General features: G+C 30.1%; 47 protein-coding genes, 1 tRNA gene, 1 rRNA gene, 1 other RNA gene and 2 other annotated features (1 of these 52 running past the window's edge). Of the genes, 40 read left to right on the top strand and 10 right to left on the bottom strand.

Annotated features, from left to right (window positions below; translation table 11 throughout):
• A protein-coding gene (locus F594_RS0107260) for a hypothetical protein (RefSeq protein ID WP_019035079.1) crosses the window boundary here: on the top strand, positions 1 to 1,508 show its 3' portion. 922 nt of this gene lie to the left of the window's left edge; the window shows 1,508 of its 2,430 coding nt (coding positions 923–2,430); its start codon lies off the left edge, out of view; its stop codon occupies positions 1,506 to 1,508.
• 509 nt (positions 1,509 to 2,017) lie between these two features.
• Here the strand turns inward: F594_RS0107260 and F594_RS0107255 are convergent.
• Together F594_RS0107255 and F594_RS0107250 are read right to left on the bottom strand one after the other, a co-directional pair.
• Entirely contained in the window at positions 2,018 to 2,209 is a 192-nt protein-coding gene (locus F594_RS0107255) for a hypothetical protein (protein ID WP_019035078.1), read from the bottom strand.
• Positions 2,196 to 4,994 (bottom strand): transglycosylase domain-containing protein, encoded by a 2,799-nt coding sequence (locus F594_RS0107250; protein WP_019035077.1) that lies wholly within the window; start codon positions 4,992 to 4,994, stop codon positions 2,196 to 2,198. Before F594_RS0107250 ends, F594_RS0107255 begins: the two co-directional genes overlap by 14 nt.
• A gap of 89 nt (positions 4,995 to 5,083) precedes the next feature.
• Between F594_RS0107250 and hflX the strand changes: the two genes are divergently transcribed.
• The 12 genes from hflX to F594_RS0107190 all read left to right on the top strand — a co-directional run bounded on the left by hflX (position 5,084) and on the right by F594_RS0107190 (position 16,351).
• Positions 5,084 to 6,352, top strand: a complete 1,269-nt coding sequence (gene hflX, locus F594_RS0107245; protein ID WP_019035076.1) for a GTPase HflX — start codon at positions 5,084 to 5,086, stop codon at positions 6,350 to 6,352.
• On the top strand, positions 6,345 to 6,977 hold the full coding sequence (locus F594_RS0107240) for an IMPACT family protein (protein ID WP_009345106.1): 633 nt from the start codon (positions 6,345 to 6,347) through the stop codon (positions 6,975 to 6,977). Before hflX ends, F594_RS0107240 begins: the two co-directional genes overlap by 8 nt.
• A gap of 4 nt (positions 6,978 to 6,981) precedes the next feature.
• Positions 6,982 to 7,359, top strand: a complete 378-nt coding sequence (locus tag F594_RS0107235; protein WP_019035075.1) for a CoA-binding protein — start codon at positions 6,982 to 6,984, stop codon at positions 7,357 to 7,359.
• Positions 7,352 to 8,080: an NAD(+) synthase gene (nadE, locus tag F594_RS0107230; RefSeq protein WP_019035074.1), complete on the top strand. Its 729-nt coding sequence runs from the start codon at positions 7,352 to 7,354 to the stop codon at positions 8,078 to 8,080. Before F594_RS0107235 ends, nadE begins: the two co-directional genes overlap by 8 nt.
• Before the next feature lie 169 nt (positions 8,081 to 8,249).
• Positions 8,250 to 9,692, top strand: coding sequence for an ATP-binding protein (locus tag F594_RS09900; RefSeq protein WP_019035073.1), 1,443 nt, complete (start codon positions 8,250 to 8,252; stop codon positions 9,690 to 9,692).
• Between the two features lie 400 nt (positions 9,693 to 10,092).
• Positions 10,093 to 10,320 (top strand) — a binding site (T-box leader).
• A 39-nt stretch (positions 10,321 to 10,359) separates the two neighbouring features.
• The gene (locus tag F594_RS0107220) at positions 10,360 to 11,334 is read left to right on the top strand and encodes an ABC transporter substrate-binding protein (RefSeq protein WP_019035072.1); all 975 of its coding nucleotides are present in this window, start codon (positions 10,360 to 10,362) and stop codon (positions 11,332 to 11,334) included.
• 68 nt (positions 11,335 to 11,402) lie between these two features.
• Positions 11,403 to 11,633: a binding site (T-box leader), on the top strand.
• Positions 11,634 to 11,672: 39 nt separating this feature from the next.
• Entirely contained in the window at positions 11,673 to 12,656 is a 984-nt protein-coding gene (locus F594_RS0107215) for an ABC transporter substrate-binding protein (RefSeq protein WP_019035071.1), read from the top strand.
• A 19-nt stretch (positions 12,657 to 12,675) separates the two neighbouring features.
• Positions 12,676 to 13,545: an ABC transporter permease gene (locus F594_RS0107210; protein WP_009345097.1), complete on the top strand. Its 870-nt coding sequence runs from the start codon at positions 12,676 to 12,678 to the stop codon at positions 13,543 to 13,545.
• On the top strand, positions 13,542 to 14,330 hold the full coding sequence (locus tag F594_RS0107205) for an ABC transporter ATP-binding protein (protein ID WP_019035070.1): 789 nt from the start codon (positions 13,542 to 13,544) through the stop codon (positions 14,328 to 14,330). Before F594_RS0107210 ends, F594_RS0107205 begins: the two co-directional genes overlap by 4 nt.
• A gap of 152 nt (positions 14,331 to 14,482) precedes the next feature.
• Positions 14,483 to 14,749 carry a Veg family protein gene (locus F594_RS0107200; RefSeq protein ID WP_004825835.1) on the top strand — a complete coding sequence of 89 codons (267 nt, stop codon included), beginning with the start codon at positions 14,483 to 14,485 and terminating at the stop codon, positions 14,747 to 14,749.
• Positions 14,750 to 14,811: 62 nt separating this feature from the next.
• Complete coding sequence (gene ispE, locus F594_RS0107195) at positions 14,812 to 15,660, top strand: 4-(cytidine 5'-diphospho)-2-C-methyl-D-erythritol kinase (protein ID WP_019035069.1); 849 nt, start codon at positions 14,812 to 14,814, stop codon at positions 15,658 to 15,660.
• The gene (locus tag F594_RS0107190; protein WP_019035068.1) at positions 15,647 to 16,351 is read left to right on the top strand and encodes a hypothetical protein; all 705 of its coding nucleotides are present in this window, start codon (positions 15,647 to 15,649) and stop codon (positions 16,349 to 16,351) included. The genes ispE and F594_RS0107190 overlap by 14 nt, the downstream gene beginning before the upstream one ends.
• Here F594_RS0107190 and ffs read toward each other — a convergent pair.
• Positions 16,352 to 16,616, bottom strand: an RNA gene (ffs, locus tag F594_RS09545) — signal recognition particle sRNA large type.
• Positions 16,617 to 16,619: 3 nt separating this feature from the next.
• Positions 16,620 to 16,709 (bottom strand) — tRNA-Ser (locus F594_RS0107185).
• A 115-nt stretch (positions 16,710 to 16,824) separates the two neighbouring features.
• On the opposite strand from F594_RS0107185, the gene F594_RS0107180 reads away from it, so the two are divergent.
• Positions 16,825 to 17,808: a biotin--[acetyl-CoA-carboxylase] ligase gene (locus F594_RS0107180; RefSeq protein WP_019035067.1), complete on the top strand. Its 984-nt coding sequence runs from the start codon at positions 16,825 to 16,827 to the stop codon at positions 17,806 to 17,808.
• Positions 17,809 to 17,819: 11 nt separating this feature from the next.
• The gene (pepT, locus tag F594_RS0107175) at positions 17,820 to 19,031 is read left to right on the top strand and encodes a peptidase T (protein WP_019035066.1); all 1,212 of its coding nucleotides are present in this window, start codon (positions 17,820 to 17,822) and stop codon (positions 19,029 to 19,031) included.
• Positions 19,032 to 19,427: 396 nt separating this feature from the next.
• Here pepT and F594_RS0107170 read toward each other — a convergent pair whose 3' ends face one another.
• From F594_RS0107170 to F594_RS0107150, 5 genes are read right to left on the bottom strand one after another with little or no spacing between them, the layout of a single operon-like run.
• Entirely contained in the window at positions 19,428 to 21,101 is a 1,674-nt protein-coding gene (locus F594_RS0107170; RefSeq protein ID WP_019035065.1) for a peptide ABC transporter substrate-binding protein, read from the bottom strand.
• Positions 21,102 to 21,131: 30 nt separating this feature from the next.
• On the bottom strand, positions 21,132 to 22,115 hold the full coding sequence (locus F594_RS0107165) for an ABC transporter ATP-binding protein (RefSeq protein WP_009345134.1): 984 nt from the start codon (positions 22,113 to 22,115) through the stop codon (positions 21,132 to 21,134).
• Positions 22,115 to 23,107 (bottom strand): ABC transporter ATP-binding protein, encoded by a 993-nt coding sequence (locus F594_RS0107160; protein ID WP_009345109.1) that lies wholly within the window; start codon positions 23,105 to 23,107, stop codon positions 22,115 to 22,117. The genes F594_RS0107165 and F594_RS0107160 overlap by 1 nt, the downstream gene beginning before the upstream one ends.
• A gap of 8 nt (positions 23,108 to 23,115) precedes the next feature.
• Complete coding sequence (locus F594_RS0107155; protein ID WP_019035064.1) at positions 23,116 to 24,150, bottom strand: ABC transporter permease; 1,035 nt, start codon at positions 24,148 to 24,150, stop codon at positions 23,116 to 23,118.
• A complete protein-coding gene (locus F594_RS0107150; protein WP_009345117.1) occupies positions 24,150 to 25,082 on the bottom strand; it encodes an ABC transporter permease in 933 nt (310 codons plus the stop codon). The genes F594_RS0107155 and F594_RS0107150 overlap by 1 nt, the downstream gene beginning before the upstream one ends.
• 306 nt (positions 25,083 to 25,388) lie before the next feature.
• On the opposite strand from F594_RS0107150, the gene F594_RS0107145 reads away from it, so the two are divergent.
• The 7 genes from F594_RS0107145 (at position 25,389) to yihA (ending at position 33,588) form a co-directional block, all read left to right on the top strand.
• The gene (locus F594_RS0107145; RefSeq protein ID WP_019035063.1) at positions 25,389 to 27,101 is read left to right on the top strand and encodes a proline--tRNA ligase; all 1,713 of its coding nucleotides are present in this window, start codon (positions 25,389 to 25,391) and stop codon (positions 27,099 to 27,101) included.
• The gene (locus F594_RS0107140) at positions 27,088 to 27,309 is read left to right on the top strand and encodes a YdbC family protein (protein WP_004825817.1); all 222 of its coding nucleotides are present in this window, start codon (positions 27,088 to 27,090) and stop codon (positions 27,307 to 27,309) included. Before F594_RS0107145 ends, F594_RS0107140 begins: the two co-directional genes overlap by 14 nt.
• A gap of 59 nt (positions 27,310 to 27,368) precedes the next feature.
• Positions 27,369 to 28,751 (top strand): trigger factor, encoded by a 1,383-nt coding sequence (gene tig, locus F594_RS0107135; RefSeq protein ID WP_004825821.1) that lies wholly within the window; start codon positions 27,369 to 27,371, stop codon positions 28,749 to 28,751.
• A 35-nt stretch (positions 28,752 to 28,786) separates the two neighbouring features.
• Positions 28,787 to 29,371 (top strand): ATP-dependent Clp endopeptidase proteolytic subunit ClpP, encoded by a 585-nt coding sequence (clpP, locus tag F594_RS0107130; RefSeq protein ID WP_004825804.1) that lies wholly within the window; start codon positions 28,787 to 28,789, stop codon positions 29,369 to 29,371.
• A gap of 7 nt (positions 29,372 to 29,378) precedes the next feature.
• Entirely contained in the window at positions 29,379 to 30,608 is a 1,230-nt protein-coding gene (clpX, locus tag F594_RS0107125) for an ATP-dependent Clp protease ATP-binding subunit ClpX (RefSeq protein ID WP_019035062.1), read from the top strand.
• A 64-nt stretch (positions 30,609 to 30,672) separates the two neighbouring features.
• Complete coding sequence (gene lon, locus F594_RS0107120; protein WP_019035061.1) at positions 30,673 to 32,991, top strand: endopeptidase La; 2,319 nt, start codon at positions 30,673 to 30,675, stop codon at positions 32,989 to 32,991.
• A complete protein-coding gene (gene yihA, locus F594_RS0107115) occupies positions 32,992 to 33,588 on the top strand; it encodes a ribosome biogenesis GTP-binding protein YihA/YsxC (RefSeq protein WP_019035060.1) in 597 nt (198 codons plus the stop codon).
• Between the two features lie 280 nt (positions 33,589 to 33,868).
• On the opposite strand, the gene F594_RS0107110 is transcribed toward yihA, so the two are convergent.
• Positions 33,869 to 34,615, bottom strand: a complete 747-nt coding sequence (locus tag F594_RS0107110) for an IclR family transcriptional regulator (RefSeq protein WP_019035059.1) — start codon at positions 34,613 to 34,615, stop codon at positions 33,869 to 33,871.
• Between the two features lie 322 nt (positions 34,616 to 34,937).
• On the opposite strand from F594_RS0107110, the gene F594_RS0107105 reads away from it, so the two are divergent.
• The 18 genes from F594_RS0107105 to F594_RS0107020 form a co-directional block, all read left to right on the top strand.
• On the top strand, positions 34,938 to 35,882 hold the full coding sequence (locus F594_RS0107105) for a DUF2232 domain-containing protein (RefSeq protein ID WP_019035058.1): 945 nt from the start codon (positions 34,938 to 34,940) through the stop codon (positions 35,880 to 35,882).
• A gap of 1 nt (position 35,883) precedes the next feature.
• Positions 35,884 to 37,911 carry a DHH family phosphoesterase gene (locus F594_RS0107100; RefSeq protein ID WP_019035057.1) on the top strand — a complete coding sequence of 676 codons (2,028 nt, stop codon included), beginning with the start codon at positions 35,884 to 35,886 and terminating at the stop codon, positions 37,909 to 37,911.
• Positions 37,883 to 38,329: a 50S ribosomal protein L9 gene (gene rplI / locus F594_RS0107095; protein ID WP_019035056.1), complete on the top strand. Its 447-nt coding sequence runs from the start codon at positions 37,883 to 37,885 to the stop codon at positions 38,327 to 38,329. The genes F594_RS0107100 and rplI overlap by 29 nt, the downstream gene beginning before the upstream one ends.
• 2 nt (positions 38,330 to 38,331) lie before the next feature.
• On the top strand, positions 38,332 to 39,693 hold the full coding sequence (gene dnaB / locus F594_RS0107090) for a replicative DNA helicase (protein ID WP_019035055.1): 1,362 nt from the start codon (positions 38,332 to 38,334) through the stop codon (positions 39,691 to 39,693).
• 71 nt (positions 39,694 to 39,764) lie between these two features.
• Positions 39,765 to 40,628: an undecaprenyl-diphosphate phosphatase gene (locus tag F594_RS0107085; RefSeq protein ID WP_019035054.1), complete on the top strand. Its 864-nt coding sequence runs from the start codon at positions 39,765 to 39,767 to the stop codon at positions 40,626 to 40,628.
• A gap of 9 nt (positions 40,629 to 40,637) precedes the next feature.
• Complete coding sequence (locus tag F594_RS0107080) at positions 40,638 to 41,432, top strand: nitrilase-related carbon-nitrogen hydrolase (protein WP_004826475.1); 795 nt, start codon at positions 40,638 to 40,640, stop codon at positions 41,430 to 41,432.
• A 169-nt stretch (positions 41,433 to 41,601) separates the two neighbouring features.
• Entirely contained in the window at positions 41,602 to 42,084 is a 483-nt protein-coding gene (locus tag F594_RS0107075; RefSeq protein WP_004826468.1) for a CarD family transcriptional regulator, read from the top strand.
• 32 nt (positions 42,085 to 42,116) lie between these two features.
• The gene (locus F594_RS0107070) at positions 42,117 to 43,205 is read left to right on the top strand and encodes a PIN/TRAM domain-containing protein (RefSeq protein WP_019035053.1); all 1,089 of its coding nucleotides are present in this window, start codon (positions 42,117 to 42,119) and stop codon (positions 43,203 to 43,205) included.
• 94 nt (positions 43,206 to 43,299) lie between these two features.
• Positions 43,300 to 44,907 (top strand): gamma-glutamyltransferase family protein, encoded by a 1,608-nt coding sequence (locus F594_RS0107065; RefSeq protein ID WP_019035052.1) that lies wholly within the window; start codon positions 43,300 to 43,302, stop codon positions 44,905 to 44,907.
• Positions 44,908 to 44,988: 81 nt separating this feature from the next.
• Positions 44,989 to 46,011, top strand: a complete 1,023-nt coding sequence (gene pheS / locus F594_RS0107060) for a phenylalanine--tRNA ligase subunit alpha (protein ID WP_019035051.1) — start codon at positions 44,989 to 44,991, stop codon at positions 46,009 to 46,011.
• A gap of 8 nt (positions 46,012 to 46,019) precedes the next feature.
• On the top strand, positions 46,020 to 48,401 hold the full coding sequence (gene pheT / locus F594_RS0107055) for a phenylalanine--tRNA ligase subunit beta (protein WP_019035050.1): 2,382 nt from the start codon (positions 46,020 to 46,022) through the stop codon (positions 48,399 to 48,401).
• 8 nt (positions 48,402 to 48,409) lie between these two features.
• Positions 48,410 to 48,958: a cell division protein ZapA gene (gene zapA, locus F594_RS0107050; RefSeq protein WP_019035049.1), complete on the top strand. Its 549-nt coding sequence runs from the start codon at positions 48,410 to 48,412 to the stop codon at positions 48,956 to 48,958.
• Positions 48,945 to 51,275 (top strand): U32 family peptidase, encoded by a 2,331-nt coding sequence (locus tag F594_RS0107045; protein WP_019035048.1) that lies wholly within the window; start codon positions 48,945 to 48,947, stop codon positions 51,273 to 51,275. Before zapA ends, F594_RS0107045 begins: the two co-directional genes overlap by 14 nt.
• The gene (locus F594_RS0107040; protein ID WP_019035047.1) at positions 51,272 to 53,638 is read left to right on the top strand and encodes an endonuclease MutS2; all 2,367 of its coding nucleotides are present in this window, start codon (positions 51,272 to 51,274) and stop codon (positions 53,636 to 53,638) included. The genes F594_RS0107045 and F594_RS0107040 overlap by 4 nt, the downstream gene beginning before the upstream one ends.
• A gap of 9 nt (positions 53,639 to 53,647) precedes the next feature.
• On the top strand, positions 53,648 to 55,357 hold the full coding sequence (gene argS, locus F594_RS0107035; RefSeq protein WP_019035046.1) for an arginine--tRNA ligase: 1,710 nt from the start codon (positions 53,648 to 53,650) through the stop codon (positions 55,355 to 55,357).
• 10 nt (positions 55,358 to 55,367) lie between these two features.
• On the top strand, positions 55,368 to 56,135 hold the full coding sequence (locus tag F594_RS0107030; protein WP_019035045.1) for a hypothetical protein: 768 nt from the start codon (positions 55,368 to 55,370) through the stop codon (positions 56,133 to 56,135).
• Complete coding sequence (locus tag F594_RS0107025) at positions 56,125 to 57,267, top strand: tetratricopeptide repeat protein (protein WP_019035044.1); 1,143 nt, start codon at positions 56,125 to 56,127, stop codon at positions 57,265 to 57,267. The genes F594_RS0107030 and F594_RS0107025 overlap by 11 nt, the downstream gene beginning before the upstream one ends.
• A 245-nt stretch (positions 57,268 to 57,512) precedes the next feature.
• Positions 57,513 to 57,671 (top strand): 16S ribosomal RNA (locus tag F594_RS0107020); the annotation flags it as partial.

Raw genomic sequence — 57,671 nt, 5'->3', positions numbered from 1 at the left:
ATATAGGAACTTATGTGGGAAGCCACAAGTCAAATAGAAATTCTTTGGCTAAGGGTAATTTTACTGGAGCAAATAATTTATTTTCAAACACTAATGCAAATAATAATATTTTCTCAAACCCTATGGCTAATAATTTGGCAAATGCAAACAATGCTTTGAATGATCCAAATAGAGTTGTAAAAATATTAAAACATGAGGACCACTACCATGTTTATACAGCATCAGGTCAAGAATTTATTACCTATGAAGATCCAAGAGCAATGTATCCAAATGCAAGTTTTGGAATGTATCAAGGAAGTCACGCACCACTTAATGGGGGAACAAATAATGGGAATAGTGGATTTATGCCTAATTTAGCAAATAATAATATGATTAATCCAAATTATCCAAATTATCCGACTTATCCAAACTATCCAAGTATGCCTAACTATCCAACTTATCCAAATTATCCTAGCGAGAATCCACAAAATCCAAATAATTTCTTTATAAAAACCATTGGTTTGAGAGAATTGAGCTATTTAAAAATAAATAAAATAAAAAAACATGGAGACCACTATCATATTTATGATATTAGAGGAAATGAGTATATAAGTTATGTAAATTTAGGACCTATAGGTTCAACTTATAGAGATGTAGTTATTGAAAAATATGTCGGAAGTCATGGTCACAATGATAAGCCCCACAACAATGAAAGTGATGCTTGGCCAAAGGGAGTAACAAAAATAGTTGACCACGGTGATCACTGGCACCTTTACGTTGGAGAAAAGGAAGTTGGTATTGTAAGAGTAAATCCAAAAAATATATATCCAAATGCTGAATATATTAAAGAATATATTGACCACACTGATGTGGAAGTTAATGATAATGATATGTTTTCTTATGGTGAAGTACCAGCCCAACTTAAAAAATCAGTTCTTGCTTATCTAGATGAAAATTTACAAAAAATGACTAATTTTGGAAATATTAATTCAGATTTGCCAGTTTATGGTTCAAATGGTCAAAGAAATAATGTATTTTATTGGTTACACGGAAGCCATTACCATGCAATATCTATAAAACAAATCATTCAAAATGCAAAGGCTGGAGTCTATGGAGGAAACTCAGCTAGAGATGTCGTGGCAACTTTGAAATATTTAATCAGTCACAAAAATATTGATATTGAAGAAGAAAAGCCTGAACTATCAGTAACCATGGAAGAGGCTATAAGTTTCCTTAGAAATCACTATGGACCAGATGCAAGCATAAGTAATGATTTTGGTCAAAGTATCCTTGTAAGTAAAAATGATGAAGATAAAAGATTTAATTTAGCAGATTTTGATAAGGTAAATGGTGCAGTTATCTACAAGCTTGGAAAACTTGAAGACTTTAAAAAAACTATTAATGTTGATGGGGAAATTGAGAAAAAAGAAAATATAGAAAAATTTCCTGAAGATAAAAAAGAAGTCACATCAGAAAATAAAAATGCAAATCAAGACAATAATGCAGAAACTAAAGCTGGTAGAAATTAAAGGCGATAATAAAGCTAAGAGAAAATATTCGGAAGAATAAATATATAAAATCCTATGGGAATAACCTGTAGGATTTTTAAATTTGAATAAATATATATTTTGTATTAAAAGGGGACTGTCCCTATTTGGGACTGTCCCCTATAATAAAATATAAAAAATTAAAATTAAAAAAGTTAATTAGATTTATAGTAAGAAATTATCCCTTATAATAAACACTATTTCATATTTTTAAGAATAAGTTTTCTTGCATTTTAAAAGGGGTCCATCCCTATTTGGGACTGTCCCCTATAATAAAATGTAAAAAATAAAAATCAAAAAATTTAATTAGATTTATAGTAAGAAATTATCCCTTATAATAAACACTATTTCATATTTTTAAGAATAAGTTTACTTGCATTTTAAAAGGGGACTGTCCCTATTTGGGACTGTCCCCTATAATAAAATGTAAAAAATTAAAATTAAAAAAGTTAATTAGATTTATAGTAAGGAATTATCCCTTATAATAAACACTATTTCATATTTTTAAGAATAAGTTTTCTTGCTTTAATTCTTCCTAAATGATACAAAATTTTTCCACCATGTTTAGGACTGGTAATTAAATTTAGTTTGAATTTTTTTACAAATCTATTTTTTTTATTTTTCTTAATATTTCTTTTAATTAAATATTTTCCCACTATTAATGCTGGTTTAATCATTTTCATTATTTTTGTCTTCACTCCCTTTAACATTTTCCTTGTACCAGCTTCTTGTGTGAATATCACAATATTTCTTTGGAATTTCTACATAATCATCAGGATAAATATTATAATGTTCTTTTGGGTCATAACCACCAGGTCTTTCAAATAAAACATTATATTCAACACTTTCAGCTGGACAGTATTGTGTAGATAAAAGTCCTGAATCTACACATATTAATACTTTCTTATATAAATCATCATAATCAGTCGGTTCAGTGCCTTTAATAAAGATTTCCTTATAATTTGCACCGGCATCGTTTGTTAATTCTGTACCCAATTTTCCGCTTTTATTACATATATTTTTTTCTACAATGAAAGATGGTCTGTATTCATCTTTAGAATCATCATTAATATTAGAGGATAATTCATTAAATATCTTAGTAATAATATCCTCATCAGCATTCAAAGATATTTTTGGAGAATCGGCTCCAAGCCAAGTTCCAATTGTATATTTCTTAGAAAATCCCACAAGCCAAAAATCAGATGAAAATTCATTAGTTCCTTTATATGCGTAAGTTGTTGCACTATCAATTTTACTGCCTTTTGCATTACCCATTTCGACATTTGTTTTTAAAGCATCTTTTAGAAGGTAAGCAGTTTCTTTATTGATTATATTTTTATGATTTGCCCTGTTATCAATAATAACTTTGCCAGTATTATCTTCAATTTTTACAATAGCAGTTAGGTCTTTAAAATCTCCCTCATTGGCAAGGGTTTGATACATAGATGTTATTTGAGCTAAACTTATACCTTTTTTCATATTGCCAAGACCAAGAGCATTTAAGTTCATATCATTTTTATCTGAATTTTCATTATCATCAATATAGGAATAATCAGAAGGGTTATTTTCAATAATATTAAACCTTTGAAGAACTTCCTTTGCTTTTTCAAGACCCAAGTCTTTTAAAATTTTAGCACAGACAACATTTGATGAATTTTCTATAGCCATCCTTAAAGTCATAAGACCTTTAAATGACTTATAATTATTTTCAGGCCACATATAGCCATCGGTAGTTATAGGTACATCATCAATCACAGTTCCTAAGGTGTAAGAATTTTCAAGAGCGGGAAGATATACGGTAAAAGGCTTAATTAAAGTTCCAGGGCTTCTGTGAGAATCAACAGCCCTATTTAAAATTTTTGCCTTATTTGTTTCAACATCAAGCCCACCAACAATAGCCTTTACAAATCCATTTTTATTATCAGCAATAATAGATGCTGATTGAGGCTCAATTATAGGATCTTTATTTAAATTAATATAGGTTGGATTTATAATTAAATTTTTATTTTGGTCGATCCTATAAAAATCACTGTGTTCTTTAACAAAGCTACCATCAATTATTAAATAATTTTTCTTCATTGCCATATAAGAACTATCAATATTTAAGTTACCTATATCAAAAATATTTAAAATTCCTCTTTGGTCAATTACATATAGGTCAATAAAATCAATTTTTTTACCTAATTGGCGGAAAAATCTTCTATTTATTTTTATATCATTTTTTGAAGAAATATTGTAATCTGAAGGATTTACAATGAATGAAAAATCTTCTGCGAAATGGTCAAACCTCTTGTAATACAAAATTTCGTTATTGTATATAATTGAACCAAACTCATCTAAGGAAAAGTTGAGCATTTTGCTGCCACCCTTAGAACTTTTATTTTCTATAAAATTCTGTGCAAAATTTTCATATAAATTTTCAACTTTGTTTTGGAGGTTTTCATCAATTGATGAGTAAACTTTATAACCACCTGTAAATAGTTTGTGCTCCCCCTCATCAAGGGAAATCTTATAATATTTTGCTAAATATTTTGCAGCATCCTGTTTGATAAAATCTGTAGAATAAGAAGACATAGTGTGATGCTTTAAATTTGCCGGTTTTAAATCTCCGACAATATCAAAATTTAGAGCCTCCTTATATTGATTTTTGTCAATATAATTTAGTTCATACATTCTTTTTAAAACAATTTTTTGCCTGTCAAGGGATTTTTGATTTAAAATTAAGTACATTTCTTCGCCATTTACCACTCTATTTCCAACTAATATATCTTCTGGACTAATATATTGAGATGGTACGGTCTTAAAAGGCGGATATTCAGCAGGAGATTTTGCAATATTTGCAAGTATTGCACATTCTGAAGTATTCAATTCCCAAACATTTTTTGAAAAGTAAGTTTGACTTGCTGCCTGAACCCCATAGGCACCTTGACCTAAATTGATTCTATTAAGATAGGCTTCTAAGATTTGCCCCTTAGATAAATTTTCTTCAACTCTTAAAGCTAAATAAGCCTCTTGAATTTTTCTGTTAAAATTTTTATCGTTTGTTAAGTAAATTGAACGGACCATCTGTTGAGTAATTGTTGAACCACCTCTAGTAAAAGCTCCAGTTTTTATATTAGTTAATATAGAAGCACCAATTCCAATAGGGTCAAGACCATTGTGTTCAAAAAATCTATGGTCTTCTATTGCAACAAAAGCCATTTGAAGATTTTTAGGAATTTTCTTTAAAGGCACAACAGTCCTATATTCAAGGGAATCAATCTTTTCTAATAACTTTCCGTTTTCACTATATATGGATGAGGTTTGATTAAAACTATTTGATAGATTCTCAAGAATTGTATCAGGAGTTTTTACAATAATTGCCAAAACAGAGGAAATTAAAATACTCACAAATAAAATGATAAGCATTAAAATAGCCAATAATGAAATATATAATTTTTGCTTTTTACTTAAATCTTTAAGTTTCATATACTCACCTAATTCATTATAACATTAGCAGAAAATTAATACTATAAAAACATATTTTTGCAAAAGCTTAAATGTAGTATAATGAATCTATGGAAGATGTATCAAGTAAAAAAATTGAAAGAGTAATAACTGTTGGCACTGATATAGGAGCTTATCCAAATTCATTAGAAACTTCAATGAAAGAACTAGATGAGCTTTGCTATGCAGATGGGGCTGAAGTTATTGGACAGATGACACAAAATCTTGAAAAATTTAATCCTAAATATCTGATTGGCAAAGGAAAGGTTAAGGAAATAAAAGAAATGGCTGAAAATTTAGAGGCGGATGCCATTGTCTTTAACGATGAATTAACAGGTATTCAGTTAAGAAATTTAGAAGATACAATTAAAAAGAAAGTTGTTGACAGAACTAATTTAATTTTAGATATTTTTGCCTTGAGGGCTTCCACATATGAAGGAAAACTTCAGGTAGAGCTAGCACAGTTGGAGTACCAACTGCCTCGACTTCTTGGCATTAAAGGTTGGTCAAGGACAGGCGGTGGTATTGGTACAAGAGGACCTGGTGAACAAATAATTGAAACCGATAGAAGAAGGCTTTTAAGAGAAATTGATAAAATTAAAGAAAAATTAAATAAAGCAAAAAAAACTAGAGATACCACAAGGTCAAAGAGGATGAATTCTAAGATTCCAACTGTATCTCTTGTTGGATATACAAATGCTGGAAAATCTACGATTCTAAATAGGATAAAAGAAGATGATTCTAAGGAAGTTTTTGTTAAAGATATGCTTTTTGCAACTCTAGACCCAAATTCTAGAAAAGCAAGGTTACTTTCAGGTAGGGAATTTATAATATCAGATACTGTAGGCTTTGTTTCAAAACTTCCAACAAAATTAATTGAAGCTTTTAAATCAACTTTGGAAGAAATAAAATATTCTGATTTAATAGTTCATGTAATTGATGCTTCTAGTAAAGATTTAGAAATTGCCTATGACACAACAATGAATATCTTACAGGAAATAGGAATTAAGGATAAAAAAATCCTCACAGTTTTTAATAAGTCTGATAAGATTGATCTTAATAGCACTACCATACCATTAAAAATTAAGTCACAGAAGATTTATATTTCTGCCAAAAATGACCCTGATATGAATAAGTTATTAAAATCCATAGAAGAAAATTTGCCAGAACAATATATTTATACAAAATTAAACTTTCCCTATGATGACACAGATATTCTTTATAAATTAATTGAAAGATTTGATCTTAAACCTATATATAAGGAGAATTTCATAGAAATTGAGCTTAGTTTAAGTAAAAAAGAGTACAATAAATTAAAGAGGTATGTAGCAAATGTATAATTCAGTTTTATCAGGCGGAGAAGGAGATTTTGTAGAAAAAAAATCTCGCTTTATTGGAGGCGGCTATTTTGTAAAATCAGAAGAAGAGGCACTTAATAAAATCTCCCAAATAAAAGAAATTTATAAGGATGCGACTCACAATACCTACGCATATATTATTGGAAAAGACGCAAAAATTCAAAGATATTCAGATGATGGGGAACCTCAAGGAACAGCTGGTATTCCCATGCTTGAAGTTTTAAAAAAAGAAGAAATGAGAAATGTTTTAGTAACTGGGACTAGGTATTTTGGAGGAATCCTCTTAGGATCAGGTGGTCTTTTAAGGGCATATACAAAATGTGCAAGACTTGGATTATTAGCTGCAAAAAAAGTTGTTAGAGAAAATTTTAACAGAACAAAATTTTCTTATGATTATACCTATCACGGAAAAATTTTAAACTACCTTACGATAAATGGGTATAAAATTTTGCAAGAGGAATTTACAGATATAGCATCCTTAACTTTATATGTAAAGGAAAATGCTCCAATCATCAAGGATTTAAAAGATATGACAGGGGCAAAAATCAAAATTGAAGTTAAAGCTTGTGAAGAATTACCAACAATAGATGGAAAAATTATGAGGTGAAATTATGGACGCATTGGAAATGTTAAAGGAAAAAAATTGGGCAGTTATTGGTGCAAGCATTGATAAATCAAAATTTTCTTATAAAATTCCTAAAATTTTAAAAGAAAAGGGTTATAAGGTTTATCTTATAAATCCAAAATATGATGAAATTGAAGGTCAAAAAGTTTATAATAATTTAGAGGAAGTTCCAGGAAAAATTGATGCTATTGATATGATAGTAAATCCCAAATTTGCAAAAGGATATTTAGAAGAAGCTAAGCAATTGGGGATAAAAAATATATTTTTCCAACCAGGTTCTTTTGACAAAAGTCTTGAAAAAATTTTAGAAGACAATAATTTTAATGTAGTAAATGATTGTGTATATAGGAGATTAAATGAGTAATATGAATTATGAAAAACTTAGAGATGATTTAGTTAGTTGGCTAAGAGAAAGAGCACAAGAAGCTCACGCAAAGGGTTTTATTTTTGGACTTTCCGGTGGGATTGATTCTGCTGTGGTGGCAGGTCTTGCTAAAAGGGTATTTCCAGAAAATTCACTTGGTTTAATAATGCCTTGTGATTCCATAGATGATGACAAAAATGATGCCTTAAAAATCGCCAAGTCCTTGGACCTTGAAGTTAAAGTTGTAGATTTAACTAATACCTACAATGAGCTTTTAAAAGCATCTTTTACTTCTGAAAATAAACTTGCAAGGTCTAATATTAAGCCAAGATTAAGGATGACAACCTTATATTATTATGGACAAGATTTAGGATATCTTGTAGTTGGGCCGTCAAATGGCAGCGAATGGTATGTAGGTTATTCAACTAAATATGGAGATAGTGGAGCTGATATTTATCCTATAGCAAATATTTTAAAAACTGATATATTTAAGCTCGCTAAAGCCTTAGATTTGCCAGATTTTATTATTGAAAAGAAACCATCAGCAGGACTTTGGAAGGGTCAAAGCGATGAATCTGAAATGGGATTTACTTATGAAGTTCTTGATTCATATATTAGAGGAGAAAAGATACCAGAAGAAGAAATTAAGAAAAAAATTGATGGAATGCACAACAGGTCAAATCACAAGAGAATGCCTGTGCCCATGTTTAAAATAAAATAAAAAATAAATTTCTGCCAAAGGTGTTCTATAATATATAGAGCCTTTGGATTTTTTATAATTTAATATAAACTATGATTATGTAAGTAAAAAAGGATTAGATGATTTGATATAATATTATAAATAAACTACAAAAATATGAGTCATAAAAATTTTTACATAGGTGATTAAAATGAATGATAAATTGTTAGGTAAAATATCTTTTTATCGTTTTGGCCGAGAAAGTCAAATATTTGATAGGAAGAGTGCTAAAATAAAACCTCTTGATATTTTAAAACATTTAGTTGGTTTTTCTAATGCTGAAGGTGGACAGTTAGTAATAGGGATTGAAGATGACGGGGAAATTACAGGCTTTAATTATGATGGAGCACATAATATTGATGAATATAAAAATATTTTTATTACAGAGTTAAGAGAAACACCAATAAGTGTAAAATTTGAAATTTTAGATGTTGAAAATGAAAAGAGAAAAAAAGATAATATATTAGTACTTTCTGTAGATGTATCTTTAGACAGGGTTATTAAATCATATGATGGTAAGGTTTATTTAAGACAAAACGATAAGACAAGAGAGCTAAATTTTAATCAAATCTTACAATTACAATACGATAGAGGTCAAAGATATTTTGAAGATGAAATTGTACCAGAAGCAACTTTAAATGATATTGATGAGAATTTAATAAATGAGTATAAAATTATCATGGATATTTCTGATTTATCAACAGAAGATGTGCTAAAAGCAAGGAATTTTTATATTGATGGGAAAATCACTAATGCAGGAATTTTATTATTCGGGAAAAGTCCAAGTAAGTTTTTGCCTCAAGCCAGATTGCGAGTTATTAAATATGATGGAGATAAGCAAAAAGTTGGAACTGAGATTAATATTGTTAAGGAAAAAAATTTTGATTCAGCAATTCCCAATATAATTAGAAATGCAAGAGAATTTATTAACACACAATTGAGAGAATTTCAGTATTTGGATAAAGACGGAAAGTTTAGAATTATGCCTGAATATCCTGAATTTGCTTGGTTTGAAGGAATTGTAAATGCTTTAACACACAGGAATTACTCTATGAGAGGTGAACATATTAAAGTGCTTATTTATGATGACAGGATGGAAATATTAAGCCCTGGTTTATTACCTAATATAGTAACAATAGAAAATATTTTAAATCAAAGATACTCTAGAAATCCTAGAATAGCAAGGATTTTATCTGAATTTGGCTGGGTTAAAGAAATGAATGAAGGTGTAAAAAGAATATATTCTGAAATGGAAAAATTATTCTTAAATGAACCCAGATATTATGAACCAAATAATAATGTTTTGTTAGTATTGGAAAATAATATTTTGAATAGAAGTTTGAGAAGCTTAGATCATATTAAGAACAATATATCTAAAATTGAATTTGATAAATTAACAATAAGTGAAAAAAGAATATTATACTATATGTATAATAGTGGGATAAATTTAACTACAAAGGATGCTAGTCAATATCTTGGAAAGGGGATTACTTATTGCAAAAAAATTCTTAAGGAGCTTGAAAAAAAGAAATTGATAAAATGGTATGGCAGTTCGATTCACGATAGAACACAGTATTATAAAATTAATTTTTAAGAAGAACTAAGAAAAACCAAGAAGAACTAAGAAAAACTAAGAAGAACTAAGAAGAACTAAGAAAAACTAAGAAGAACTAAGAAGAACTAAGAAGAACTAAGAAGAACTAAGAAGAACTAAGAAAAACCAAGAAGAACTAAGAAAAACCAAGAAGAACTAAGAAGAACCAAGAAGAACTAAGAAGAACTAAGAAAAACCAAGAAGAACTAAGAAGAACTAAGAAGAACTAAGAAAAACCAAGAAGAACTAAGAAAAACCAAGAAGAACTAAGAAGAACTAAGAAGAACTAAGAAAAACCAAGAAGAACTAAGAAGAAAATAAAAAAATATATTAAAAAAGTATTGACAAAAATTTTATATCAAGTTAAGATATAAAAAATTAAAAAAAGCAATAAATAATATTAGATGCAATGATAGAGAGAAAGATATCCTAGTTATTTTTTAGAGAGTGAGGTTAGATGAAAGCTCACAGATAAATAGATATGTAATATTCACTCTAAAGCATGGCGGTTGAAATTTAAGTAGACTGCTACGGAAGCCCCCGTTATTAAGGACAGAAATTGATAGATTTCTTGAGATAATTATTTTAATTATAAAATTAGGTGGTACCGCGATCCTTCGCCCTATGTGGGTGAAGGATTTTTTTATTGCAAGAGGAGGAAAAAATAATGAAAAAAATAATCTTATCTACAACTTTAGCACTTAGCTTAGCAATGCTTGTGGGCTGTTCCACAAAGGATAAAGCAGAAAAAAAGATAGACGATTGTAAGTATAAAGTAGGCATAGTTCAATATATGGACCAAATTTCTTTAGATAATGCTAAAAAAGGTTTCATTGATGGTCTAAAAGAAGAAGGAATAGATGCAGAAATTGAAGTTCAAAATGAAAATGGAGATTCAACTTTGACAACAACTGTTCCAAAAAAATTTCAATCAGATGATGTGGATTTAGTTTATGCAATTGCAACGCCAGCAGCCCAAGGAGCAAAAACTGCTTTGCCAAACAAAAATATTATTTTCTCAGCGGTTACTGACCCTGTTGCTGCAGGCTTAGTTGAATCTAAAGATAAAATTACAAACATAACAGGGGTAACAGATGCAGTCCCAATAAGAAATCACTTAAAAACTTTACTTGAGTTAAATCCAAATATAAAAACTTTGGGACTTATTTATTCAACTTTTGAAAAAAATTCTCTAGTTCAACTTGAAGAAGTAAAAAAGATTTGTAAAGATATGGGGCTTGACCTTGAATATGTAGGAATAAATAATATAAATGAGATTTCTCAAGCCATAGCATCAATTTCAGGAAAGATTGACGCCCTTTATGCACTAACAGATAATACAGTAGCATCTGCGGCTCCAATAATTTCAAAAACTTTAAATGAAGAAAAAATTATTTCACTTTCAGCAGAAGAAGGGCAAGTAACAAATGGATTATTAATGTCTGAAGGAGTGGATTATTACCTACACGGAAAGCAAGCTGCAAAGATGGCTGCAAGAGTTTTGAAAGGAGAGGATATTAAAAATATTTCAGTGGAAGGTAATAAAGAAAATGTTAAAAAAGTAAATAAGAAAACGGCACAAGCCCTAGGAATAGATTTAAATAGTCAAATATTTAAAGGGGCAGAAATTGTTGGAAATTAAAAAAATAAAAAAATTTAAAAAATTTACTTGACAAAAGTTTGCCTATATATTATATTAAAGTAAATTTCAAAAAAGCAATTATAGAGAGAAAAGAGATTGTACGGAAAAATCAGAGAATTGCCGGTTGGTGAAAGGCATTTTTTTCAAATCTTAATACACTCTGTAGCTTATTTGTTGAATTTAGTAGGCAAATACGGAAGCCACCGTTAACTGAGGCTAGAGGTTGTTGGACCTTAAATGAGAGGTAATTATTATTACAAATCGGGTGGTACCGCGAAGTCAAGTCTTTCGTCCCTTTATAGGACGAAGGACTTTTTTTATACTATTTGGAGGTAAATATGAAAAAGTTAGGTAAATTTTTAGGATTGTTATCATTGTTATTTTTATTGGCTGCTTGCAATAAAGAAGGTAAAAGTGAAGGGCTTTCTTCAGATAATAGCGACAAGAAAGTCAAGATAGGAATAGTTCAGATGTCAGAACATGTTGCTTTAGACAGATCAGAAAAAGGCTTTGAAGAAGAAATAAAAAAAGAATTTCCTGATGCAGAAATTATTTTAAAAAATGCATCTGGAGATGTAACTTTAATTCCAAGTATTGTTTCAGCTTTTCAAGGACAAAAATGTGATCTTATATATGCTATTGCAACTCCAGCAGCACAGGGAGCAAAAAATATAGTAAAAGATATTCCTATAGTTTTTTCTGCAGTTACTGACCCTGTATCAGCAGGTCTTGTAAAAGATTTAGAAAAGCCAGAGGGAAATATTACTGGAGTAAGCGACTATATATCAATAAATATGCAGTTGGAAAATTTCTTAGAATTATTTCCACAAACAAAAAATATTGGAGTATTATTCTCTACAAATGAAGTTAATTCAAAATATCAAATAGAAGAGTTAAAAAAAGCTTGTCAAAACTTATCTATAGGAGTAAAGGAAGTTGGAGTTAATAACATTAATGATGTTTCACAAGCCATGACAAGTTTTAAGAAAGACATAGACGCATTCTATGCTTTAAGTGATAATCTTGTAGCATCATCAGCTAAAGTAATTTCAGAAAGATTGATTGAAAATAAAATACCTTCCTTTGCAGCAGAAGAAGGTCCTGTAGAAAATGGAATTCTTCTATCAAATGGAGTTGATTATTTAAACTTAGGCAGAAAAGCAGGAGAAATGGCAGTACAAATTTTAAAAGGAAGTCCAGTTAAGGATATTCCAGTATATTTTTCTACAGAGTCAAGCAAAGTTTGTAATGAAGATAGTGGCAAAAAACTTAACCTTGAAAATTTAGACCAAGTTTTAAAAGATGCGAGATTAATAAAATAAAAAATTAAAAGGAGAAAAGATGAGTTCAGTTTTAATGGAGTCCTTGGTTACAGGATTGATTTTTTCAATCCTTGCCATAGGCGTAGTGATTACATTCAAAATTTTAAATTTAGCAGACCTTTCAGTAGAAGGAACATTTCCTCTGGGAGCATTTGTTTTTGCCAAGGTTTTAACTTTGGGATATTCACCATTTTTAGCTATGGCTCTTGCCTTTGTAATGGGTGGGGTATTTGGTTATTTGACTTATTTTTTATATAAAAGATTAAAAATTGATGCAATTCTTGCAGGAATTTTGACCATGACCATACTTTATACGGTAAATTTGAGAATAACAGGGACATCAAATGTAACATTTTATGAACTAGATGTGATTTTTTCGATTTTTTCATCTATACCCAAAATTGTTATTTTGCTGATAATAGTAGGACTTATAAAAATAATAATGGATTGGTTCTTGAAAACTGAAAAAGGATACCTTCTTTTGGCGACAGGAGATAATGAAAGACTGGTTAAATCTTTGGGAGAAAATCCTAACAAATTTTATGCTTATGGTCTTATATTATCCAATGCTTTAGTAGCACTAGCCGGTTCACTTATGGCACAATCTACCGGTTATTGTGATATTACAATGGGTCAAACAATTATAGTTTCAGCCCTTGCATCAATAGTTATAGGTGATGCTTTCTTAAAAAATGCAAAATTTTTAAATAGAACAACAAGAGCCATCATTGGAGCAGTTGTCTATAGGGTAATTTTTGGGATTGCAATATCAGCAGGCTTACAGCCATCAGATTTAAAAGCAGTAACAGCTATTATAGTAATAATTTTTATAGTTTATAACAATATGGCAGGTTTAGGAATAAGTAAATTAAGGAAGAGAAAGGAATGATTAAGATGCTAAAAATAGATAATATTACAAAGACTTTTTACAAAGGGACAGAAGAAGAAAATAGAATTTTTGAAAATTTCTCCCTAAAATTGGAAGAAAATTCCTGTACGACAATTTTAGGCGCTAATGGTTGTGGAAAATCTACCTTATTTAATATTATTTCTGGAGAAATTCACCCAGAATCTGGACAAATTTTATTGGGAGATTTAAAAATTTCAGATTTAGATGAACAAAAACGTGCAACATATATTGGTAAAGTTAATCAAAACCCTTCTATGGGAGTTTGCCCCTCATTAAATATTTTGGAAAATATGTCAATGGCATTAAATAAGGGCAAAAAATTCACACTAAGAAAACTTGTGCAAAAATCAAATATAGGTGTAATAGTTGAAAAGCTAAAAGAAATTGATCTTGGACTTGAAAATAAATTAAATACTCAAGTTAAATTCCTTTCAGGAGGTCAAAGACAATCCTTATCACTTATTATGGCAACTATAAAAAGACCGGAGCTTTTGCTTTTAGATGAGCATACAGCAGCCCTAGACCCAAAAACTTCAAAAATAGTTATGGATAAAACAGAAAATTTAATAAAAAAGGAAAAAATTACTACTCTTATGATTACTCACAACCTAAGAAATGCTCTTGATTATTCAGATAGGATTATTATGCTTGACAAGGGTAAAATTGTTCTTGATGTTAAACCTAAAGATATATCAGAAAATGAATTAAGAAATGAATATAACATCAGGCTTAGAGATCAGGAAAAAATGAAGCTTGTTTCATAAATATCAACTAAAATTATGAACTTTTAAAATATTGTCTAAGTATATTGACAAAAAAAATAATATGAGTTAAAATATATTATTTTCTTGACACAAGTAGACTTATCTGTTAAACTGTATTAGTAGTAATAGGTCGCAACAGAAAGGAATTGCTTATGAATCAAATGGAAATTATTAAAAACGAACTCAAGTCACATGTTGGTAAAAAGATAATTGTTAAAGCCAATAAGGGTCGTAAGAAAATTGTAACTAGGAAGGGGATTTTAAAGGCAATTTATCCAAGCTTATTTGTAGTTGATGTGTTCAACGGAGATGAAGTTGTTACCTCAACATTTACCTACTCTGATGTTCTTACATCAACAGTTAAATTAACAATTTTAGATGACGATGCAAATTATTCAGATACAAAGATGATTTCATAAAAGACATTTTATATGTCTTTTTTTTTATACATATTTTTATTATAATGGTTCTGAGGTGGCTTATGATAGTAAAAAAAGCATATGGGAAAATTAATTTATCTTTAGATGTGATAAATAAAAGATCTGATAATTATCATAATATAGGAAGTATAATGGCAAAAATAAATCTTTACGATGTTTTGTCTTTTGAAAAGAAAGATAAAGGAATTGAAATTATTGGAGATTTTGATTTTAATATGGAAGATAATTTAATTTATAAAGCTTATAAATTGCTTATGGATAAAGTGGGAAAAGATTTAGGGATAAGAGTAAAAGTTGAAAAAAACATCCCTCAGGCAGCCGGTCTTGCTGGTGGCACAGCAGATGGTTGTGCGACCTTATTAGCTCTTAATGAACTTTATTCTTTAAACTACAGTCTTTTAGACTTGATGAAAATTTCTACAAGTTTAGGTGCTGATTTTCCCTATATGTTAAATAATAAAAATATGTATGCCCAAGGTATTGGTGATATTTTAGAACCTTGTGGGGACTTTTTTTACACAAATATTTTAATATTAAATCCTTCATATGGTATCAGCACTCCTTATGTTTATAATAATTTGAAACTTGATAATAAAAGGATTGATTTTCATAAGTTAATAGATGCCTTAAATAATTATGATTATGATTATTTGAAGGCAAATTTAGAAAATAAAATGGAAAGCTTTGTATTTAGTGAATATAAAGACCTAATGGAAATAAAAAATAAACTTAGAGAGTTTAAAGGAATTTCTCTTATGAGCGGGTCAGGACCTACAATATTTTCTATATTTCAAAATAAAGACGACTTAAATAGAGCCTATGATTTTTATAAAGGTACATATAAAAATCTATATAAAACTTGTGGTGGTGATTTTTTTGGCAATTTATGATTCTAATGTCGGTATAATTAATATTTTTAAAGAATATGATCATAATTTAAACTATTATGTAGATAATCGTTATTCTTCCTATGGAGTTTATGGGCATGAAGAAATAAAAATAAGAGCTAAAAAAGTATATGAGTTTTTAAAGGAAGAAAAAAGAATAATAGTATCTGATCTAGATGCGGCAGGAATTTTATATAAAAATAAAAATATTTTTTACGGAGAAGATAGTTTAAAAAGAATTTTAAAAGATAAAAATATTTTAATGTTAACCTCTAAAAACTTAAAAGAAAATAATTTTATCGCAAATATTGTTGATGCAAATTTTCAAACTTTAGATGTCACTTATTTGATTAATGCATCTTTATGTTTTGCCGGAGATTTAGTTGTTGAAGAAATTTTAAGGCAATATTTAGAAGGCATTAATTTATCATCCTATGATTTAATATTTTTTGCAGCAAGTCCCCTACATCTTTACAGAGATTTATTTAAAAAGGTTTTGAATAAATATAGGATACTCACAAATATTGACCCTATTTTAATGGATTACACCTATATTAAGGAAAATATACTTAGAGATTATTTTTATTTGACTGGCTCAAAAAGAGATTTTTATTTGCTTGCAGAAAATTATCTGAGAGCTAAAAAAAGGTTAAAAAAAGAGGAGATATTAAATATCTCCACTTGGTCTATGTAACCATGCACCCTATTTTGATAATCTGCTCCACACGGTACCTGAACAGTTAGCTCAAATAAGGCACTCCATACGGCACACGAAAGGTCTTACTTAGTGCTGCTCCGATCAAGGCCTGACACGGTTCATAAGTTTTCGTTGCGTAGGACCCGATTCTCAACACCACTTTTTCAGGGCAGACTGCATAGCAAAAAACCGAGATAGGGAATTCGACCCTGCTGTAGCGAATTGCAGGTACAGGACATCGCTAATTTCCCGTCTAGCATGGTAATGGCGGAGAGAGGGGGATTCGAACCCCCGATACGATTGCTCGCATACACGCTTTCCAGGCGTGCTCCTTCAACCTCTCGGACATCTCTCCAGGTCAGAATTTAATTTTACATTAAATTGACTGTTATGTCAAGATTCTTTAATTTTAGCCATTAATTTACAATAATAATTAAATAATATATACTTAAATAAAAGTTGGTGATTAGATGAATACAAAAGAAGTAGTGCTTCAGGAATTAGAAAAAAATAGAGGCAGATATATCTCAGGTCAAGAATTGGCAGACAGACTTAAGATTTCAAGAACAGCCATATGGAAAGCTATTAATGCATTAAAAAGTGATGGATTTATAATTGATTCTCAAACAAAGAGAGGATATAAATTAGATGATGCATCAGATATGATTTCTGTGCCAGGTATAAAAGAATATTTGATACCTGAGCTTAAAGATATAGATATTATATTGTATGATGAGATTGATTCAACAAATACTGAAGCAAAGAGGTTATTATATTCAGGTGAGATTAAAAATTTTACCTGCCTTGTTAGCGATTATCAAACTAGTGGCAGGGGAAGAACTGGAAAATCTTTTAAATCTTATAAGGGTACGGGAATTTATTATTCTATAATACTTAAGCCTAAAGATAATTTTGATTTTTCCTATTTTGACTTAGTAACAATACGTTCAGCAGTTTCGGTATCTAAGGTGATTGAAAAGTTATTAAAAGAATCTCCTCAAATAAAATGGGTTAATGATATTTATCTTAAGGGTAAGAAAGTTTGTGGTATTTTATCAGAACTTGATGCAGACTTTGAATCTAAAACAGTATCTTCTATCATAGTAGGCATTGGAATAAATCTTAAATACCCGCCAAAACTTGATGAAGATATAAAAGATATATTTGGAGCTTTAAATACAGATATTTTGAGAAATAAAATTATAGCAAGCCTCTTAAATGAATTTTATCTAAGCTATTATGAAAAAGATACAGAAAGTATTCTTAAATATTATAAAGACCACTCTCTAGTATTAGGAAAAGAAGTTTTCTATGAACTAAATGGTCAAAAGAAACAAGGCAAGGCAATTGACATCAACAATAAAGGAAATTTAGTAGTAAATGTTAATGGCAAAGAAGAAATTCTTTCAAGTGGAGAGGTTTCCATTAAGGGAGATTTTTTAAATAAAAAATAAAGGAGAAAAAATTGGAAAAATTAGTAGAAAGATTTTTAAAATATATAAGTTTTGAAACAACATCAGATGAAAGTTCAGATACTTGCCCTTCAAACCCTAAAGAATTTGAACTCGCTAGATATCTTGAGAAAGAAATGAAAGACTTAGGTCTTAAAGATGTATATTTATCAGAGAATTGCTATTTATATGCAACACTACCGGGAACCGATAAAAATAAGAAAACCATTGGATTTATTTCACACATGGATACATCTCCAGATATGAGCGGAAAAAATGTAAATCCCAGAATCATAGAAAATTATGACGGTAAAGATATAAAATTAAATGAAGAATTTGTAACAAGTCTTAAAGATTTTTCATTTTTAAAAGATTTAAAGGGACATGATATCATAGTAACTGATGGAACAAGTCTTTTAGGTGCTGATGATAAGGCTGGAATTGCAATAATTATGACTGCAATAGAAAATTTAATGAAATCGAACGAAAAATATGGAGATATAAAAATTGCCTTTACTCCCGATGAAGAAATTGGAAGAGGTGCAGATTTATTTGATGTAGAAAGATTTGCAGCAGATTTTGCTTACACAGTAGATGGAGGAGCAGAAGGGGAGTTTGAATATGAAAATTTCAACGCAGCATCAGCAAAAATTTCTATTCAAGGCAAAAATGTCCACCCGGGATCAGCCAAAAATGCAATGGTAAATTCTATTTTAATAGCAATGGAATTAAATTCACTACTTCCAGCAGACCAAAGACCCGAACACACAGCGGGAAGGGAAGGATTTTTCCATCTAAATGACTTTAATGGAAATGTAGAATATAGTCAAATGTATTATATAATTAGGGACCACAGTTTTGAAAAATTTGAAGAAAAAAAGAAATTTTTAGAAGAAGCTGTAAAGTTTTTAAATATTAAATATGACAATAGAATTAAATTAGAAATAAAAGACCAATATTATAATATGAAAGAAAAAATTCTTCCTCATATGGAAATTCTAGATTTAGCTTTGGAATCTATGGAAAAAGCAGGAGTAAAATCTGAAATCATAGCCACAAGAGGAGGCACAGACGGATCACAATTATCATATAAAGGTTTGCCATGCCCAAATCTTTTCACAGGAGGATATAATTATCACGGTAGATATGAATTAGTATCAATAACAACTATGAAAAAAGCCGTAAAAACAGTTGAAAATATAGGGAAAATAGGAGTAGAAAAATAATAAACTAAAAAACAAGGCTGTAGCATCAAATTTGCTACAGCTTATTTTTTTCTTATATATAATTTTCTATTGAAGTGAGTCTTTTAACTTTATATCAGCTTTATCAAATTAAAAATATTGTTGAACTGGTGTATATTATTAGATATAAAAGTATCATTTTTTAGGAAAATCTAGCAATTTTTCTCTATAATATTCATATTGTTTTTGTCTTTTTTTAATCTCTTTCGGCATACATTTTATAGAAATTAAGTTGTAATAAAATATATAGAGAAGAATTAAACATAAAAAATACCAGAGTATATAAAACATCTCTGGTATTTAGTCTAAGTTTATGGAATCACAATAATTATCTACTAATATTAGTAATTAAATTTAATTCCATTTAAATATTTAATTTTAGAATCCGCTTGTTTTTCCAAAGAAGTAGAATCCAAGTGGTGTATAGTAAAGACCTTTAACATTTGGTTTTACCATATCTGTTGAAGTATAGAAATAAATTGGAGCTACTACGCCATCATCTTTTATTAGTATATCTTCAGCTTTGTGCATAAGTTCCATTCTTTTTCCTTGGTCTGCAGTTGCTTTTGCTTCTTTTATTAGCTTATCATATTCAGGGTTTTCATACTTAGCATCATTATTTCCGCCACCTGTTAACCACATGTCTAAGAAACTCATTGGGTCGTTAAAGTCTGCAACCCATCCGTGACGAGCGATTTCGTAGTTTCCTTGTTGTCTTTCGTTAATAAATACATTCCATTCTTGATTTGAAAGTGTAACTGTTACACCAAGAACTTGTTGCCACATATTTTGTAAAGCTTCTCCTACTGCCTTATGAGCATCATTGGTATTGTATAAGTATGTTACTTCAGGGAATCCCTTACCATCTTTATAACCAGCTTTTTCTAGAAGTTTACGTGCTTCTTCACAATTTTTTTCATAATCTTCAGGTTTTACTGAGTAGTAATCTCCTCCGACTTTTCTGAATTCTTCTCCTTCAGGTCCTTTAGCATCATAAATACCATTTGGTACATATGCAGTTGCAGGTACTTGACCAGCTTGAGTTACTTGTTCAATTATGAAATTTCTGTCGATTGCAAGTGAGAAAGCTTTTCTTACATCAGGATTATCAAAAGGAGCTTTCTTATTGTTGAAACATACGAAGTAAGTTCCTATTTGAGGACGAACATTTAATTCACCACTAGCGATTAGATTTGGAATTTCTTCTGTTGGTGCAAATGCTCCGATAAAATCAAGTTCTCCAGATCTATAAGATGCATAGATTGCATTATGGTCATCTTTTAAGTGGAAATTAATTTTTTCTGCAGTGTAAGAATCTGCATCATAATATTCAGGATTTTTTACCATTTTAATTGTTTGGTTATGATCCCAAGATTCCATTTTGTATGGTCCATTAGATATATAAGTTTCTGGAGAAAGTGTCCATTGGTCATTATTTTCAACTACATCTTTCTTTACTGGATAAGTAGATGGGAATGCACAAATTTCTTCAAAATATGGGCAAAGATTTTTTAAATGAACAACGAAAGTTTTTTCATCGGGTGCTTCAACTTTAAGAACTTTTTCATCATAACCATCAACCATATCTAGCATGTATTCATATTGAGCTGTTGTTTCTGGTTTTACAAGTCTATTCCATGAATAAACAAAGTCATTAGCAGTTACAGGAGTACCATCATTAAATTTGATGCCATCTCTTAGGTGGAAAGTCCAAGTTAAACCATCTTCGGATTTATCCCAAGATTGTGCTTGTCCAGGAACAAGTTTTGCTGCCCCGTTTCCATCGTCATCCCATTTAATAAGACCTTCTGACAAATGTTGGATCATAGTTGCTCCATCAACTGTAGTGTTAAGAGCAGGGTCAATAGATTCAGGTTCTGATGCTATACAAACATCAAGTTCGCCATCTTCTCTTCCGGGTTCAAAATTACCTTTAGCCTCAGCACTTCCTTCAGCGCCTTTTGAATTGTTAGCTTTATTTCCACCACCGCAAGCAGTTAGGGAAAGGACTAAACCAAAAATTAAAGCTATAATCCAAATTCTCTTCTTCATAATTTTACCTCCTTAATATTCCAATATGTTTTATTTTAAGTTGTGACAACTAACATAGTGGCCATTTTCATATTCTCTAAAGACAGGTTCTTCCTTTGAACAGATTTCTGTTGCCATGGGGCATCTTTCATGAAATCTGCACCCACGTGGGGGATTAATTGCTGAGGGAATTTCTCCCTTTAATTTAATCCTGTGAGAATTTCTGTTGACTTCTGGGTCGGGTATAGGAATAGCTGAAAGTAGAGATTTTGTATAGGGGTGTAGAGGATTTTTGTATAATTCAAAAGAATCAACAAGTTCCACAAGTTTACCCAAATACATTACACCAATTCTATCAGAGATATGCTTAACAACGGATAAGTCATGGGCTATGAATAAATATGTTAGTCCAAATTCTTCCTGCATATCTTCTAGCATATTGACAATTTGAGCTTGAATAGAAACATCAAGAGCTGATATTGGCTCGTCGCATACAATAAATTCCGGTTCTACCGCTAAAGCTCTAGCAATACCGATTCTTTGTTGCTGACCGCCTGAAAATTCGTGAGGATATCTATTTGCGTGTTCCTCGTTTAGCCCAACTCTTTGTAAAAGTTCTCCAATTCTATTTTTTCTTTTATCTTTTCCTTTATAAAGTCCATGTATGTCTAAGGATTCACCAATAATTTCACCTACAGTCATACGAGGGTCCAAGGATGCTGAAGGGTCTTGAAAAATTATCTGCATTTTTCGGCGATAAGGTAACATTGATTCAGAAATATTGTTTTCACCGTCAAATATTACTTTTCCGTCATAAATAATTTTTCCGCTAGTAGGTTGGTATAACCTGAGTAATGTTCTACCAAAAGTTGTTTTTCCACAACCTGATTCTCCAACCAAACCGAGCGTTTCACCCTTATTTATATATATTGAAACATCATCTACAGCATGGACAACATTTTTTTTGCCAAAGGGGCCTGATACATCAAAGTGTTTAACTATATTTTCACAGACAAGGAGTTTTTTGTCTTCCATTATATAGCCCCCTTTCTATTTAAATGTAACCAACATTTAGAATAATGATCTTTAGACATTTCAAACATAGGTGGTTCTTTTCTTAAACAAATATTCATGCAATGTCCACATCTTGTTGCAAAACCGCATCCTTCAGGTGGATTCAACATGTCGATTGGTGTACCTTCAATTGATTTTAATCTTTCATATTCAGTGGCATCAATTCTTGGCATGGATGCCAAAAGACCTTTTGTATAGGGATGCGCATTTTCATAAAAGATTTGATCAATAGTTCCTTGTTCTACAATTTTTCCTGCATACATTACACTAACTTTGTCACATATTGAGGCAACAACACCTAAATTGTGAGTTATAAATATAATACTCATCTTTGTTTTTTCTTGAATTTCTTTCATAAGCTCTAGAATTTGAGCTTGGATTGTAACATCAAGAGCAGTTGTAGGTTCATCGGCAATTAGTAGTTTTGGTTCACATATAAGTCCCATACCTATCATAACTCTTTGTCGCATACCACCTGAAAGTTCATGAGGGTATTGTTTCATTCTTTTTTTAGGATTTGATATTCCGACTAATTCTAACATTTGACAAGCTTTTTCATAAGCCTCTTTTTTAGGAATTTTTTTGTGTACCAAGACAGCTTCCATAAGCTGATTACCAATGGTGTAAACAGGGTTTAAACAAGTCATTGGATTTTGGAAAATCATTGAGCATTTATTACCACGAAAATCTTCCATCTGTTTTTTAGAATAGTTAAGGATATTTTCTCCTTCAAATTCTATATTTCCTTCTTTTATTTTTCCAGGAGATTGCAATAGCCCCATTAAGGCATAGGCTTCAACAGACTTACCTGAACCGGATTCTCCAACTATACCCATAACTTCATTGTATCCTAGGGAATAATTTATGCCATCAACTGCTTTAACTTCTCCTGCAGGAGTAAAGAAAGAAACTTTTAAATTTTTTATACTTAATAAGTTGTTTTTTTCTTCCATAAATTCACCTACTTTTTAAGTCTTGGGTCTAGTGCATCTCTTAAGCCATCACTGAAAAGATTTAGTGAAAGTATCATAAGTGACAATATAATTGAAGGAATTATAAGTCTGTATGCAAAGGAATAAATTCCACCAAGGGCATCCGCAGCCATAGCTCCAAGGGAAGTCATGGGAGCTTGAACTCCTATACCTAAGAAAGATAGGAAAGATTCCAAGAATATAGCGGATGGTATTTGCATTGCTGTCATTACTATTATTTGTCCTATACAGTTTGGATATAAATGACGTCTAATTATTCTCCATTTGCTACCACCTAAGGCATTAACAGCCATAACAAATTCTTGTTGTTTTAACATTAAGACTTGTCCTCTGATAACTCTTGCCATTCCTACCCAGTATAAAAGTCCAAAGGCTATAAATATTGATATCAGTGCCGGTCCAAGAGTTGATAATTTTTGAGCAAAAGCTGAGTGAGAATTATTTACCCAAGATCTCAGAGGCTCATTTATACCGATTGATATTAGAATAACTACCAAAACATCAGGTACTGAATAGACAAGGTCTATTATTCTCATCATGACTAGGTCAATTTTGCCACCAAAGTAGCCTGAGATAGCTCCGTATAAAGATCCAATAATAAGAACGATTAAGGAAGCAAACACACCAACTATTAAGGAAACACGAGTTCCATACATAGTTCTTGTCAAAATGTTTCTACCTAACTTGTCTGTACCAAAAGGGTATTTTAAAGATGGATATAAATTTTCATCTCCACGGAATTGAGTTGTATAATCACCCTTTACGAAGTAAGGTCCAATAAAAGCAAAAATTATTACAATTATTAAAAAACCAAGGGCAACCATTGCAACTTTATTCTCTTTTAATCTTCTCCAAGCATCTGCCCAATAGGAAACAGAAGGTCTTTTAGTAATAAAAGATTTCTTATCCTGAGAATCTGCTTTTAGAAAATCGTTGTCCAAAATTTCAAACCCTAAATCTTCAGGGGTTGTTTGAAGTGAAAAAAATTTAGTAAAATTTTCCATTAGTTACCCCCTTTTGTAATATCTATTCTTGGGTCTACAAATTTATACAGAATGTCTACAACCAAATTCATAAAAATAACGAGAGCTGCAAAAAATATTGTTGTAGCCATAATAATGGGATAATCTCTATTTAAAATTGAATTTATGAAATATCTTCCCATACCTGGTAAAGAAAATACACTTTCGACAACAAAAGAACCACATAAAATTGAGGCTGTCAAGGGTCCTAAATATGTTAATACAGGAATAAAAGCATTTCTTAAAGCGTGTTTAAATAAAATTTTACTTGCAGGAACACCCTTTGCTCTAGCAGTTCTTATATAGTCTTGGTTTATTACATCAAGCATTGAAGATCTTGAAAGTCTTGCTATATAACACATTGGATTAAATCCTAATGAAAAGCAAGGCAAGACATAAGCCGAAACTTTACCAAGACCCATGGTGGGTAAAACTTTTAGTTTTACACCAAAAAATATAAGAAGAAGTGTTGCCACAACGAATCCTGGTACCGATATACCAATTGTAGTCAAAACTCTTAAAAACGAGTCAACGCCATCACCTCTGTGATAAGCAGCTAAACACCCTAAAGGTAAGCCGACAAGGATTGACCAGCTAAGTGCTATTAGACCAATTTTGGCACTGGTTGGAAACATTTCCTTAAGAATTTCAATTACAGGTCTATTTTTTTGCATTTTTAAAGATACTCCGAAGTCTAATTTTAAAGTATTTATTAAATACTTTTTAAGCTGAACACTTAAAGGTTTATCCAAACCATATTTTTTGTTAAGTTGTTCCATGACTTCAGGGGATGGGGGTTTTTCACTAAGAAATGGGCTTCCTGGTACCATGTTCATAAGTAAAAATGTAATTGTTGCTACTAAGATAAGTACCAAAAAAGATTGCAAAATTCTAGTTATTATATACTTTCCCATGATCCTCTCCTTTCAATATATTACTTTATTCTATTAATTATATATCGGCTATTAGTTAATTACAAGACAATTAAAACCTAGTGTTTAACTAGACATTTAGCAAATGTGAAGAATTACGCTTATTTATTAAAAAATTTTGTGAAAAATTGCAAAAAATTTTTGTAGATTTTCTCCATAATGTTTAAAATTTTAAAATTTATAGTATAATAGAGAAAGCCGAAGTTCAAATTGAACTTTTTTATTATGCTCGTTTTATTTGAAAAAATTTTATATAATATTATAATACTTTACATATGGGGAGGTTATATGAGATTATCAAAACTATACATGCCGACATTAAGAGAAGATCCGCAAGATGCGGAAATAGTTTCTCATAAATTTTTGTTGCGTGGAGGATTTATAAGGAAAAGTGCAAGCGGGATTTATACTTATTTAACTCTAGGTTATAGAGTTGTTAGAAAGATAGAAAATATTGTAAGAGAAGAGATGGATAGGTGCGGTTCCCAAGAAATATTGATGAGTGCTATTCAGCCTCGTGAAATTTGGGAAGATTCTGGAAGATGGGAAAAATATGGTCCAGAAATGTTTAAACTAAAAGACAGACATGACAGAGATTTTTGCTTAGGTCCAACTGCTGAGGAATATTTTACTACTCTTATTAAAGATGAAGTCAATTCTTATAAGGATTTACCTTTAAATTTATATCAAATTCAAACTAAATATAGGGATGAAAAAAGGCCTAGATTCGGTATTAATCGTGCTAGGGAATTTTCAATGAAGGATGCCTATACTTTTGATGAAGATTTAGAGGGCTTGGAAAAATCTTATATGAATATGTATAGAGCCTATGAAAAAGTTTTTGATAGGCTATCGCTTAATTATAAGATTGTTGAGGGTGACAACGGAGCTATGGGTGGTTCAGGTTCTCATGAATTTATAGCTCTTGCAGAATCTGGAGAAGGAGTTATTGTATTTTCTGAAAATGGAAAATATGGTGCAACTGATGAGAAAGCTCCTGTTGAGTATAAAGCTCCCCAAAAAGAAGATAAAAAAGAATTAGAAAAAGTTTATACACCTAATTGTTCTAGTATTGATGATGTATCAAAATTTTTAAATATTGAAAAGGGAAGATGCGCAAAAGCTGTTGATCTAATGATTGAAGATAAGCCTTATATTGTCTTGATTCCTGGAGATAGGCAGTTAAATCTTATAAAGTTAGTTTCTATTTTAAAGGTTGCTGAACATAAGGTTAGGATGATGAATGATAAAGAAATTTTAAATATTGGTTCTTGCCCTAGTTTTACAGGTCCTATTGAATTGAAAGAAGATGTCAAAGTTTTGGTTGATGCTTCATTAAAAGATATAGACAATTTAGTTATTGGTTCTAATGAAGAAAATTATCATTATATTAACGCAAATTATGGAAGAGATTTTAATGGAGAAGTTGCAGGAGATCTTTTATTAGTCGAACAAGGGGATTTAATTCCAGGGACTTGTGATGAGTATAAATTTGCAAGAGGTATTGAAGTTGGAAATATCTTCCAATTAGGTACTAAGTATTCTAAATCTTTGAATGCAACTTATTTAGATAGAAATGGAAAGGCACAATATTTTTATATGGGTTCTTATGGAATTGGTATAACAAGAACTGTAGCAGCTATTGTGGAACAAAATTATGATGAAAATGGAATAATTTGGCCTGTAGCTACGGCACCATATGAATGTATAGTTACTGTTATTAACCCTAATAATGAAGAACAAAAAGAACTTGGAGAAAAAATTTATAAGAGTCTTCAAGAAAAGGGTATTGAAGTATTGATAGATGATAGAGATTTAAGAGCTGGTGTTAAATTCAAGGACAGAGATCTTATAGGTATTCCTGTAAGAATAACTGTTGGCAAAAAAGCTAGTGATGATGTTGTTGAATATTCTTTAAGAAAGGAAATGAAAAACAGCGAAATTTCATCTCAAAGTGCTATAGAAAGTGCGATAAAAGAGGTATATGATGGCAGACTTTAAATTTGAAATAGTTGAACATTTAGGTGTTTTATCTGAAGATGCTAAAGGTTGGACTAAAGAAATAAATAAAGTGTCTTTTGGTGGTAGACCTGCAAAGTATGATATTAGAAGTTGGGACCAAGATCATTTAAAAATGTCTAAGGGTGTCACATTGAATGATGAAGAATTTGAAAATCTTATCAGTATATTGAAAGTTAAAGGGTTTTAATATATTTTTTTGAGAAAAAATGATATAATAATTTTTATTGATAGTTTAGGAGGAAATAAATGGAGATTAAAAGTAAAGAAAAAAATACAGTGAGCTTTGACTTAGTGTTAAAAGATAAAGATATAAAGGATGCAGAAACTGAAGTTTATAAGAAGAATAAAAAGAGTTTACAAGTACCAGGATTTCGTAAGGGACATGTACCAAGAAAATTAATTGAAAATATGTATGGCAAGGATGTATTCCTTGAAGATGCAATAAATGAAATCCTTCCAGAAGTATATGCAAAAGCTGTTAAAGAATTAAAGCTTGATGTAATTGACCAACCAAATATTGATATTCCTGAAGAAAGAAAAGATGGAGAAGATTTAATTGTCAATGTAAAAGTTGATGTTAAACCTGAAGCAAAATTAGGTGAATATAAGGGACTTGAAATCGAAGATCCTACAATGGAAGTTACTGACGAAGTAGTAATGCAAGAAGTTGAAAATGAGAGAGAAAAAAATGCAAGAATCATTAATGTTGATGATAGGGCTGCCCAAAAAGGAGATAGCGTAAATATTGACTACAAAGGTTCTTGTGATGGTGAATATTTCAAAGGCGGAGAAGATAAGGGTCATGATCTTGAACTTGGTAGCGGAGCCTTTATTGAAGGATTTGAAGACCAAATTATCGGACATAAAGTTGGAGAAGAATTTGATATTAATGTTAAATTCCCCGAAGACTATCGTGACGAAAATCTTAAGGGTAAAGAAGCTAAGTTTGAAATTAAATTAAATGGTATTTCTTATAAAGAACTTCCTAAACTAGATGATGAATTTGTTAAAGATATTTCAGAATTTGATACTCTTGAAGAATATAAAGAAGATATAAGAAAAAATAAGCAAGAAGAGTATGATGTCAATGCAAAAATGGAAAAGCAAAGAAGAATCGTTGAAAAATTGGGAGAAATTGCAGAAGTTGAAGTTCCAGAAGTAATGGTAAATAGACAAATTGACGAAATACTTCAAAATTATGAAAGAAGCTTAATGGGTCAAGGAATTTCTTTAAATGATTATATAAAGATGACAGGTTCTTCAATTGAAGCTATGAGAGAATCTTTAAAAGAAGGAGCAAAAAATACTGTTAAAAATGATTTAGCTTTAGATGCTCTTGTTAAGGCTGAAAATATCAAGATTTCTGATGAAGATGTGGAAAAAGAAGTTAATGAAGTAGTTGAAGATTATTTCAAAGACGACAAGGAACATATGGAAAAAATGAGATCTTATATGCTTAACGAAAATAAAGAACAAATAAGAGATGATTTAGCTAAGAGAAAAGCTGTTGATATTATTCTTGAAAGTGCTAAATTAGTTGAACCTAAAAAATTAAGCGAAGAAGAAGCACAAAAGGCTAAACTTGCAAAAGAAGAAATAGAAAAACTTACAGAAGAAGAAAATAAATAAAATTTTAAGAATTAATTAAAAAGAAAGGTGATTTTATGGCACTTGTGCCTATGGTAGTTGAACAAACAAATCGTGGTGAAAGGTCTTATGATATTTATTCAAGACTTTTGAAAGATAGAATAATATTTGCATCAGGTGAAGTTAATGATACAATGGCTGATTTAATAGTAGCCCAACTTTTATTTTTAGAGTCTGAAGACCCCAATAAGGATATTCAACTTTATATTAATTCACCTGGAGGAAGTGTAAGTGCTGGTCTTGCAATTTATGATACTATGCAATATATTAAACCTGATGTTTCAACTATATGCATAGGGATGGCAGCATCAATGGGCGCTATACTTCTATCATCAGGAGCAAAGGGTAAAAGATTTGCCCTACCCAACTCAGATATTATGATTCACCAACCAAGTGGCGGCACTCAAGGTATGGCTACAGATATTCAGATTACAGCTGAAAAGATCTTAAAGACAAGAAAATCTTTAAACCAAATATTAGCAAAAAATACTGGTCAAAAATTAGAAAAGATTGAAAGAGATGCTGACAGGGATTTTTGGCTTGATGCTAATGAAGCGAAAGAATACGGATTGATTGATAAGGTAATAGAAAACAGAGAATGAGGTATTAATGGAGACAACAGAAAAAGTCTTAAGATGTTCTTTTTGTGGAAAAACACAAAATCAGGTTAAAAGACTTATTGCCGGTCCAAATGTTTCAATATGTAACGAATGTGTGGACTTGTGCAACAATATTTTAGCAAATGAATTGAATAGTGATGATACTGAAGACTTTGATTTACCAAAACCTGCACAGATAAAACATATACTAGATTCATATGTAGTAAAACAGGAATCAGCAAAAAAAGCTTTAGCAGTAGCTGTATATAATCACTATAAAAGAATAAATTCTAATAAGAAAATCGAAAATTCAGATATTGAGCTTCAAAAATCTAATATTTTAATGATTGGACCTACTGGAAGTGGTAAAACACTTTTAGCTCAAACATTAGCTAAACTTCTTCATGTGCCTTTTGCTATATGTGATGCCACAACATTGACAGAAGCTGGTTATGTAGGTGAAGATGTTGAAAATATTATATTAAAATTAATACAAAATGCTGATTATGATATAGAAAGAGCTGAAAAGGGAATAATATATATAGATGAAATTGATAAGATTGCAAGAAAATCTGAAAATGTATCAATAACAAGAGATGTTTCAGGAGAAGGTGTTCAGCAGGCTCTTTTAAAAATTATTGAGGGTACTGTTGCTAATGTTCCTCCACAAGGAGGCAGAAAACATCCTAATCAAGAGTTTATTCAAGTAGATACTACAAATATCTTATTTATTGTTGGAGGAGCTTTTGACGGTTTAGAAAAGATTATTGAGCAAAGAACTATGAAATCATCTATGGGTTTTGAAGCTGCAATTTATGATAAGAATATTGAAAGAAAAGCTATTCTTAAAAAAGTGGAAACTGAAGATCTTTTGAAATTCGGCTTAATACCTGAACTTATAGGTAGATTACCAGTAACTATTACTTTGGAAGAACTTGATGAAGATGCTCTAGTGGAAATTTTAACTAAACCAAAAAATGCTTTAGTTAAACAATATAAGGAACTTATGAAATTAGACAATGTTGATTTAATTTTTGATGATGACGCTTTAAGAGATATAGCAAAAAAAGCTATAGAAAAAAAGGCTGGAGCCAGAGGTTTAAGAGGTGTTATTGAAAATACAATAATGAACATTATGTATGAAGTTCCATCAAGAGAAGATGTAGTGGGAGTAGAAGTTACTAAGGCTTCAGTTGAAGGAAAAGAAGCGCCAAAGTTAATTAAAAAGAAAGCTCAGTAGCAACTTTTTAATATAAAATGATAAACCTTGCAATGCAAGGTTTTTTTAATAGAAAGGAAACTATATGGAAACATTAAAAATACCTATGATTCCCATGAGGGATTTAGTCATATTTCCTAAAAGTGTTACTCATTTTGATTGTGGGAGAGAAATATCTATAAATGCGGTTGAAAATGCAGAACTTCATGATTCAAAAATTTTTCTGGCAAGTCAAAAAGACTCGATGGTTAAAGAACCAAAAATTGACGATATTTATAAATATGGAACTATAGCTGAGGTAAAGCAGATACTGAAAGTGCCAGGAGGTATTGTTAGAGTTTTAGTAGAAGGAATTGAAAGAGCAAGGATGATTTCTCTTAATGAAGAAGACGGATATTTACAAGCAGAAATTGAAGTTTTTGAGGAAGAGGAAGTTTCGGAAGGAAATAAAGACATAGAAGCAGCCTTGAGATTAGTGGAATCTGATATATATTCTTATGGAGAGCTTGATGACAGATTAATACCTGGTCTTTTACAGTCAGCGGTTGATTCTTCAACACCGGGAAGGCTTGTTGATACTGCTTGTTCCTATTTGAATTTAAAATTAAAAGATAGTCAAAAAATTCTTGAATCAGTTGATGTTTACGAAAGACTTGTTAATTTCCATGCAATTATGAAAAGGGAAATAGAAGTATTATCTATAGAAAAAAACATTGATAATCAAGTAAAAACAAAGATGAATAAGATTCAAAGAGAATATTATTTAAAGGAACAATTAAAAATAATCCACAAAGAACTTGGTGATGACGAGGAAGAAGAGGAAACAATTTCAAAATATAAAAGACTTATTAAAGAAAAAAACTTGCCTGATGAGGTAAGGGAAAAAGCTTTAAAAGAAGTTAAAAAACTTGAAAATACCAACTCAATGTCACCTGAATATTCAGTAGGCGTGAATTATTTAGATTGGATTTTAGAACTTCCTTGGATGGAAGAAAAGAAATCAAAAATTAATTTGTCTAAGGCAAGAAAAATTCTTGATAAAAACCATTACGGTTTAAAAACTGTAAAAGAAAGAATTTTGGAATTTATTGCAGTTAAAAAATTGGCAGGAAATGATTTAAAAGGTCCCATACTTTGCCTTGTTGGGCCACCTGGAGTAGGAAAAACTTCTATTGCACAATCTGTTGCAGATGCTCTAAATAGAAATTTTGTTAGAATGAGCCTTGGAGGAGTTACTGATGAAGCTGAAATAAGAGGCCACAGAAGGACATATATTGGATCCATGCCAGGAAGAATAATTTCTCTTATTAGAAAGGCTAAAACAAAGGACCCAGTATTTTTATTTGATGAAATAGATAAGATTGGAAATTCATATAGAGGTGATCCTGCAAGTGGCTTGTTAGAAGTGTTAGATCCTGAACAAAATTCAACATTTACAGACCACTATTTGGAATTACCCTTTGATCTATCAAATGTATTTTTCATAGCAACAGCAAATACAACATCAACAATTCCACGTCCGCTTTTAGATAGGATGGAAGTGATAAATTTAGGTGGTTATACACCAAATGAAAAATTTAATATAGCTAAAAAATATTTGGTACCAAAACAATTTGAAGAAAATGGACTAAAGAAAAACCAAATAAAAATTTCAGATAGGGCTATAAGGGATATTATAGATTTTTACACTAGAGAAGCAGGTGTGAGGTCCTTGGAAAAAGAAATTTCAAAGATTGCAAGAAAAGCTGCATTAAAAGTAGTAGAAGATGATAAATTTGACTCAATTGTTGTAACGACAAGAAATGTTAAAAACTTTTTAGGTGAAAAGAGATTTTTAATAGATGAAGTTTCAAAAAAAGATGAAGTAGGAATTGTCAATGGACTAGCATGGACAGCGGTTGGAGGAACAACTCTTTCAATTGAAGCAACAATAATGGAGGGTTCTGGTAAAATAACACTTACAGGTTCTTTGGGCGATGTAATGAAAGAATCAGCTATAGCCGGTATTTCTTATATTGCTTCTAATGCAGAAAATTTCAACATAGACCCTACATTTAGAAAAACAAAGGATATACACATTCACGTTCCTGAAGGAGCTGTTCCAAAGGATGGACCTTCAGCCGGAATAACAATAACAACAGCAGTATTATCTGCATTGAGTAATAAAAAAGTGTACAGAGATATTGCAATGACAGGAGAAATAACCTTAAGAGGAAAAGTTTTGCCTATTGGGGGCTTAAAAGAAAAATTATTAGCGGCAGAAAGATTTGGTGTTAAAAAAGTTTTAATTCCTATGGAAAACAAGAGAGATTTAGAAGAAATTGAAGACGATGCAATTAAAAATCTTGAAATAATTCCAATATCATCAATGGAAGATGTTGCAAAAATTAGTCTAGGTGATTAAATGAAAGTAAAGATATCAGATTTAGAAAAAGTAGCAGTAAAAAAAGAAACTTATCCAGCAAATAATTTGCCTGAATTTGCTTTTGCAGGCAGGTCAAACGTAGGTAAATCATCTTTTATAAATGCAATGCTGGGAAGAAAAAATCTTGCTAGAACTTCTTCAACACCAGGAAAAACACGAACTATTAATTTTTACAAGGTTAATGAGGATTTAAGGCTTGTGGATTTACCGGGATACGGATATGCAAAAGTTTCAAAAAAAGAAAAAGATAGCTGGGCAAATATAATAAATGAATATTTAGAAACCAGAGAAAATCTTTTAGAAACAATACTTTTAGTTGATATTAGACATGACCCAACACAGCTTGATCTACAGATGTATGATTATCTGTTAGCTTCAGGATTTTCGGGAATAGTTATAGCAACAAAAAAAGATAAAATATCAAAAAGCTCGGTGAAGAAAAATATAGATAATATAGCAAGAAAATTGAAAGCTCCAGTAAAAGAAAATATAATACCATTTTCTTCTGTTGATAAAGATGAAGTTGATGAATTGTGGTATATATTTGATGATATAATTAAATTTAAAAAGGCTTAGAGAGAAGTTTTGATTTGTAGTAATTAATATATATAATTAAAAATTTATATAAATTTTAAACATTAAATTATATTATTAAGTTATTTAATAAGCGATTAAAAAAGATTATGTCTAAAGAAATTTGAAAAGAGAAAAATTAATAATTAAAAGATTAAAAAATGCCAAAGTAAGTTTTAATGCGAAATCTAGTATTGGTGAAAACTTTATGGTGAAGCTTATAAAACACCCCCCTAATATTAGGAGGGTGTTTTTGAGTATATAAAAAATTTAATTAGTAAGCTTAATTTGTGTAACCAATATTTTTTGAAAGCTTTTCAGCACAAGATTTTACAGAATTTATAAAACTTTCTTTGTTTTCTTCAGTCATTCTTTCTTTAGGCAAAACTATTCCTAAAGCTCCTAGAAGTTCACCGTTATAATTAAAAACAGGTGCCCCTATTCCTGCTGCATTCGTGATATAGTCGGAATTAGATGTTGATACCATATTTTTTCTGATTTCTTCTAATTCTTTTTTTAATTTTCCGACATCAACTTTTCCGTTAAGATTGTCGGACAAACCTTCACTTATATATTTATCTATAAATTCTTTGCTTTGGAAAGCCAAGATAACTTTTCTTATTGCTCCCCAATGAAGGTCAATTTCGTATCCAAAATTTTCTACTATTTTTAGAGGGTGTTTTCCTTCTACTTTTGAAATTACTAGCCCCTTTCTACCACTTTTTATAATCAAAAAAGAATCCTCGCCAGTTTGTAATGATAATTCTTTTAAAACGTCTGAAGTTTCTCTTTGAGGATTTACAAATGCTGTTGCTGAAAATCCCAAGGGTATAAGTCCAGAACCTAAAGAATATAAATGAGTTTTTTCATCCTTGTAAACATATTTTACAGAAATCAGGGTTCTCAATATTCTGTGGGCTGTTGAGGGAGGCAAATCTAAATGTTCTGAAATTTCAGCTATTGTAAGTTCTCTATTTTCAGTTCTTAAAAAATTCAAAACATTTGCAGCTTTAACCAAGCTTTGAATCATACTATCACTCCTCAAATATATTATACCATAAAGTGGAATGTATTTCATAATATAATGCTTAAATTTTTATATTTTTTAATTATATATGGGTAAAATTAATATATATTGTTAAGTAAGTGAAAAATTAATATATTATTTGTAAATTTAACTTTAGCTTTTTACACTTATTATAATTTTTTTATATTTTAAGGTTAATTTATAAAATATTTTGTATAAAAATAATAAAAAATTTTTGTATAAATAATATTATTAAATAATATTTCTTTTTCTCTAATTTTCCATATTTTTGAGAATCTGTATTCTTGTATAAACTTGTACTGGTATGGTAAAATATGTTGGAGGAGTTGATTCTTTGGAAGATAAAAAGAACTATGGAGATTTACTCATGTTGGCTATTAAATCGATTCTTTCAGCCTTATGTGGTGTAGTGTTTCCATTTTTATATATTTTTTTCCCTTCGATGTATATTGTAGAATCCATTAAGGAGGGAATCCTTAAAATTATGGGAATATTTATAGGGGTTTGTGTGCTTTTAGGCGCAATTTTTAATCCTATAGATGGTTTTGTTGTATTTACAATTTTCGGACCCTTAATTTTGGTTTTCCATTATATGATTACGAGTAGAAGGTCAAGAACTCATATCTTTATAGCTGGTGCAATTTCATTTTTTGCATCCGTTATAGTTTTACTGGTTTCTTTTGGCATTAATTCAGAGGTTTTAAATTCTAAAAAAACTCTTGAGGGATTAATCAACATTTATACTAATATAGGTAGTGAAGTCGGCCTTGCAGATACTGAAATTTTTGATATCACATCAAGAGTTTCAAACTTGTATTATACTTTCTTGCAAATGGCACCATCTTACCTTATTATTTCATCTTTGGTTTTTTCTTATATAGTATATATTTCAGTTGTAAGGACTATGTTTGCAAAGGGAAGAATAATTATAGGTCCACCAACTTTGGAATTTATTAAGATACCAAAAGAGGTTATTTTTTTAGGCTTTGCGACCATTGGTGTTTTATATCTATTGAAATTTCCACAGGGAACAGAGATTATTTATAAAAACTTATTGTTTATTCTTTTATTTTTACTCTTTGTTGAAGGTCTAGCAATTATAAAGTTTTTCATGACTTCTATGAAGGTTAGTAGATTTTTGCAAACTATTATTATAATTGTTAGTCTAACTTTTCCATTCTTGCAAATGCTATTTATATTTTTAGGCGCAGTAGATTTGTTTATAGATTTTAGAAAGATAGGTGTGTAATATGAAAAATAATTTTTCAATGAAAGATTTTGCTGCCTATATGATTTTTGGCCTTATAGCAATTGTTGTAGCTGGTCTATATAAAATTCAAGCAGGTCTTGGCCTATTTCTAATTTTTATTTACATCATTATAATTACCTACAAATCTATTGAGAAGAAAAATGAAGATAATAAAAAATATGTGGAAAATTTAGATGAGGACTTTGATTCATTAACTAAGACAGCAATATTTAATATGCCTCATCCACTTGTTGTTACAGATGAAAAAGGAATTATTATTTGGTACAACACTCATTTTCTAAATCTTTTTGAAGATATGGAACTTATGAATGAGAATATTGATGATTTTATTAAAGACGTTGATTTCAAAAATATTTTAAAGGATGATGATAAAAAATCCTTTGATGTAAATATTGCTATGGATTACTATAGAGCTTATGTAAATATTTGTGATACATCTAAGTCAAAAGGTGGAAGAGATAAGGTAATTTTATTTTATTTCGTAAACAATTCAGCTTATTTTGAGCTAAAGAAAAAATATACAAATGAGTATCCTATAGTTGTTAAATTAGAAGTAGATAATTATGATGAAGCTATGGATTCCACTCCATCAGCTAATAAACCACAATTAATCGCAGCTATTGACTCAACAATAAGATCATATTTTGAACAGTACGATGCTTTATTTAGAAAATACAATGAAGATTCTTATTTGGTTATTTTAGATTATAAATCTTTCCTTGATATCAGGGAAAAAAGATTTGATATTCTTGATGATTTAAGAGAATTAAATAGAGAAAACTCTATGCCTATTACCTTATCCATTGGGACATCTTCAATCGGTCTTAATTTTAAGGCGGCTAATGTTGAAGCAGATTCCTGTTTGGATATAGCTTTAGGACGTGGTGGAGATCAAGCTGTCATAAAAGTTTCAGATAACTATGAATTCTTCGGTGGAAAATCAAAGGCTGTAGAAAAAAGAAATAAAGTAAAAGCTAGGGTAATTGGTGAAGCTTTAAGACAATTAATTGATAGATCAGAAAATGTTTATGTTATGGGCCATATAAATGCTGATATGGATGCAATAGGTGCAGCAATAGGTGTTCTTAGGGCGACTTTAAATAGAAATAAGGATGGTTTTATTGTTTTAGAACAATCAAATCCATCTATAGATAATTTAATAAAAAGAATGAAGAAAGAGGAGCCTGAAACTTATAGAAAAATTGTTTCTAGAGATGAGGCTCTGTCAAGTATTAAAAATTCTTCATTGCTAATACTTGTAGATAATCACAAACCATCTTTTACAGAATGTCCCAAACTATTAAATGGAACAACTCAGGTTGTAGTAATTGACCATCACAGGCGTGGTGGAGAATTTGTTAAAAATCCTGTATTGACATATGTTGAGCCCTATGCTTCATCTACTTGTGAATTAATTACAGAAATGCTTGAATATATGTCAGATGACTTAAACTTAACTCATTTTGAAGCTGATGCATTAATGAGTGGTATTGTTGTAGATACGAAAAATTTCTCTTTCCAAACAGGAGTTAGAACTTTTGAAGCTGCTTCAACTTTGAGAAGAGCAGGAGCAGACATGACAAAAGTTAAGGCGCTTTTTGAAGATGATTTTTCAACTATGATATATAGGGCTGAAGTTATTCAGTCTGCAAAAATAATTGGCGGAAATATTGCTGTAGCAAAATTTGAGAAAGAACTTGACAATTCAGTTTTAGTTGCAGCTCAATCTGCAGATGCACTTCTTGAAATTAATGGTATTGACGCATCTTTTGTTATGACTTTATCAAAAGATAAAATTCATATTTCTGGAAGGTCTAGGGGTGAAGTTGTTTCTGTTCAATTAATTTTAGAAAAAATTGGTGGTGGAGGTCATTTGAATATGGCTGGAGCTCAGCTCGACACCAAGGATTTTGAAGTAGCAGAGAAAAAATTAACAGATGCTATTAATGAATACATGGAAGAAAATAAGGAGAATAAAGATGAAAATAATTCTAATAAAAGACCATAAAGATTTAGGAAAAAGTGGGGATTTAATTAATGCCAAGGATGGCTATGCTAGAAATTTCTTAATCCCAATGAAAATTGCTATTGAAGCTACAAAAGAAAATTTAGCAAAATGGCAAGAAGAAAAAAGAATAGAAGAAGAAAATGAAAAGGAAAACAGAAAACAAGCTTTGGAACTTAAGAAAAGGTTAGAAAGTAAGAAAATATTAATAACTGCTAAAGCAGGTGATGGTGGAAAATTATTTGGAGCTATTACCTCAAAAGATATAGCTGATCAAATAAAAAAGCAATACAATGTTCAGATAGATAAGAAAAAAATAGATCTTGCAGAAAATATAAAATCTATAGGGCTAAAAAATATTGAAATAAAATTATATCCTAAAATAGTTGCAAATATAAAAGTTGAAGTTGATGGTGAATAAAAATGGAAGATATGGAATTAAATAATTTGGATACGGAAAATTTAAGAATCCCACCCCACAATAATGATGCTGAAACTTCAGCTCTTGGGGCAATGCTTTTGTCTAAAGAGGCAATTACTTTATCTATTGAAATAATTTCAGTAGAAGATTTTTATTCTCCTGCACACCAAAAAATTTATTCTTCCATATTATCTATATACAACAGAAATGAAGCCTGCGACGTGGTAACTTTATCAGAAGAATTATTAAGAACTGATTCTTTGGAAGAAGTTGGTGGAAGCGTATATTTAGCTGATATTTCTTCCTCAGTTGCAGCGGTTTCAAATTCAAGATATTATTTAAACATCATTAAAGAAAAATCTATTTTAAGAAAATTAATAGATTCTTCTTCAAAAGTCATAACAAAGGCTTATTCACCAGAGGCGGCTGCGTCAAGTTTAATTGAACTTGCAGAAAAAAGTATTTTCGAAATTAATGAAGATTCCAATAGACATGGACTTGTAAACATTAGAGATATTGTGCTTGATTCTTTTAGTCAAATGGAACAAAGAGCACAAAATCCTGGTGGACTTACAGGCTTATCAACTGGTTTTGTAGATTTAGATAGAAAACTTTCAGGACTTCAAAAATCAGATTTAGTTTTAATTGCAGCTAGACCTTCAATGGGAAAAACAGCTCTAATGGTAAATATTGCTACAAATGCTGCTTTAAAAAATGATGCTAGGGTGGCGATATTTTCTTTGGAAATGAGCAAAAATCAACTAGTACAAAGAGTAATTTCATCAAATGCACACGTAGATTTGCAAAAAGTTATTTCTGGAGATATTAATGAAGATGAGTGGACAAAAATAATTAATGCAATGCCAATTATATCTGATTTAAAAATAGAAATAGATGATACGGCTGCTATAAGCCCCTTAGAATTAAAGGCTAAGTGTAGGAGAATGAAAGTTGAAAAGGGTCTTGACCTTATTGTTATAGATTATTTGCAACTGATGCAGATGTCTGGAAGGGTTGAATCAAGGCAACAAGAAATCTCAACAATCTCTAGAAATCTAAAGGCGATAGCAAAAGAATTAGATGTACCAGTAATAGCTTTGTCACAACTTTCCAGAGCGCCCGAACTTCGTAGCGACCACAGACCTATTCTTTCTGATTTGAGAGAATCTGGAGCAATTGAACAAGATGCAGATGTTGTTATGTTCTTATACAGGGATGAGTATTACAATAAAGAGGAATCTGAAAAGCCAAATATCGGTGAACTTATAATTGCTAAACATAGAAATGGTCCTACAGGAACTGTAGAGCTGGTATTTAAAAAAGAATATACAAAGTTTTTAAATTTAGAAAGAGGAGGGGAGTAACCTCCTTTTTTTCGTCAAACACTATGTAAAATTTTATGCTAATGGTATAATTATTCACTATGGAGGTTAGTATGATTTTTGATTTATTTAAAGTTTTAATTCTTGGAATAGTTGAAGGCTTGACAGAATTTTTACCTATTTCATCAACAGGACATTTAATTCTTTTTGGAAAATTTATTGAACTTAGTCCCAAGGAATTTTCAAATGCATTTTTTGTAATAATTCAATTAGGAGCAATATTATCTGTTTTGTATTTATATTTTAATGATTTAAATCCTATAGGAAAATATAAGATACAAGAAAAAGTTGGAGATAAATATAAAAGCTTATCTTTAAAGGACAAATGGGAATTAAGAGATATGCCAACTATGCGACTCTTAGCAAAAATAATAATAGGTTTTTTACCAGCAGCAGTATTGGGATTTTTATTTGATGATTTAATTGACAAGTATTTATTTAATGAAGTTACTGTATCTATAGCCCTTATTTTTTATGGGATAATTATTATTTTAATGGAAAAAAAGAATAAAGATTCCTATTTTAAGTATAATGATTTAGATGATATTTCTTTGAAAACAGCATTTTTTATTGGTGTATTTCAATGCTTAGCTATGGTACCAGGCACTTCAAGGTCTGCAGCGACAATAATTGGAGCTATGTTACTTGGATGCTCAAGAACATCAGCTGCAAAATTTTCCTTTTATCTTGCAATCCCAACTATGTTAGGAGCAACGGCTTTAAAAGTTATAAAAATTGGTATTTCCTTTGGTTTATGGCAATGGTTTTTGATTATTGTTGGCGGAATAGTTTCATATATTGTAGCATTAATTGTAATAAAAAAATTTCTATCATATATTAGAAATAATGACTTCACATATTTTGGAATTTATAGAATAATATTGGGAATTTTAGTATTGTTTATTAGGTTTATATAAGGAGAAAAAATGAAAAATTTTAAGGTCGGCATGATTCAGATAGCTTCTAAAGGTGATAAGGATTACAATTTAAAAAGAATGGAAGAACTTGTAGATATAGCTTGCCAAAAAGGAGCAGATGTAGTTGCACTTCCTGAAATGTGGAATTGCCCCTATCAAAATTCTTATTTTACAAAATTTAAGGAGCAAGAGGGGGAAGAGTCCTATGAACTTATGAAAAAGCTTGCTAAAAGGTATGGGATATATCTTGTTGGTGGTTCTATTCCTATTAGTGACGGAGATAAAATTTATAATAAGTCTTTTGTATTTAATGCTTGTGGCAAAGAAATTTTTTCCTATTCAAAAATAAATCTTTTTGATATAGAAGGTTTTAAGGAATCAGATACCATTACAGGTGGTAAATCTCTAGGAGTATTCCAAACTGAATTTGCAAATGCAGGTCTTTTGATATGTTATGATTCAAGATTTCCTGAGCTATTTCAAAGTCTTGTAAATTTTGGAGCAGAAGTAATTTTTATGCCCTCAACTTTTATGATAAAAACTGGAAAAAGATTTTGGGAGCTTTGCAACAGAGCAAGAGCTATGGATACTCAATGCTTTTTAATTTCTCCTTCAATAGCAAGGGATAATGAACTTTCAAAAAATGCCTGGGCTCATTCCATGATAACATCACCCTATGGAGAGGTTTTACTCGACATGGGCGAAGATGAAGGAGTAGAAGTTTTTTCTATTGAAGCAGATCTGGTAAAAGAAGCAAGAAAAAATTTTCCCTACAAAAAAAGTAGAGAGAATAGAAGTTTATAGAATATATAGAAAACGTGGATTTTCCACGTTTTTTTTCTATATTAATAAGATTAAAAAATATAAAATATTTATCTATATATTTTGCAATAATTATATTTCTATGATATACTAAAAATTTTACTTTTTTATCTTTTTCTGATATACTTTAATATGGTATTGGAGGTAGAAAATGTTTAAAATAGGCGATAAGGTTGTTTATCCCATGCATGGGGCGGGAACAATTGTAGCGATAGAAGACAGGGAAATTTTAGGAAAAAAACATGAGTACTATGTTTTGCTTTTACCTATAAATAAATTAAAAGTTATGATCCCTGTAAAAAAAGCCGATGAGGTCGGTGTGAGAAAAATCATGGAAATCAGTGAAATGGAGGAAGTTTTAGAAATTCTTTCTTCAGAAGAAAAATTTAAAATGCCCACAAATTGGAACAGACGATACAGATTCAACTTGGATAAAATCAAGTCAGGAAACCTGATCGAAATAGCTGGGGTTATAAAATCTTTGGAAAAGTTAGATTCAAAAAAATCTCTTTCTACAGGTGAGAGAAAAATTTTAAATGAAGCAAGGATTATTATAATTTCAGAAATGGCACTAGTATTTGATAAAGATGTTGATGAAGTTGTTTCAATGGTTGATGAGGCTATTTTTGGATAGGGGGAATATTTATTAATAAGAACCGTTCTATAGTGGCAAAAATATTTAGAATTTTGTTTACTCTTATTGGTGCCGGAGCTGGTTATTTTTTGGTATCAATCATTACTCAGATTGATTTGGTGAAAAGTATCGGCAATGATAATGTTATCTTTGTTATTTCTTTAGTTATTGTTATTTTATTTGCACTTATATTTTTTATTTTTTCATCTAAAGTTTTCAATTCTTTGATAGAACTTTTAACTATATGGGAAAAGGAACTAAAACAAAGGTCATTAACAGAAATTATCTTTGCGGTATTAGGAATTATTGTTGGTTTTATATTGGCTTTTTTAATTTCTCAGCCTATATACAAAATCCCAATTCCTTATGTGGGTAGTGCCATCTCAATTATTTTATATGGAATATTTGGGTACTTAGGATTAAAAATTGGTCTTTCAAATAAGGATGTATTAAATTTTAAGATTAAAGATTTTGTTGTGTCCAACAAAAAACCGCCTAAAGATAAAATAAAATATAAAAACTTTGATGGGACTCCAAAAGTTCTTGATACATCAGTAATTATAGATGGAAGAATTTTGGATATTATTAAATCAGGTTTTGTTGAGGGGACAATTGTTATACCAGTTTTTGTCTTGGAAGAATTGCAACATATTGCTGATTCTTTTGATTCTTTAAAAAGAAAAAGAGGAAGACGAGGCTTAGATGTTGTAAAGGAGATTCAAAACCTCAATGATGTAAATTTAGTTATTGAACAAGAACCCTATGAAGATATTTCAGAAGTTGATTCAAAACTTCTTAAACTTACAGGTGATTTAAACGGTAAAATCGTAACAAATGATTACAATTTAAATAAAGTCGCTCTTGTTCAAAAGATTCCTGTTTTAAATATTAATGAACTTGCCAATGCAGTAAAACCCGTTTATTTGCCGGGAGAAGAAATGCAAATTCAAATAGTAAAAGCCGGTCGTGAATTTAACCAAGGTTTAGGTTATCTTGATGACGGGACTATGATTGTTGTCGAAAATGGCAAACATCTTATTGGAAAAACTATTGATGTTACAGTTACCTCCGCCCTACAAACTGCAGCAGGCAAAATGATTTTTGCAAAGCCTAATGAATAATAATTTAAAAGCTCTGATATATTCAGAGTTTTTTCTTTATTTATTATTGAAAAAATTCACTTATGTTAAAATATAAAAATAAGTAGGAGGATTTATGGAATTTAATTTTAATTCTTATCCATACTCTTCAAGAAGAGAAGTAGTATTTTCAAATAAATCAATGGTAGCAACGTCTAACCCAAGTGCTGCGCTAGCGGGCATTGAGATTTTAAGAAAAGGTGGAAATGCTATTGAGGCAGCCCTTGCAGCAGCAATTTCTATGCCAGTTGTGGAACCAACCTGTAATGGTTTGGGTGCTGATCTATTTGCCATAATTTCATATAAAAATAAATTATATGGTATCAATGGAAGTGGTAGAAGTCCTAAGAAAATATCAATACAAGCTCTTAGAGAAAAATCTTATGAGGATATTCCTTTTTTTGGAGTAGATTCAGTAAACACACCGGGGGCAGTTGGGGCTTGGTTTGAAATTTATAATAAGTTTGGTAAATTGCCTTTAAAAGAAATCTTTGAACCAGCAATTAATTATGCTAAGAATGGTTACGCCCTTTCTCCAAAAGTTGCAAAACTTTGGGATGATGAAGTTAATAAATATAAAAATTTAAAAGGTATTTGTGGCTTAGAAGAATTTTTCAAGGTATTTTCTGATAAGGGGAAAGCACCAAAAGCTGGAGATATAGTAAAAAATGATAATTTGAAAAATACCTTGGAAGAAATTTTAGAAACCGAGGGGAAATCTTTTTATAGTGGTGATTTGGCAAGAAAAATTTCTAGTTCTGTTAAAGAACTTGGAGGTTTTTTAGATATAGATGATTTGAAAGCATATAAGCCTTTATGGGTAGATCCTATAAGTACAAATTATAAAGGTTATGATATTTGGGAGATGCCACCGAATGGTCACGGAGTTTCAGTTTTAATGGCGTTAAACATTTTAAATAAATTAACTTTAACTGACAGGGAAGACCCAAAAACTCTGCACAAAATTATTGAGGCTATAAAAATTGCTATGACAGATGGCAAAACATATATTGCAGACCCATCTTTTATGAAAAAAAGAGTAGATGAACTTTTATCTGATGAATATGCCGAAAAAAGAAAAAAATTAATAGGAACTTGTGCAAAAAATTATAAAAATATTTTACCTATTTCACCTTCTACAGTTTATATGGCTACGGCTGATAGTGAGGGAAATATGGTTTCTTTAATTCAATCAAACTATAATGGATTCGGTTCTGGTATTGTAGTACCAACTACAGGAATTGCATTAAATAATAGACTTGCTAATTTTTCTTTTGATTCTAATAGTGTAAATGCTTTGAGTGGAGGAAAACTTCCTTATCACACAATAATTCCAGGTTTTATCAGTAAGGATAATAAAGCAATAGGACCCTTTGGAATTATGGGAGGTTTTATGCAACCACAGGCTCATGTTCAAGTACTAACAAATATGATTGATTTTAATTTGAATCCACAGGCAGCTCTTGATGCTCCAAGATTTATGTGGACTGGAGATAAAAATGTGGAAATAGAAATGGATTACGGAAATTATATGATTAATGCTTTAAAGGAATTTGGTCATAATATGATTATAAGATCTGATTACACAGATATGGGTAGAGGACAAATTATTTTAAGGCTCGAAAACGGAACCTATGTAGGTGCTACAGAAAAAAGAACTGACGGATATATTGGTATTTATTAATTTATTGTAAGTATATTTAGAAAAATTTTTGTATTGCTTTTATCCTAATGGTATAATTATAAGGAAAAAAGGGAGGATGTTATGAGAGAGGAACTTTTCAAAATTAAAGAAGCATCTTTAAATAATATTAAGGATGCTATAGATTTAAAAACAATTGAAGAGATAAAGATAAAATATTTAGGTAAAAAAGGAGCCTTAACGGGACTTTTAAAGGAAATGGGCAAACTCTCTAAGGAAGAAAGACCTAAAATGGGAGCCCTTGCCAATGAAATTAGAGAAAATATTGAAAACTCACTAAAAGAAAAAGAAAATACTATAAAAAATGCACTTTTGGAAGAAAAGTTAAAAGCTGAAAGAATAGATGTTACCTTAGAAACTGATAATTTAATTCTTGGGCACTACCATCCATTAAAAAGAACTATCGAAGACTTGGAAGATTTGTTTATTAAAATGGGATTTTTAGTATATGACGGACCTGAAATTGAAACTGTAGAAAATAATTTTGATTTATTAAATACTCCAGCAAATCATCCTTCCAGAGATATGACAGATACATTTTATTTTGATGATAAAAAATTACTTAGAACACAAACTTCACCTTGTCAAATCAGAGCTATGAAAGAAATAGGAGCTCCTTTGAGAATGATATGCACAGGAAGAGTTTTTAGAAATGATGAAGTTGATGCAACACACTCACCAATGTTCCATCAAATGGAAGGTCTAGTAATAGATAAAAATGTAACAATTGCTAATCTAATGCATTCGCTCGATTATTTTGTTAAGGCATTTTTCGGAAAAGATATGAAAACAAGATATAGACCTCATTATTTTCCATTTACAGAACCTTCTTTGGAAGTAGATACTACTTGTCCAAATTGCAAAGGTAATGGATGCCCTAGCTGTAATCATACAGGTTGGTCAATGGAACTTTTAGGTTGCGGTATGGTTCATCCTAATGTTCTTAGAAATTGTGGTATTGACCCTGAAATTTATTCAGGCTTTGCCTTTGGTATGGGAATTGACAGAATAGCCATGGTAAGATATGGCATAAAAGATATTAGAATGATGTTTGAAAATAATACTAAGTTTTTGGAACAATTTTAGGAGGAGAAATGTACGTACCTATTAAATGGTTGAAGGACTATATAGATTTAGATGAAGATATAAAAACACTTGCAGATAAACTTTCAGACTCAGGTTCTCACGTTGAATCTATTATTTCAAGGTCTGAGGGCATAGAAGGTGTATATACTGGTAAAATTACAGAAATAAAAAAGCATCCTGATGCTGATAAATTAGTTGTTTGCAAAGTTAATTTTAAAGATAAAGATTTACAAATTGTTACGGGAGCAAAAAATGTTTTTGAAGGAGCAATTGTCCCTGTAGCCCTTGACGGAGCAAAACTTCATAATGGAATAGAGATCAAGAATGGACTACTTAGAGGAGTAGAATCACAAGGTATGATGTGTTCTTTAGAAGAACTTGGATATGATGTTTCTGTTATTCCTAAAGAAGCAAGAAATGGAATATTTATTTTTCCGAAAAATACAGAAGTTGGCGCAGATGTAATAGAACTTTTAGACTTAAATGAACCAATTATAGAGTTTGAAATTACTCCAAATAGACCAGATTGTCTATCAATCATAGGCATGGCTCTAGAAACGGCGGCAACTCTTGATAAAAAAATAAAAAGACCATCTGTTGAAGTTAAAAACGCCAAAGGAAATATCAATGACTTTTTAGAAGATATTCAAATAGACACACCAAATTGTTATAGATATTATTCAAGAGTTTTATCTGATATAAAAATTGAACCATCACCCTTATGGATGCAAAATTATTTGATGGCAGCAGGAGTTAGACCAATTTCTAATATTGTTGACTTAACTAACTTTATTATGCTTGAATTAGGAACTCCTATGCACGCCTTTGACCTAGACTCTTTGAAAAATAAAAAAGTATTAGTTAGAGAAGCAAGAGATGGAGAAAAATTTAAGACCCTTGATGGAAAAGAAAGAGATTTGAAAAGTGGAGATATTTTAATTACTGATGGAGAAGAAATCATAGGTCTTGGTGGAATAATGGGAGGTTTAGATTCTGAAATCAACGAAAACACTAAAAATGTTTTAATTGAAGGAGCTTGCTTTAATGAAGATAAAATCAGAAAAACATCAAAAAGATTAAACCTTCGTTCAGAAGCTTCTGGAAGATTTGAAAAGGGACTTGACCCAAATCTTTGTGAAATATCTGTAAATCGTATGTGCCATTTGGCTCAAGTTTTAAACATTGGTAATGTTATTGATGGACAAATTGATGTATATAAAAATAAAGTAGAAGAAAAAGTAATTGAACTTTCTAAAGAAAAAAATAACAACCTAATGGGCATAGAACTTTCAACAGAAGAAATTGCATCTATTTTACAAAGGCTTGAAATTAAATGTCAAATTAATGGAGATATAATAAGTGCAAAAGTTCCGACATTTAGAAGAGATATAAATATAGCTGAAGATTTAATTGAAGAAGTGGCAAGAATTTATGGCTATGCAAATATTGAAAAAAAGGCTTTGCGTGGGGAACTTTCAGTTGGCTCTCGCCCTCATCACAGGGAAATTGAAATAAGAATTAAAAACTTCTTGACTGGACTTGGCTACAATGAATTTATGACTTATTCTTTTGTAAGTCCAACAATTTTTGATAAGTTAAATATTGATAAAGATGACCCAATAAGAGATACATTAAATATTTTGAATCCCTTAGGTGAAGATTATTCTATTATGAGGCCTTCGCTAATTCCTTCAATGATCGATGCTCTTTCCAAAAATGCAGCAAGATTTAATGAAAATGTAGCAGGATTTGAAATTGGAAATACATTCTTTAAATCTCAAAAAGAATTACCAGAAGAAAAATTAAAACTTGTAATGGGATTTTATGATATTGGTGATTTTTATTATTTAAAAGAAAGTATTGAAAAAATATTGTGGAATGTAGGGCTATCAGGCTTTACCTATAAAAGAATAAAGAAATCTTATCTTCACACAGGCAGATGTGCAGAGATATTTTATAAGGGACACAGTTTGGGAATACTTGGAGAAGTTCATCCTTTAGTTCTTAAAAATTACTCAATGAAGAAAAAAGTTTATGTAGCAGAACTTGACTTTGACTTTATCACTGAAAATTCTATTAATAATTATACTTTTAAGGAACTTTTCAAATATCCTTCAATAAAAAGAGATTTTGCCTTTGTTATGGATAGAGATATTGAAGCATCTCAAATTGAAAAGATTGCAAAAGATAATGGAAAAGACTTATTAGAATCCTTTAAAGTATTCGATATTTATGAGGGAGATAATATAGAAAAAGGCAAGAAATCTTTAGCCTTCTCTTTAGTATTTAGAAGTAAAGATAGAACTTTAACTGATGATGATATCAGTGCTATTTCAGATAATGTTGTAAAAGCAATTGAAAAACAATTGGGGGCAGTATTGAGAAGTTAGGAGGATTTATGTCACAAAAGCGTGTAGAAGTAAAAATTAAAGACATGAAATTCTATGTGGTAGGAGGAGAAGACTCATCTTATATAAAAAATCTTGCCACAGAGTTAAATGAAAGAATTACTAATATTGAAAAGTCCAATTATAAGTTAAATCAATTGGAATCAACTATTTTAACAGCTTTAAATATCCTAGATGAGTTGCAAAAGGAAAAGAAATCAAAGGCTGAAATGGGCAAAATCAGCCAGGATAAAGCACAAGCTTTAGAAAAAGTTGAAGAAATTTCTAAACTTAAGGAAGAAATTTCTAAATTAAGTGGAATTAATAAACAATCCAATGATGAAATTTTAGACTTGCGTAAAAAATTCAACAAAACTAACGAAGAACTCAAAGAAAAATCTAGTGATAATTTTAAGAAGAATGATAAAATAAAAACTCTAAACGAAGATATTAGTAACTTAAGAAAAGAAAACAATAATTTAAAAAATCAAAATCAACAAGCACAAAAAAAGATAATAGACTTATCAAGAGAATTGGAAAGTTTATATGATGAGAAATAATTATGAAATTTTGGCACCTGCAGGAAATTACGAAACATTTATTGTGGCAATATCGGCAGGTGCCGATGCAGTTTATTTGGGTGGTCAAAAATTTTCAGCAAGGGCTAAGGCATCAAATTTTTCTCTAGATGAAATTGAAAAAGCAGTTAATTATGCTCATTTGAGGAATAAGAGGGTTTTTGTAACAGTAAACATTTTAATTGCTGATAAGGAAATGGCTGAGGCAAGGGATTTTGTTAAAAACCTATATGATATAGGTGTTGACGCCCTCATTTTGCAAGATATTGGCTTTGCCATGAGAATAAAAAAAGAATTAAAAGATTTTGAACTTCATGCTTCTACACAGATGACAATAAATAATTATTATGGGGCAAAATTTCTTGAAAATTTAGGGTTTTCTAGGGTAGTTTTAGCTAGAGAAACACCACTTTATGAACTTGAACTCATAAAAGAAAAGACGAATTTAGAAATTGAAGTTTTTATTCATGGAGCCTTGTGTGTATCATATTCAGGTCAATGTTTGATGTCTTCAATGATAGGAGGAAAATCTGGCAATCGTGGAGAATGTAGGGGTGCTTGCAGAAAATCTTATGAACTCATAAGTAAAAATGGCAAAAGTCTTTCGCAAAGACAATATTTTTTATCTCCAAAAGATTTGAATTCTTTAGATACTGTAAAAAATTTAATAGACTTGGGAGCCTATTCTTTAAAAATCGAAGGTAGGCTGAAAAATCCAGAGTATGTATATCAAATTGTTAGCACCTATAAAAAAGTTCTTGATGGAGAGTTAAATAAAAATGATAGGGAAGAAGTCCTGCAGATATTTAATAGGGGATTTACTAAAGGCATTAATAATAAAGATTTTGGTAAAAATTTTATTTCCATAGATAGACCTGATAACAGAGGGATTGAGATTGGAAAAGTCTTAGAAGGTAAAGGAAATTATTATAAGGTAAAATTTAGTAGGGATATTGACGTTGGAGATGGATTGGAATTTTTAGGACTTAAAGAGAGATTTGGACAAAAATCTTTTAAGAACTTTAAAAAAGACAAAATATATGAGATAAATATTAATAAAAAAATAAAAGTTCCCTCAGTGATTAATAGAACTTTTTCCATAGATTTACAAAAAAAATTAGAAAAAAAAATTAATAGAGAAGATGATTTTTTTCTAGATTTAGACTTAAATATGAAAATTAAAAAGGGAGAAAAAGCCCATTTAATAGGATATTGTTCTGGCTATACAATAGATATTTATTCAAAAGATTTTGTGGAAAAATCGCAAAATGCTCCACTAAGTCAAGAAAAGATAAAAGACCTTTTAGAAAAATTAGGGGATACAGTTTTTAGGATAAAAAATATAAATATTGAAATGGATGAAGATTCATTTTTAAAAACCTCTCAGATTAATCAAATGAGAAGGGAATTGGTCAGCATATTTGAGAAAAAATTATCAGCCGTTGATAGAAATGAAAGAGAAGAAAATTTAAAAAAAGTACCTACTTATAAGAAAGAAGATGGCAAAATCTTTGTTGAAATTTCCTCTTTAAGTCATTTAAAACTACTTAATGATGAAAATATTAAGACAATTTTAAGATATGAAGATTTAGCTAAGATAGATTTAGATAAATTAAATTTTAAAAAAGTATATATAAAGTTAGGGAAAATTTATGATTCTAAAGATCTTGAACAAATAAGGGATAATATTAAAGATAAAAAAATACAGGGTATTTTTATAAATAACATAAGTCAAATTGAAGTGTTATGGGATTTAGGTTTTAGCCTTCACGCTGATATTGGACTTAATATTTTTAATCTTTCAGATCTTAATTTTTTGAAGGAAATTGGCTTTTCTTCTGCGGTTTTATCTCCTGAACTGAATTTATCCCAAATTAAAGAGATAAGGGAAAATACTGATTTCAATTTAAGCCTAATTGTTTATGGGAAAATACCAGTTATGACCATGCACCATTGTCCATACGCTTTAGTCAAAGGTTGTTTGGATGATTCTAACTGTAAAAATTGTGCATATACAAATTATTATTTGAGAGATGAAAAAAATGTTGATTTTGAACTGATCAGAAGAGGACATATTTCAGAAGTTTTAAACTCCTATCCTATATTTTTAGATAAGGAAATGGACGATTTAAAAAAATTAAATATAAGCCCATTTATCATTTCAGATGAATTTTTAGAAGATGTTTACTCACATTACAAATTAGGCTACAATAAAGAAAAGACAGAAAAGTTAAAGATTAAGATTAAAGAAAAAACTCATTCATTAACAAAGGGACACTTCCACAGGGGGATATTATGACTTTTAAAAAAGCTATAAGAACTTTGGAACTTAATAAGATATTAGATAAATTAAAATATTTTGCTTCTGCAAACATAACCAAAGATTATATAGATGAAATAGAAATATCAACCGATTATGAAGAAATTAATAAAAGGTTAAAAGAAACTTCTGAAGCTGTAAGTTTAATTGTAAAAAAAGGGGAACCGCCTCTTTTTGCAATTATTTCCTTAAGAGATGTTTTACGAAGAGCATCATTAGGTGGAATATTAAACCCTTCTAATCTTATTGACATAAGTAATTTTTTAAGAGTTTCTAGGCTTTTAAAAAATTACTTAAAAAAAGATGATAAGGATGAAAATACAGAAAACATAAGTATAATTAAAGATTTAATTGATAATTTATATATTAATAGAAATTTAGAAGACTCCATAAATAAAAAAATAATATCAGAAGATCAAGTTGCTGATGATGCATCAAGAAAACTTCTTTCAATAAGAAGAAACATAGTTAAATTGCAAGGCTCTTTGAGAGAAAAGCTGGAAAAAATTTTACAGAGTCAAAAAGATTATCTTCAAGATTGTATTATCACTATGCGTGAGGGTAGATATGTAATTCCTGTAAGAAATGAAAACAAGTCAAAGGTAAAAGGTCTTGTCCATGATATTTCAGGGTCAGGGCAAACTGTATACATTGAGCCTATTGAAGTTGTTAATGCTAATAACGAAATAAAAACTTTAAAAATTGAAGAAAAAGAAGAAGTTGAAAAAATTTTAAAAGAATTATCTGAAGAAGTCGCTGAAGTTTCAACTTCTATTGAGTCAAACGAATTAATTTTAAGAGAAATTGATTTTATTTTTGCTAAAGGCAAATTATCTCTTGATATGGGAGCAAATCTTCCCAAAGTCAATAAAAATAGATATATTGATTTAAAAAATGCCTATCATCCATTGTTAAATAGGAAAATTGCAGTACCTATAAATATTTATATAGGTAAAGATTTTACATCCTTAATAATAACAGGACCCAATACGGGTGGAAAAACAGTAACTTTAAAAACCCTAGGAATTTTACAGCTTATGGCTCAGTATGGTTTACATATACCAGCCGATGAAGATTCACAAGTGGGCATATTTAATAATTTATTTGCAGATATAGGTGACGAACAGTCTATAGAGCAGAATTTATCTACATTCTCATCACATATGACAAATATTGTAGAAATTTTAGAAAAAGTAGATGAAGATTCTTTAGTATTATTTGATGAATTAGGAGCGGGAACAGATCCCACAGAAGGAGCAGCTCTTGCTCGTTCAATAATGGATTTTATGTTAGAAAGAAAAATAAGATGTATTTCAACAACCCACTACAATCAGCTAAAGATTTATGCTCTGACAACAGAAGGGGTAAAAAATGCATCAATGGAATTTGATATAAATACCCTAAGCCCCACCTATAAACTTTTAATCGGTCTGCCTGGAAAATCTAATGCCTTTGAGATTTCAAAAAGGCTTGGTCTATCTCAAAAAATTATAAATCATGCTAGGGATCTTATATCTCAAGAAAATATAGAATTTGAAAAAGTTCTTGCATCTATTGAAAAAGATAGGACCAAGACAAGAGAATTTAAAGAACTTGCAAAAAGACATAAAAGCGATCTGGAAAAGCAAAACGCAAGGCTTGAAATTGAATTAAAAAAGATTGAAAATTCTAAGGAGAAAATTCTTAAAGAGGCAAAAGATGAGGCGAGAAGAATTTTATTATCAACTAAGGAAAATGTGGACTTAATTTTAGATGAGATATCATCTTTAAAGGCTGAGATTTCATCAGACCAAGCACGAAGAATACAAGAGTCGGGTGATTTATTAAGAAATAGCATAAGAAAAGTTGATAATGACAAGAAATTTGTAATTGAAAAGGCAAAAAAACCCATTGAAGATATAAAAGTAGGCGATCAGGTAAGAAATTCATTTGGAAATATTTCTACAGTTTTGGAATTGCCTGATAGTAAAGGTAATATCTATATACAATCAGGTATAATGAAAATGAAAGTACCAAAAGAATCTCTTACAAAGATTGATCCAATAGATGAAGTGTCAAAGACAAAAACCAGAAACATCATTAAATCAAAAACCATGGATGTTAAAAGCCAGATAGATTTAAGGGGTAAAAACTTTGAGGATTCACGAGATCTTGTTGATAAATATCTTGATGACGCCTTTTTGGCTGGTTTAAAAACAGTGAACTTAATCCATGGTAAAGGCACAGGGGTTTTAAGGAAAAAATTAAGAGAATACCTAAAAAAACAAAAAAATGTAAAATCATATTCAGATGCACCCTATAATGAAGGTGGAGATGGAGTAACTAGAGTAATTTTAAAATAAGGAGAGATTATGATTAATTTTAAAGAAGAAATTATAAATATTTTAAATGAAAATATCGAGGGCTTGAATAAAGATGAAATAGAGAGAATGGTTGAGATTCCACCTGATTATAAAATGGGAGATTTTGCCTTTCCAGTATTTTCATTAGCAAAAATTTACAGAAAAAACCCAGCAATTATAGCAGAAGAGTTGGCAAAAAAAATTGAATCTAAATATTTTGCAAAGATTGAAAATAAAAATGCTTATTTGAATTTCTTTATAGATAAAGATATTTTGGCAGAAGAAGTCCTAAAAGAAACTATTGATAAAAAAGAAAATTTTGGCAAAAGCACCATAGGTAGGGGAAAGAATGTATGCGTAGAATATTCCTCTACAAATATAGCTAAACCATTTCATATAGGTCATATCAGATCAACAGTAATCGGAGATTCCATAAAAAGAATTTATCAATTTTTAGGTTATAATACCATAGCAATAAACCATTTGGGAGATTATGGAACTCAATTTGGTATGCTTATCTATGCCTACAAAAAATGGGGAGATAAGAAAAAAATAGAAGAAAATCCTATTGATGAGCTTTTAAAACTTTATGTTAAAGTCAACACATTAGCAGAAGAAGACAAAGAAGTTAAAGAAGAGTGCAGATATTGGTTTAAAGAATTAGAAAACCAAAATCCTGAAGCTGTAGAGATTTGGAAATGGTTTAAAGAAGTTTCCTTAAAAGAATTTAACAGAGTTTATAAGATGCTTGATATAGAATTTGATTCCTATAATGGAGAAAGTTTTTATTCAGATAAGATGCCTGCATTGATTGAAGATTTAAGAAATAGAAATATTTTAGAAGAATCTCAAGGTGCAGAGGTAATAAACTTAGATGAGTATGATTTGCCGCCAGCAATCGTAGTTAAAAGTGATGGTACAACAATTTATTTGACTAGAGATTTAGCTGCAGCAAAATATAGACACGAAAATTATAAACCTTTCAGAAGCATTTATGTAGTTGGTTCTCAACAAAGCTTGCATTTTAAACAATTAAAAGCTGCTCTTAAAAAGGCTGGCTTTGATTGGTATGATGAAATAATCCATGTGGCTTTTGGTATGGTATCTTTAGAAGACGGAACCCTATCAACAAGAAAAGGCAAAGTAGTATATCTTGAAGATGTTTTAAATAGGGCTATAGAAAAAGTAAGAGAAATTTTAGACCAAAGAGAAGAAAAAACATCAAGAAAAATTGAAAACAAAGAAGAGTTGGCTGAAATTGTTGGTATAGGAGCAATAAAATTCCAAGAATTATTTAATCAAAGAATAAAAGATTATGTATTTAATTGGGACAAAACTTTATCTTTTGAAGGAGAAAGCGGTCCATATGTTCAATATGTATACGCCAGAATATCATCACTACTAGAAAAAGGTGAATTTTCCTTAGATAAGAAATTTGATTTCTCCTTATTACAAGGTCAAGAAGAAGTTGATATTTTGAGAAATTTATACAATTTCACAGATGTAGTTATAGATGCACATAATAAATTTGAACCTTATATTATTACGAGATATATTGTAGAGCTTGCAAAAAATTTCAACAAATTTTACACCCAAAGACCTATACTTGTAGATGATGAGCTAACAAAAAATACTAGACTATTATTATGCTATAGCGTAAAAAATGTTATAAGACAAGGGCTTGATTTGTTAGGAATTAAAGCACCTGAAAAGATGTAAAGGAGGCTTTATGAGTTTTTTTGAAGATTTAACTTTAGTTTATAATAAAGCCATAAAAAAAACACTTAAAAACATAAAAAATAATCCTGTAATATTATTAGGACCAATTTTTTATGGAGCCTTATATCAAATAGCTATAAATATTTTTTCAATATTTATAGCCCCAACTTTAGGGATGTTGTCGGGATTTTTGTTGCCTATAGTATCTTCTATGATATTATCTAGTTATTTTTCTATGCTTAGTGATGTCATATATTACAACAGAATATCTTTTAACAATTTTACAAGGTCATTTACAGACTATTTCTCATCGATATATTCAGTATATTTTATATTGATAATAATTTCATGGATAACACCAATGCTTGGAAATTTACCCGTAGCACACTTATTCATAAGCGTGATTTTAGTAGTTCTTTTTAACCCCATAGCAGAAGAAATATATATTGGAGGAAATACTTATACTCAAGCCTATAGCAAGTGCGTAGAATTTTTAAAAGAAAATGCCTTTTTATGGATGTTACCTTTTATATTATATTTATTAATAACACAAGTTATGGGTTTTTCAATTGCACAAGGATTAATGATGTCAAATGTAATCGACATTCCTCTTGGCAATTTTCAAATGTCACCACTAATGGGTACAAGCAATATAAAGGCGATAATCGCCCTTCTTTTGACTGGAGTTTATGCAATCTTTAGGGGCAATTTATTTACAATATTAAACAATTCAACAAGAAGAAAAAGAGCCTATATGGGAGAATATTATGACGATTGAAGAAAAACTAGAAAAAGAAATTAATGAAAAAATTGAGAAAATAGGATTTATAGAACTAAAAGATAATATAAAAATTAAAGATGATATATATTTAAAAAAGGGGATAGATTATCCCCTTAAATTTTCATATTTAAAAAAAGGTCTTAGGGATAAATCTTTTTATGCCGGCATAGATTTGGAAAAATTCATAGACTCAATGATTTATCTAATAGGAATAAAAAAAGATATTAACAATTCTCAGATATATATAAAAAACATAAAAGATATTATTAAAGATCCCTTTGAATATATAATAAGTAAGGCATATGAATCACTAAAAAATGATTCAGCCTCAGCAATAATATATTTACAAGCTTATGAAAACCTATATGGCTTTGATAAAAGAATCTTATTTAGCAAATACCAAGTAATCGAATATTATATAGATAAAAATAGGGATGAAATTGACTATAAAGAGTTAGAACAAGCAGAAAGTAATATAATAAATAATTATTTAGATATGATAGAAGAAGACGAAAAATTTGCGCCACCCTACCTAAGGCTTGCCTATATATACGAAAACAGAGGACACTTCATAAAAGCAAAATTATATTTTGAAAAATACCTTTTTTATTCAAAAGAAGAAGCAACAAAAGAAGAGGTAAGACAGGAACTTGTAAAGATAGAAGACTATGTATCAATAGAAGCTGCACAAACTTATATAATATACGGAGATAACTTTAAGGCTCTTCAAGCATTAGAAAAAATTAGCTTAGACTATAAGGATAAAATGCTTTTAAACTTATTAAAAGGAAAAGTAAACTACGCTTTAGGAAAATTTGAAGAAGCTTCAAAATTTCTAGAATTATCATATCTAGAAAAAATCACAGATGAAAATGCAAGTTTACTAGCTATGGCATATGCCCAAGAAGGACAAATAAATAGAGCAAAGAAAATATTAGAAGAAGCAATAGAGATAGAAAAGGAATCAAATATACTTTATTATGATTTAGCTACTATAAATTTAAATGAAAATAAACCCGAAGAAGCTCTAGAAAACTTCAAAAAATCCTACAGATTACACTCAGACGAAAATATAGAAAAAATTATAAAAAAATTAGAAGAAACTATTGACAAGAAAAATAAATCATAGTATACTATACGAGTTGTCGCAATAAGACAATATATATCTCGTAAAAATAAAGTAAAAAAATTATAAAAAACTTTTAAAAAATACTTGACAGAAACGCAAGAGGGATATATAATGAAAAAGCTACTTCAAAAGTAGCCAAGAAACATGATAATTAAATAGTGTAAGAATAAATCACAAAGCAGTTCGAAAGAACAAAGAAACCAGAATTCGTAAATCAGAAATGATTTTTTGAGTTAGACAAATTTTTAATTGAGAGTTTGATCCTGGCTCAGGACGAACGCTGGCGGCGCGCTTAACACATGCAAGTCGAGCGATGAAATCTTAACAGAACCCTTCGGGGTGAAGATAAGACGGATTAGCGGCGGACGGGTGAGTAACACGTGAGTAACCTGCCTTTTACACAG

The organism is Peptoniphilus lacrimalis DSM 7455 (assembly GCF_000378725.1).
Classification (GTDB): domain Bacteria; phylum Bacillota; class Clostridia; order Tissierellales; family Peptoniphilaceae; genus Peptoniphilus_A; species Peptoniphilus_A lacrimalis.
The sequence above is the reverse complement of the archived record's forward strand: the minus strand, read 5'-3'. Positions and strand labels throughout refer to the sequence as shown.

Bases quoted from the DNA above. Each gene is read 5' to 3' on its own strand.
- F594_RS0107155 (WP_019035064.1), bottom strand. From the start codon at position 24,150: ATGGAAAATTTTACTAAATTTTTTTCACTTCAAACAACCCCTGAAGAT.
- F594_RS0107040 (WP_019035047.1), top strand. From the start codon at position 51,272: ATGACTTTTAAAAAAGCTATAAGAACTTTGGAACTTAATAAGATATTA.
- clpP (WP_004825804.1), top strand. From the start codon at position 28,787: ATGGCACTTGTGCCTATGGTAGTTGAACAAACAAATCGTGGTGAAAGG.
- F594_RS0107100 (WP_019035057.1), top strand. From the start codon at position 35,884: ATGAAAAATAATTTTTCAATGAAAGATTTTGCTGCCTATATGATTTTT.
- hflX (WP_019035076.1), top strand. From the start codon at position 5,084: ATGGAAGATGTATCAAGTAAAAAAATTGAAAGAGTAATAACTGTTGGC.
- pheS (WP_019035051.1), top strand. From the start codon at position 44,989: ATGAGAGAGGAACTTTTCAAAATTAAAGAAGCATCTTTAAATAATATT.
- clpX (WP_019035062.1), top strand. From the start codon at position 29,379: ATGGAGACAACAGAAAAAGTCTTAAGATGTTCTTTTTGTGGAAAAACA.
- F594_RS0107025 (WP_019035044.1), top strand. From the start codon at position 56,125: ATGACGATTGAAGAAAAACTAGAAAAAGAAATTAATGAAAAAATTGAG.
- F594_RS0107140 (WP_004825817.1), top strand. From the start codon at position 27,088: ATGGCAGACTTTAAATTTGAAATAGTTGAACATTTAGGTGTTTTATCT.
- F594_RS0107030 (WP_019035045.1), top strand. From the start codon at position 55,368: ATGAGTTTTTTTGAAGATTTAACTTTAGTTTATAATAAAGCCATAAAA.
- F594_RS0107065 (WP_019035052.1), top strand. From the start codon at position 43,300: ATGGAATTTAATTTTAATTCTTATCCATACTCTTCAAGAAGAGAAGTA.
- F594_RS0107105 (WP_019035058.1), top strand. From the start codon at position 34,938: ATGGTAAAATATGTTGGAGGAGTTGATTCTTTGGAAGATAAAAAGAAC.
- lon (WP_019035061.1), top strand. From the start codon at position 30,673: ATGGAAACATTAAAAATACCTATGATTCCCATGAGGGATTTAGTCATA.
- F594_RS0107210 (WP_009345097.1), top strand. From the start codon at position 12,676: ATGAGTTCAGTTTTAATGGAGTCCTTGGTTACAGGATTGATTTTTTCA.
- tig (WP_004825821.1), top strand. From the start codon at position 27,369: ATGGAGATTAAAAGTAAAGAAAAAAATACAGTGAGCTTTGACTTAGTG.
- F594_RS0107145 (WP_019035063.1), top strand. From the start codon at position 25,389: ATGAGATTATCAAAACTATACATGCCGACATTAAGAGAAGATCCGCAA.
- rplI (WP_019035056.1), top strand. From the start codon at position 37,883: ATGAAAATAATTCTAATAAAAGACCATAAAGATTTAGGAAAAAGTGGG.
- zapA (WP_019035049.1), top strand. From the start codon at position 48,410: ATGTCACAAAAGCGTGTAGAAGTAAAAATTAAAGACATGAAATTCTAT.
- F594_RS0107205 (WP_019035070.1), top strand. From the start codon at position 13,542: ATGATTAAGATGCTAAAAATAGATAATATTACAAAGACTTTTTACAAA.
- F594_RS0107160 (WP_009345109.1), bottom strand. From the start codon at position 23,107: ATGGAAGAAAAAAACAACTTATTAAGTATAAAAAATTTAAAAGTTTCT.
- F594_RS0107150 (WP_009345117.1), bottom strand. From the start codon at position 25,082: ATGGGAAAGTATATAATAACTAGAATTTTGCAATCTTTTTTGGTACTT.
- ispE (WP_019035069.1), top strand. From the start codon at position 14,812: ATGATAGTAAAAAAAGCATATGGGAAAATTAATTTATCTTTAGATGTG.
- F594_RS0107220 (WP_019035072.1), top strand. From the start codon at position 10,360: ATGAAAAAAATAATCTTATCTACAACTTTAGCACTTAGCTTAGCAATG.
- yihA (WP_019035060.1), top strand. From the start codon at position 32,992: ATGAAAGTAAAGATATCAGATTTAGAAAAAGTAGCAGTAAAAAAAGAA.
- F594_RS0107045 (WP_019035048.1), top strand. From the start codon at position 48,945: ATGATGAGAAATAATTATGAAATTTTGGCACCTGCAGGAAATTACGAA.
- pheT (WP_019035050.1), top strand. From the start codon at position 46,020: ATGTACGTACCTATTAAATGGTTGAAGGACTATATAGATTTAGATGAA.
- F594_RS0107085 (WP_019035054.1), top strand. From the start codon at position 39,765: ATGATTTTTGATTTATTTAAAGTTTTAATTCTTGGAATAGTTGAAGGC.
- F594_RS0107080 (WP_004826475.1), top strand. From the start codon at position 40,638: ATGAAAAATTTTAAGGTCGGCATGATTCAGATAGCTTCTAAAGGTGAT.
- F594_RS0107240 (WP_009345106.1), top strand. From the start codon at position 6,345: ATGTATAATTCAGTTTTATCAGGCGGAGAAGGAGATTTTGTAGAAAAA.
- F594_RS0107215 (WP_019035071.1), top strand. From the start codon at position 11,673: ATGAAAAAGTTAGGTAAATTTTTAGGATTGTTATCATTGTTATTTTTA.
- F594_RS0107235 (WP_019035075.1), top strand. From the start codon at position 6,982: ATGGACGCATTGGAAATGTTAAAGGAAAAAAATTGGGCAGTTATTGGT.
- F594_RS0107075 (WP_004826468.1), top strand. From the start codon at position 41,602: ATGTTTAAAATAGGCGATAAGGTTGTTTATCCCATGCATGGGGCGGGA.
- dnaB (WP_019035055.1), top strand. From the start codon at position 38,332: ATGGAAGATATGGAATTAAATAATTTGGATACGGAAAATTTAAGAATC.
- F594_RS0107250 (WP_019035077.1), bottom strand. From the start codon at position 4,994: ATGAAACTTAAAGATTTAAGTAAAAAGCAAAAATTATATATTTCATTA.
- nadE (WP_019035074.1), top strand. From the start codon at position 7,352: ATGAGTAATATGAATTATGAAAAACTTAGAGATGATTTAGTTAGTTGG.
- F594_RS09900 (WP_019035073.1), top strand. From the start codon at position 8,250: ATGAATGATAAATTGTTAGGTAAAATATCTTTTTATCGTTTTGGCCGA.
- argS (WP_019035046.1), top strand. From the start codon at position 53,648: ATGATTAATTTTAAAGAAGAAATTATAAATATTTTAAATGAAAATATC.
- F594_RS0107165 (WP_009345134.1), bottom strand. From the start codon at position 22,115: ATGGAAGACAAAAAACTCCTTGTCTGTGAAAATATAGTTAAACACTTT.
- F594_RS0107170 (WP_019035065.1), bottom strand. From the start codon at position 21,101: ATGAAGAAGAGAATTTGGATTATAGCTTTAATTTTTGGTTTAGTCCTT.
- F594_RS0107110 (WP_019035059.1), bottom strand. From the start codon at position 34,615: ATGATTCAAAGCTTGGTTAAAGCTGCAAATGTTTTGAATTTTTTAAGA.
- F594_RS0107180 (WP_019035067.1), top strand. From the start codon at position 16,825: ATGAATACAAAAGAAGTAGTGCTTCAGGAATTAGAAAAAAATAGAGGC.
- F594_RS0107255 (WP_019035078.1), bottom strand. From the start codon at position 2,209: ATGAAAATGATTAAACCAGCATTAATAGTGGGAAAATATTTAATTAAA.
- F594_RS0107200 (WP_004825835.1), top strand. From the start codon at position 14,483: ATGAATCAAATGGAAATTATTAAAAACGAACTCAAGTCACATGTTGGT.